This is a genomic window from Bordetella sp. 15P40C-2 (genome assembly GCF_009763235.1).
Classification (GTDB): domain Bacteria; phylum Pseudomonadota; class Gammaproteobacteria; order Burkholderiales; family Burkholderiaceae_B; genus Bordetella_A.
Genome location: NZ_WSJA01000042.1, coordinates 1 through 57671, shown reverse-complemented (window position 1 = coordinate 57671; position 57671 = coordinate 1). Strand labels below are relative to the sequence as shown.

Below are 57671 nucleotides of genomic sequence, written 5' to 3'. Positions count from 1 at the left end.
CCGACCCCGCCGACCTCGACAAGATGCGTGCTGCTTGTCAGGCCGCCGCGCAAATTCTTGATTTCATTACTCCTTATGTCAAACCCGGTGTGACAACCGGAGAGCTGGACCGGCTGTGTCTGGAATACATGACGGACGTTCTGCACGTAAAGTCCGCCACCATCGGCTACGCGCCGCCGGGATATCCGCCCTTCCCTGGCGCTATTTGCACGTCCGTCAATCATCAAATCTGCCACGGCATTCCCGGCGACAAGGTTCTGAAGAACGGCGATTCGCTCAATATCGACGTGACCATCATCAAGGATGGCTGGTTCGGCGACACGAGCCGCATGTATCACGTGGGTGAGCCGAGCATTCAGTCACGCCGGTTGGCCGAGGTGACTTTCGAATGCATGTGGAAAGGCATTCAGCAAGTGCGCAATGGCGCGACCCTGGGCGATATCGGGCATGCGATTCAAAAGCACGCTGAGGCCAACGGCTATTCAGTGGTGCGCGAATACTGCGGCCACGGTGTGGGCCGTCAGTTCCACCAAGACCCGCAAGTGTTGCATTACGGCAAGCCCGGTACGGGCGTGCGTCTGCAAACGGGCATGATTTTCACCATCGAGCCGATGATCAACGCCGGCCGCCGCGAAATCCGTCAGCTGGCCGATGGCTGGACGGTGGTGACGCGCGACCATAGCCTGTCCGCGCAATGGGAGCACGCCGTGCTCGTAACCGACACGGGATACGAAGTGCTGACGCTGTCGCCCGGTGTGCGCCAGCCGCCTGAGTTCGTCGCCGAACGCCTCGTGTTGCCGGCTGCTGCCTGAACCCCCTCGCCACACTGACGCCCAACGCGCCATGAACGCCACTTTGTCATCGCTCTCGGATCTGCGCGAGGAGCTCAAGCGCGCCCGCGGGGCCGCTATCGAGCAGTTTCGCCAACATCGGCGGCCCGATATTCTCCTCAACGATTTGCGCAGGCTGGTGGATCAGGCGCTGCGGGATTTGCTCAAGCTCTATCCCCTGCCGGCGGGCGCCACACTGGCGGCAGTGGGGGGTTATGGACGCGGCGAGCTGTATCCCCATTCGGATGTCGACCTGCTGATTTTGTTGCCGGCGGCGCCCTCCGACACGGAAGCAGAGGCGATTCAGGCCCTCGTGGCGGCGCTTTGGGATCTGGGCCTGGAGCCCGGCCATAGCGTGCGCACGCTGGATGACTGCATGCGCGAGGCCGAAGCCGATATCACCGTGCAGACCGCGCTGTTGGAATCGCGCTGGCTCGCAGGCAGCCGCTCGCTGATGAAGCAGTTTGAGACGACCATGCGCGAACAGATGGACGCGCCGGCATTTTTCCTCGCCAAGCGCGTGGAAATGCAGCAGCGCCATGCTCGCTATCACGAGACGCCATATGCACTGGAGCCGAACTGCAAGGAATCGCCGGGCGGCCTGCGCGATTTGCAGGTGATTCTGTGGATGGCGCGCGCGGCAGGGTTCGGCCGTACGTGGCGCGAGGTTGCGCAGGCCGGGTTATTGACACCCTCTGAAGCCCGCGATTTGCGTCGTGCGGAGCAGGCTTTCAAGCGGCTGCGTATTGAGCTGCATCTGCTGAGCCGACGTCGCGAGGATCGCGTGCTGTTCGATCTGCAACCGGCGCTGGCCGAGGTGTACGGCATTCAATCGACCGCCACGCGCCGCAGCAGCGAATTGTTGATGCAGCGGTATTACTGGGCAGCCCGTCTGGTGACGCAGCTCAATGCGATTCTGGTTCCGAGCATCGAGGAACGGTTGTTCCCCGGCCCGGAGACAGAAGCCACGGAAATCGACGAAGATTTCCGCAAGGTCCGCAATCGGCTGGACATCGTGCGCGACGATGGTTTCGAACGGAAGCCGCCTTTATTGCTACGCGCGTTCTTGACCATGCAGCAACATCCCGAGCTGACCGGGATGACGCCGCGCACGTTGCGCGCGATCTGGCATTCCCGCCATCGTATTGACGCGCAATTCCGGCGCAATCCGGTCAATCGCAAGCTGTTTCTGCAAATCCTGCAGCAGCCGCGCGGCATCGTTCATGAGCTGCGCCGGATGACGATGCTGAATATTCTGCCGCGCTATTTGCCGGCATTCCGGCGCATCGTGGGCCAGATGCAGCATGACTTGTTCCATGCTTACACGGTGGATCAGCATACGCTGGCGGTGGTGCGCAATCTGCGTCGTTTCACGATGCCGGAACACGCCCAGGAATATCCGTTGGCGAGTCAGCTGGTCGCGGAGCTGGACCGGCACTGGCTACTGTATGTCGCCGCGCTGTTTCACGATATCGCCAAGGGCCGCGGCGGTGATCATTCCGAGTTGGGCGCGCGCGAAGTACGCAAGTTCGCGCTCGATCATGGCCTGGACCGGGAGGACGCGGAGCTCGTTGAATTCCTGGTTCGCAACCATCTGCTCATGTCGGCGGTAGCGCAAAAGCGCGATCTGTCCGACCCGGCCGTCATTGCCGAATTTGCCCAGAAAGTGGGCGACGAGCGTCATTTGACCGCGCTGTATTTGCTGACCGTGGCCGATATACGCGGCACCAGCCCCAAGGTCTGGAATGCATGGAAAGGCAAGCTGCTGGAGGATCTGTATCATCTGACGCTGGCCGCTCTGGGCGGGTCGTTTGTTGATACGCATACCGTACTTGCCGAGCGCAAGGCTGAAGCCGCACGGTTGACCCGTCTGGCAGGCTTGCGTGACGATGCGCGCGAAGCGTTTTGGAAGCAGCTCGATGTGGCGTACTTCCTGCGCCACGATGCTTCCGACATCGCCTGGCATACGCGTCATCTTTACTATCAAGTCACGCCCGAGGAGCCCATCGTGCGTGCGCGCCCCACTGATCGCAACGAAGGTCTGCAGATCATGGTTTATACGCGTGATGTGATTGACCTCGTGGTGGCGATCTGCGCGTATTTCGATGCCAAATCTTTGGGCATTCAGGATGCGCGGATTCATACCACGCGTCATGGCTGGGCGCTTGACAGCTTTATCGTGCTGCCGCCGGAAGGCGCGTCCGATTTGCGTGCGCAGGCAACGCTGGTGGAACACGAGCTAACGCAGCGGCTCAAGCAACTGCAAGACGGCGTGCCGCTGGACGAGATCTATGCTGTCGCGCCGATGCGCCGCCAGTCTCGCCTGTCCAAGGCTTTCCCGGTATTGCCGCAAGCCGAATTGCAACCGGACGAACGCAGCCAGTCGTGGCGTCTGTCGGTGACGGCCACCGACCGTCCGGGGCTGTTGTATGCCCTCACTCGTGTGTTTGCGCGGCATAAAGTCGGGGTCTTAATGGCCAAGATCATGACGCTGGGCGACCGGGTCGAGGACGTGTTCATTGTCACCGGTTCGACGCTGGAGCATCCGCGTACGCAGATGCAATTCGAGCGCGCCGTATTGGACGCGCTCGCGGGCGAGACCGCGCAGAAACGCGCGGCTTGATCGATTAACGTCAGGCGGCCGTGCGCAGCGCGGCCTGACTGGCGTGGCGCTCGAGTTGCGCCGCGGCGTCGCGCAAGGCGGTGCGCAGGCCCTCTTCCACCACGGGGTGATAGAAAGGCATATCGAGCATTTGCGCGATGGTCAGGTCCTGCTGCACGGCCCAGGCAAGCAGATGGCCGATATGCTCGGCGGCCGGTCCGATCATCTCGGCGCCAAGGAACCGCCCTGTACCGATCTCGGCGTAAACGTGCAGCATGCCCTTATTCTTCAGCATGACACGCGAGCGCCCTTGATCGCCAAAGTCCACCTCGCCGGTCACGTAGCCGTTTTTCGGCAAGCGTGCGTACGAAGCGCCAACCAACGCGATTTGCGGATCGGAAAACACCACGCCTAACTGCGCGCGGCGCAGGCCGGGCTCGATTTGCGGAAACAGCGCGGCATTGCGGCCTGCGATGCGGCCTTCGTCGGCGGCCTCATGCAGCAACGGCACATCGGCGTTGGCGTCGCCCGCGATAAAGATCGACGACGCGCCCGACTGCATCGTATGGCGGTCGAATTCCGGCACGCCACGCGCATCACGAACCACGCTGGTGTTTTCCAAGCCCAGCTGATCGACATTCGGGCGGCGGCCTGTCGCGACCAGCGCATAGTCAAAGACTTCCGTGCGTTCGGTATTGTCGAGGGCAACGTAGCGGACTTCGACCTGATCTCCGACGCGGGTCGTGGACAAGACACGTGCGTCCGGGTCCAGATAGAACTCTTCCTGGAACGTGCGGCGCGCGCGTTGACGCACGGCGGGATCGCTCAAACCCCCCAGGCTGCCACTGACACCGAATACGCGGACCGTGACGCCCAGACGCGCCAAGGCCTGACCGAGCTCCAGTCCGATGACGCCGGGACCAAACACCGCGACGCTCTTGGGCAGATCCTCCCAGTTAAAGACATCGTCATTGACGACTAAACGGTCTCCCAACGCAAGGAACGGCGGCGGCACGGACGGACGCGAGCCGGTGGCGATCACGATGCTGGATGCCTGTATCTCGTAGGCGTCATCCACGCGCAATACGGTATCCGAGACGAACTTGGCGTAGCCGGGGATCTTGTCCTCTGCCGGGACATTCTCCACGCCTTCCAGTACGAAACCAACGAAGCGATCACGCTCGCGACGAACGCGGTCCATGACCTCTCGGCCGTTTACGCGGATGGTGCCCTCCACATGCACGCCAAACGGCGCGGTGTGCGCGGCGCTATGCGCGGCCTCGGCAGCGGCGATCAATAATTTCGAGGGCATGCAGCCCACGCGAGCGCAGGTGGTGCCAAAGGGCCCGCCCTCGATCATCAAGGCACGTTTTCCGGCGGCGCGTGCCGCACGATAAGCCGCCAGGCCGGCGGTGCCAGCGCCGATCACGGCGACGTCGGTATGCAAAGTCTTCATGGTGTTTCCTACTAGACCGGCGCCTACACTGCAGCATTCAGGCGCGCCGAAAAAGAAACGCCCGCGCAGCCGTCTTGACGACAAGCGCGAGCGTGAGGCTTACAGGGCTTGCCGGAGCCTGGCTCCGGCGTGGTGGAGTCAGGCCTTAGGCGCCGACATGCGCCTTCAGGTCTTCCAGGCCGCCAATCAACTGGCCGTTGATGAAGATCTGAGGAGCCGTCGATTTACCCGTCAACGCGCCGATGACTCGGCCGCGGACCTTGTTATCCAACGGAATCTCGACCGCGTCATAGCCCTTGTCAGCCAACAAGGCCTTGGCTTCGACGCAGAACGGGCATCCAGGCTTGGAAAACACGACGACCTGATCGGGCTTTTTGCACTTCGGTGCAAAGTAGGCGAGCATGGTGTCGGCGTCGGAGACTTCAAACGGGTCACCGTCTTTCTCAGGCTCGATAAACATCTTTTCGATCACGCCGTCTTTCACCAGCATCGAGTAGCGCCAGCTGCGCTTACCGAAGCCCAGATTGCGCTTATCGACCAGCATGCCCATGCCTTCGGTGAAGTCGCCGTTGCCATCGGGCAGCAGCGTGATGTTGGACGACTCCTGATCCTTCGCCCATTCGTTCATGACGAACGTGTCGTTGACCGACACGCAGACGATGCTGTCGACGCCTTCAGCGAAGAAAGCGGGCGCCAGTTCGTTATAGCGCGGCAGGTGCGTCGACGAGCAGGTCGGCGTGAAAGCGCCAGGCAGCGAGAAGACGACTACGGTCTTGTTCTTGAAGATGTCGTCGCTGGTCACTTGCTTCCATTCGTTGCCTTCGCGGACGGGGAAAGTGACGTTGGGGACTCGTTGGCCTTCGCGGTTTTGCAGCATTAAATTCTCTCCAGTTGGTGGGTAGGTCAGTTGCGACCATGAAGAGATATTAAACGACGGCTATCGATTTATCCAATTTAATTAGTTTACTTAATCAATAGCTAAACTCAATGATCCGCCGTGAACTTATTAGGCACCCATTATCGCCGATCGAGCATGCTGGCCGCCGGGCGGCTCAGCATGCGACGGTTTAATTCAGGCCGCGACCTCGTAGCCCGCATCGACAATCGCGCGACGCACCGTATCGGCATCATTGGCACCCTCTACAGTCACGCGGTGGCTGCTGAGGTCCGTCGTGACAGTGGCTTGGGGTGCAACGCCTTGCACGGCTTTGGTGATGGTGGCGACGCAGTGGCCGCAAGTCATATCCGGGACGGTGAATTCAATGGACATTGCATACCTCGCTAAGTAAGTTGGCGCCGACACGGGCGGCGAAAATATCAATTCAAGATAGAAGCAGCATAAACCTTCCCACGTTGGTAAGGTCAAGCCCTACAATGGCACTTGACCTTACCAACGTGGGAAGGTTCAAACTCGGGCAATCGAAGTGTATCCCCCGACGGAACCGCTATGAATCCATCACCGACTCAAACCGAGCTTGCCATTACCGGCATGAGTTGCGCCTCCTGCGTCAAGCGCGTGGAGAAGGCGCTGACTGGCGTAACCGGCGTGCAGCAGGCCATCGTCAATCTGGCCACTGAAAAAGCGCTGGTGGCCTACGACCCCGCCACGACGAAGACGGACGATTTGGTTGCCGCAGTCGCGCGCATGGGCTATGAGGCCGAGCCCATCGTCGCACACGACGACCATGAAGTGCGGCATGCGCAGGCACAAGAAGCCGAAGCTGCCGCGCTGCGCCGCTCGTTCATCATCGCGCTGGTGTTGACGCTACCAGTGTTTGTGCTCGAAATGGGATCCCACCTCTTCCCGGCCATGCACCATTGGGTGCAAGCGTCGGTCGGCCAACAGAACAGCTGGGTCATCCAGTTCGTGCTGACAACGGCGGTATTGGCGTGGCCGGGGCGGTTTTTCTTTACCAAAGGCTTATCGGCTTTGTGGCGTCGCGCGCCGGAGATGAATTCACTGGTCGCGCTGGGCGCTGGCGCGGCGTGGACGTATTCGACGGTCGCGACGTTTATGCCGGATTGGCTGCCGGGGAATGCGCGCCATGTGTATTACGAGGCAGCGGCGGTCATTGTCACCTTGATCCTGCTCGGCCGCATGCTGGAAGCGCGCGCCAAAGGCCGGACCGGCGCGGCGATTCAACGCTTGCTGACACTGCAATCGCGTACCGCGCGTGTGCGCCGTGATGGGCAGTTGCGCGATGTGCCGATCGAAGAGGTCCGTGTCGGTGACATGGTTGTGGTGCGCCCGGGGGAAAAGATCCCCATCGATGGCGAGATCATCGAAGGCAGTTCTTATGTCGATGAGTCCATGCTGACGGGCGAACCCGTGCCGGTTGAGAAAACAGTCGGCATGCATGCGACGGGCGGCACGATGAACACCTCTGGGAGTTTCACCCTACGGGTCACGCAAACCGGCGCTGACACCATGCTGGCGCGCATTATTGCCATGGTGCAAGCCGCGCAAGGCGCCCGTCTGCCCATACAGGCCGTGGTGGATCAAGTGACTGCGTGGTTTGTGCCAGCGGTAATGGCGGCCGCCTGCATAACGTTCGTTTTATGGATGTGGCTGGCGCCGGCGCCCGCACTGCCCGTGGCATTGGTGCACGCGGTGGCCGTGCTCATTATTGCTTGCCCGTGTGCGATGGGTCTGGCGACGCCGACCTCGATCATGGTCGGCACGGGACGCGCGGCGGATCTCGGCATTCTGTTCCGGCAAGGCGATGCCTTGCAGGGGCTGCGCGACGTGAATGTGGTGGCTTTCGATAAAACGGGCACTTTGACCCTGGGCAAGCCCACGCTGACCGACTTGGAAGTCGCCAAAGGGTATGACCGCGACGAGGTGATGACATGGATGGCGGCGGTACAGCAACGGTCCGAGCACCCTATCGCGCATGCGATCGTCGAGGCCGCGAATCAACGCGGTCTGGCACTGCCCGAGGCGCAAGACTTCACCGCGATCACCGGCGCGGGGGTACGCGCCGTCGTCAACGGTCGTCATGTCATTGCGGGCAACCGCCGCTTGCTTGAGGAACGAGGTGTATTGCTTGAGGAGGACGTTTCCGCGAGGCCTCTGCGCGACGCAGGCACTTCATTGCCTACAACTGACAAGTCTGCTGACCATCTGGGCGCAAAGTCGTTACACAGCATGCTGTCCTCGCATGTCACCGCATGGGCGGAGTCCGGTAAAACGCCGATCTATGTTGCTATCGATGGAAAGCTCGCCGCAGTCGCGGCAGTCAGCGATCCAATTAAACCCACTGCTGCTCAGGCGATACGCGATCTGCATACGCTGGGCATCCAAACCGCGATGATCACGGGCGACAACACTCGTACCGCGCATGGGGTCGCAAGCCAGCTCGGCATCCAGGACGTGCATGCCGAGATCCTGCCCGATGGCAAGGTCGCCGCCATCGAGGCATTGCGTGGCGATGGACGCCGCGTCGCATTCGTCGGCGACGGGATCAACGATGCGCCGGCACTGGCGGCTGCCGATGTCGGCATCGCCATCGGCACCGGCACGGACGTAGCCATCGAAGCCGCGTCCGTGGTGCTGATGTCGGGCGATTTGGACGCCGTGGCAAACGCCGTGGCGATCAGTCGCGCCACGCTGGCCAACATCCGGCAGAACTTGTTCTGGGCATTCGCTTATAACGTTGCGCTGATTCCGTTGGCCGCGGGTGCGCTATATCCGGTGTGGGGGATTTCGCTTTCGCCCATGTTCGCTGCCGCGGCAATGGCGATGTCCAGTGTGTTCGTGGTGGGCAATGCGCTGCGCTTGCGTAGATTTGGGCGATCAACGCGGGCTATGCCGCAACCGGCCGCCGATTTGGCGAAGGCGTAATCGCATGAATATTGGACAAGCTGCCGAGATGACCGGCATTTCGGCCAAGATGATTCGTTATTACGAGAGCATTGGCCTGTTGGAGCCGGCCGCGCGCAATGCATCGGGTTATCGCAGTTATGGCGATAAAGCACTGCATACATTGCGATTCATCCGTCGCGCTCGGGACCTGGGATTTTCCGTCGCTCAGATGCAGGAGCTGCTTGCTCTCTGGCGTGACCGAGATCGCGCCAGTGCCGAGGTCAAGCGCATCGCGTTGCAGCACGTTGAAGGCCTGGAGCGCAAAGCCGCCGAGCTGCAGCAAATGGCCGATACGCTGCGGCATCTCGCCGATCACTGCAAGGGGAACAACCGCCCGGAATGTCCCATTATTGATGAGTTGGGTGGTAGCGCCGACACGGGCAAAGCGCCATAGATGACGCTTACGCCTCAGCTTTTCTGCGCCCTGCCCTGCGCGCATTGCGCGCGACGGTACGCCGCGAGATTTCCGAATCGAGGATCAGGCGGCCTTTGAGCTTGCCATGCATGCGCGTGACCGATCGCATGCAGTCATGCATGTGCTCGCTCATCAATTCGCGCACCCGCTGCGCATCGCGGGCGCGGGCCGCTTGCAGAATCTGTTTATGGAATTGGGTGTTGGAAACGCCAAACCTGGCCTGTTCCTCTAATGGCATTTCATTGTCGAAGACGGTCAGCTGCCGGATCATTTGATTGATCATTTCACAGCTGAAGCGCAAGAATGAATTCGGGCATGCGTCGGCAAAGATGTCGTGGAAGTTCATTTCCTCTTGGCGCTGCGCCAATGGGTCCTCGACATGCTCGGCCATGGGATCACAGCATTGAATGTTGTGTTCCAGCGCGGCGAAGTGTGCATCGGTCAGATGGGGTACGGCGCTGGCAGCCAGCTCGGGTTCCAGCAGCTTGCGCACCTGATAAATGTCCTCGATGCGCACTTCCTTGAAGAACAGGTAGTTCTGCATCAGCTGAAACGTGCGATCCAGCGGCACCTCGACCACCATGCCGCCGCCACCCGGGCCGGTACTGACTTTCAGCAACCCCTGCACTTCCAGCGACTTCAGGGCTTCGCGGATGGTGCTTTTGCTCACCGCGAACATGCTCTGCAGTTCGCTTTCGCGAGGTAGCTTGTCGCCGGGCAAAAGGTTCTTGGCGGTGATCAGTCGCTTGATTTCTTCGGCCACAAGATCGCTGCGCTTGGGTTGGCTCGCGGCGGCCATCAATGGTGTGCCCTGACTGTCAAATTCCATAACGATCCTCTTCCCCTCTTATGTCTTCGTCATCGTTCACATCGTCATCGGTGCTTCCCGCGGACCCAGGGTTAAACCTGATATCTGCATTCTTGACACTGATTGCCGCTCTCCACGATGATGATATTAATCCTATTTATCATGATAAATAGGAGCGCAGGTGCAGCACCAGTGGAAATATCACTTCCACAGCGAGTCAGAGTTAGCCGTACACGGAATGCGCGCGTGACGCGCATATAACGCTAAATGCCGCTGCCCACGCGCGCCGCGGCCAAGGAGAAAATCTTGAATCGCCGTAACCTCTTGAAGATGGCCGCATTAGGTGCAGTGCCGGGTTCGTTGTGGGCCGCTCGTTCCGCACTCGCGCAATCCTCCGGCCCCATCCAGTTCGCGTGTCCGGTGCCTATGTCGGGCGCATTCGCCGCCAACGGCAAATTCGCCGACCTGGGCATGAAGCTCGCCTTGGAACAGTACGGCAAGGTGCTGGATCGACCCTTGGCCTATACCGTATTGGACACCGAGGGCAAGCCCGCCACGGCGGTACGCAAGGTTCAAGAAATTGCTCAGCAAAAAGGCGCCAAGTTCTGGGCCGGCGGCATTCTGTCATCCGAAGCCTTGGCCATGGGTAAGGAAGCCGAGAAAGCCGACGCCGTGTTCATCACTACTGCGGGCGCCGATGAGATCACCGGCAAGGACTGCAACCGCGCCACTTTCCGCTGGTCGGTGCCGACCTTTGGCGCGGTCGAGGAAACCCTGCGTCCGCTGCTGGCCGAAAAGCCCGAGGCCAAGCGCGTCTACACCATCACGCCGCAGTATGTGTTCGGCGAAGGCCTGCTCAGCGCGGCCAAGGCGATCATGAAGGAAAAAGGCATCGAGCACGTAGGCAATAGCTATCACTCGTTGACCGAGAAAGAATTCAGCGGCTATTTGACTAACGCCATGGCGGCCAAGCCCGACATTCTGCTGATTCTGAACTTTGGTTCGCAATCGTCCGACACGCTGCGTCAAGCGGCAAGCTTTGGCATGAAGCAGAATTGCACGATTCTGATCGCCTGGGCGTCGGGCCTGGAGCAATTCGAAGCGCTGGGCGCGGATCTCTGCGAAGGCGTTTATTTTGGCGCGCAGTATTGGCACGAAATCGATTCCCCGCTGAATAAAGAGCTGGTCGAATTGACGCAGTCCAAGCTGAAGATGACGCCCAACTACAGCCTCGCGGGATCGTATATCTGCACGCGCATCATGCTGGACGCCATTGCCAAGGCCAACAGTGCTGAGCCGCAGAAGGTCATCGCGCAGATGGAGGGCATGCGGTACGAAGGCCTGACGGGCACCGAAGAAATTCGCAAAGAAGATCATCAGGTGCTCAAGAACTACTACCTGCTGAAGGGCAAGAAGAAATCCGAGATGAAGAACAAGGACGATTACGCGACCATTGTTCATTCCGGACAGTCTTTCCTGCCACCGGCCGAGACCGGCTGCAAGATGTGATGTGCGCACGCCGCGCCCGGCTGGGCGCGGCGCATCCTGTCCTCGGACACTCCTCTCTCAACGCACATTCCGCATGAACGTATATCTGCTTCAGATCATCAATGGGATCGGAGTGGGCATGCTGTACTTCCTGCTGGCAGTCGGCTTGTCCATCATTTTCGGTCTGCTGCGCTTTGTGAACTTCGCGCATGGCGCGTTCTATTTGCTGGGCGCTTATTTCTGTTTTCAGGCCATTCAATGGGGCGTGAATTTCTGGATAGCCCTGGCCGTCGTGCCGCTGATTGTGGGCGCATGCGCCTGGCTGGTCGAAAAGCTCGTGCTGCGACATGTGTACGCGCAGCCGCACGAATTCCATATCCTGATCACTGTGGGATTGGCGCTCGTGCTCCAGGAGGCCGTCATCGTCGTCTGGGGGCCCTTGGGCGATAACGTCGCCGCGCCCGCTTCGCTGCAAGGCGTCGTGATGTGGGGCAGTTTTATCTATCCTAAGTATCGCTTGTTCGTGATCGGCTTTACGGCTGTGTTCGCCCTGCTGCTTTGGTATGTGCTGGAAGGCACGCGTCTAGGCAGCGCGGTGCGGGCAGGCAGCGAATCGACCGAGATGGTGTCCTTGCTCGGCATCAATGTCTTTCGCGTCTTTAGCCTGGTCTTCGCGCTGGGCGCTGCAACCGCCGCGCTGGCGGGGGTGCTCGCCGCACCGATTCGCGGCGTAGAGCCCTTCATGGGCATCGAGGCGCTGGGTATTGCGTTCGTCATTGTGGTCGTCGGTGGCATGGGTAGCTTTTCGGGCGCACTGGTGGGGGGATTGCTGATCGGCATCGTGCAAAGCGTCATGAGCACCCTCTGGCCCGAAGGCGCCCGCCTGATGATCTATATCGCCATGGCCGCCGTCTTGCTGTTGCGGCCGCACGGTCTGCTGGGGAGAGGCTGATGACCCATTTGAAATCCCATATGCAGTTGGTGCTGGCCTTGCTGGTCGCGCTGATCCTGCCCTTGTGCATGCAATCCGGATCGCTGGCGACCGAGGTCTTGATCTACGCGCTGGCCGTGCTGGGCTGCAATTTGCTGCTGGGCTTTACCGGTCTGCTGTCGTTCGGCCAAGGCATTTTCTTTGGCCTGGGTAGCTACACCGTCGGGATCTTGCTCACGCGGTTCTCGTTGCCGATGCCTTTGGCCCTGCTTGCTGCAGTCCTCGTCGGCGCGCTGGCGGCGGCCTTTGTCGGCTGGTTCGCGATCCGGCAACGTGGCACGTATTTCGTCATGCTGACGCTGGCCTTTGCGCAGATGTTTTATTTTCTGTCCTATAGCCTGCCCGACCTGACCGGGGGTGATAACGGCTTGCTGGACGTGCCTCGTCCCGCGCTGTCCATTGCCGGCACGGAGCTGATGTCGCTGGCCTCGCCCTGGCAGTTTTATACCTTTGTGGCCGCGTGCTTTTTGATTGTGTTTTGGTTATTGCTACGCATCACGAATTCCGTCTTCGGACGGACGTTGCTGGCCATACGCGATAACGAAGCGCGCGCCGCCGCGGTAGGCTACAACGTGCGCATGTTCAAGCTCGCCGCCTTTGCCATATCCGGCGCGGTCACGGCCCTTGCGGGCGCGTTCCTGGCCATGATGACGGGCATCGCACCGCTATCGAGTATCGAGTATCACACCAGCGAGATGATTCTCGTCATGACGGTCATCGGGGGCACTGGCAATCTGTTCGCGTCCGTATTGGGTGCGGCGTTCTACGTGCTGTTCGCCGACTGGCTATCGACGCTATGGCCGCGTTGGCTAATGCTGCTGGGCTTTCTGCTGATCGCTGTCAGTCTGTTTATGCAGAAAGGACTGTGGGGCCTGGGCGAGCGCGTGTGGCTTTCGTTAAAGCGCAACCCGGCATCGAACCCTGCCACCGAGGAGAAACGCGCATGACTATGCATGACGCCAATCCGGCTCGCAGCCCCGCATCCTCGCCGCCGGCGCAGCCTCTGTTGCAGGCGCGCGGCATCATCAAACGATTCGGTAAGTTCGTCGCTTTGCATGGTGTGGACCTGCAAGTCTATCCCCGCACCGTTCATTCCGTGATCGGCCCTAATGGCGCTGGCAAGACCACCCTCTTTCACACCCTGACCGGCACACTCGCGGCCAGCGAAGGCAGCATCGTGTTCGACGGGCAGGAGGTCACGCACGAGGCCGACCACCAACGCGTGCAGCGCGGTATCGCGCGTTCGTTCCAGGTCACCAGTCTGTTTACTAATTTATCGGTTCGCGAGAACCTGCGGCTGGCGGCTCAAGGTGTACACCGGTCAGGCGCTTTCGATTGCTGGCATCCGCCAACCGGCGAACGCGCCCATGCCGATGTCGTGGATACTGCAATGGAACGCATGGGCCTGACGCGCCTGGCTGGCGTGACTGCGGGGGCATTGTCCCATGGACAGCAACGGCGGCTCGAGGTCGGCATGGCGCTGGCGGCGAGGCCGCGTGCCATTTTCCTGGACGAACCGACTTCGGGCATGGGTGTTGACGATCTCGATGAAATGAAGCACCTGATCCGAGGCTTGCGCGACGACCATACGGTGGTCCTGATCGAACACAACATGAGTATCGTGATGGATATCTCGGACACGATCACGGTCATGCAGCAAGGTCGAGTTCTGGTCGAAGGCCGGCCGAACGATATCCGCAACGATGAGCGTGTGCGTGCGGCTTACCTTGGCAACATGATCACGGGGGGCCGGGCATGAGCTTGCAGGTCGACAATATTCACAGCTATTACGGCAAAAGCCATATCCTGCAAGGGGTATCGCTAAGTGTGCCGGAGGGGTCGGTGGTCACGTTGTTGGGCCGTAACGGCGCGGGCAAGTCCACCACGCTCAAATCGATTGCTGGCGTGATTGCACCCCAGGCAGGCAGTATCCGCTTGCAGTCGCGCGACATCACCGGGCAGCCCGCGCATAAAATTGCTGCCATGGGCGTTTGTCTGGTGCCGGAGCATCGCGGGATTTTCAAGCTGCTCACGGTGGAGGAGAATTTGCGTCTGGGCGCACGCCGTCAATCGCCGTGGCAACTGGACGATATCTACCGGATTTTTCCGCGCCTGAAAGAACGTCGGCGCAATGGCGGCGGCCAATTATCGGGCGGCGAACAACAGATGCTAGCCATCGGTCGGGCCTTGATGAACCACCCTCGGGTGCTGATGCTGGACGAGCCGGTCGAGGGTTTAGCGCCCGTCATCGTCGAAGAAATCGTGGCGCAGATCAAACTGATCAAGCAGGCCGGCGTCACAATTTTGCTGGTGGAACAAAACCTGGAAGTCTGCACACAACTCGCAGATCATCACTTCATCATTGAACAAGGCGCCATTGTCTACGAAGGCACCAACGCTGCCTTTCTCGCCGATGACGCCATCAAGGATCGTTATCTTGGCGTGGGCGTATAGACCGCCGCACGCCACAAGGAAATCATCATGGAAATGGCAACTTTGGAATCCGTCAGCGCCCTGCGCGTCAATGGCGATCGCCTTTGGGAATCGCTGATGGAGCTGGCGCAGATCGGTGCCACCGACAAAGGAGGCGTCTGCCGGCTGGCATTGACTGATCTGGATCGCCAGGCGCGTGACCTCGTCTCGACCTGGGCGCGTGAACTGGGCTGCACGGTGCGCGTGGACGCTATCGGCAATATCTTTATGCGCCGCGCTGGATTGCGTGACGATCTGCCGCCGGTCATGACGGGCAGTCACATCGATACGCAACCAACGGGCGGGAAATTCGACGGAAATTATGGCGTGCTCTCTGGTATTGAAGTGCTGCGTACGCTGCACGACCATGGCATCGAGACGGAGGCCCCCATTGAAGTCGTCGTCTGGACCAACGAAGAGGGATCGCGTTTCGTCCCGGTCATGATGGGCTCCGGCGTCTATGCCGGCGCGTTCACGCTGGACCATGCCTTAAATGCCACGGATCGGGAAGGCATCTCGGTGCGGCAGGCATTGAACGACATCGGCTACAGCGGCCCGGAACCCGTAGGCGGGCGCGATGTCGCCGCCTATTTCGAGGCGCACATCGAGCAAGGTCCTATTCTCGAGGCCAAAAACATCACCATCGGTGCGGTCGCGGGCGCATTGGGTCAACGCTGGTACGACATCGTCATCACCGGCCAGGAGGCACATGCTGGTCCGACGCCGATGGAGCTGCGCCGGGATGCGTTGTTGGTGGCAGCCGATCTGATACGCGCGGTGAATCGTATTGCACTCGATCACGCCCCTCATGGTCGCGGCACGGTGGGATGCATCGACAACTTCCCCAACTCGCGCAACGTCATCCCTGGACGAGTCAGCCTGACCGTAGACCTGCGCGCGGCCGATGACGCGACGCTAGACAGCATGGCCGCCGCATTGGCGCAGACCGTAAAGGACTTGAGCGACCCCGGCAAGATAGACATCGAGTCGAAAGAGGTCGTTTACTTCCCTCCGCAACCGTTCGAGCCACGCTTGGTCCAGGCGATCCGCGATGGCGCGACCACGCTGGGATTAGATCACCTGGATGTGATCAGCGGCGCGGGGCACGATGCCGTATACATGGCACGCGTGACGCCGACCGCCATGATCTTTGTGCCCTGCAAGGATGGCATCAGCCATAACGAAATCGAAGACGCACAACCCGATCACCTGGAAGCCGGCTGCAACGTGTTGCTCCACGCCATGCTGCGCTGCTGCGGCGCGGTGCGTAGTCCAGCCGCAATCCCGGCCGATTAACCGCACAACCTCAGTATTGAAATTCCCGCCACACCGAACCGAGACGCCGTAAATGAAAGTCCTGATCGCCCGCATGAACCACGAGACCAACACGTTCTCGCCGGTCCCGACGCCGCTCTCGTCCTTCGGTAACGATGGCCCAACCTATGGCGCTGAGGCCTACGCAGAGAACAAGGGCAAGCGCACGGCGATGTCCGCGTTCATCGATCTGGCCGAGGCCCGGGGCGCCGAACTCGTCACGCCCGTATCCGCCACGGCCTACCCTAGTGGGCGGGTAGACGCCCAGGCCTATCAACAGATCTGCGATCGCATCGTCGCCGAGGCGGCGGGCTGCGATGCCATTTTGCTGGATCTGCATGGTGCAATGGCTGTCGAAACGACTGACGATGGCGAAGGCGATTTGCTCGAACGCGTGCGGGCCGCCGCGCCCGGTGCACCCATCGCGGTCGCGCTGGATCTGCATGCGAACGTGACGCAAAAAATGATCGATCACGCCAACGTCATCATCAGCTTTAAAACCTATCCCCATATCGACATGTACGAAACCGGCGAGCATGCAGGCCGCCTGCTGTTCGATAGCATCGATGGCAAATGCCACCCTGTGCTTGCCTGGCGCAGCTTGCCGCTGGTGTCGCACACCCTGCGCAGCAACACCGCCGAAGGCGCCATGCGCGACGCCGTGCAGGCCGCGCGCGACGCCGAAGCGGCCGGTACGCCGGGCGTGTCGATTCTGGCGGGCTTTGGTTTGGCCGACATTCCAAACCCCTGCGTCAGTGTGGTGGTAGTGGGTGACGGCGACATGGCCGCCGCGGACCTTGTGGCGGCAGAGCTCGCCCGCACAATCTGGGATGAGCGCGAAGGGTTCCTCTACAACAGCGAGCCGCTGTCGCAATCGCTGGCACGCGCAAAAGCGTTGGCTGAGACCGCCGACAAGCCGGTATTACTGCTGGACCATGGCGACAACTGCATGAGCGGTGGCACCTGCGACACGATGGACGTACTGATGGCGGCCTTGGAAGCCGGTCTGACAGGCATCCAGGCGGGACTGTATTGTGATCCCGAGGCCGTGCAGATCTTGGCCGATGCGGGCATCGGCGCAACGGTGGAATTGCCGGTAGGCAACAAGCGCCCTATTGCAGAGATCGGCCGCGATACGCCGCCTGTCACTCTACGCGGCACCGTGCGCGCCGTGACCAATGGCGAGTACGTGATCACCGGCCCGACCTACACGGGACAGTTGGCCTGCATGGGCCGCAGCGCGGTGCTGGATATCGGCGCCGCGCAACTTGTGTTGACCGAACGCACCCACGAACCCTGGGACCTGGGCGTGTTCCGCAGCATGGGCCTGGAGCCCACGCAAGCCAAGTTCATACTCGTGAAATCGCGCATGTATTGCCGGCCGGTGTTCGTGCCGATTTCCTCGGCACTGATCGAATGCGACAGCCCGGGCGTGACGAGCTCGGACTGGACGCTGTTCGACTTCAAGAAACGCGCGAAACCCATGTTCCCGCTGGAGCCCCTGGACAAGAACGCCTACGATCCCGTCACAGGCAAGCTCTCAGCGTGATGATGCCTGCGTAACCAACCGACGCTGTCAGGCCGCAGCCGCAACTGCAGCCGCAGCCGCGGCGTCGGCGGCCTCTTTCGCCTTTCTCAATCGCGTCTGCTCTTGCACGGCCAATACTTCCTCGGCGGGCAGCGATTCGAACACCGCGATCGACTCAACGTGCCCCGTATGCGGGAACATGTTGATCACGCCCGCGCTCTTGAGGACGTAGCCGCCTTCGTGCGCCATGATCGCGGCATCGCGAGCGAGCGTAGCCGGGTTGCACGACACATACACGATACGGCGTGGCCGCTCTTCTGGCGTCAGCAACGCCAAGGCCTGGGCCACGGCTTGCGCACCCTCGCGTGGCGGATCGATAAGCATCCGGTCGAAATAACCAAGTCCGCGCAACCATTCGACATCCACCTCAAAGAGGTTCAGCGTCGCGAAGCTGGTTCGTTCCGCGAGCCCGTGACGCGAGGCGGCGTCGAGCGCGCGATCCGTCAGGGCCTTGCTGCCCTCCACGCCCACTGCCTCGCGGCACTGCGTGGCCAAAGGCAATGTGAAGTTGCCCAGGCCACAGAACAAATCCGCGACACGGTCGGTGGGCTGCACCTCTAACAGCATCAAAGCACGCGCGACCATGGCGCGATTGATGGCGTGATTGACCTGTGTGAAATCCGTTGGCCGATATGGCATACGCAAGCCGAACTGCGGCATCGTATAAGCCAATGCGTCTTCGTCGGCACGTTCCAGCGCATGGACCGTGTCCGGGCCTTTCGGCTGCAGCCACCATTGCACCTGATGCTTTGCCGCGAAGGCACGCAAGATAGCGATGTCGCCGTCGGTCAGTGGCTCCAGATGACGCAGCACCAGGGCTGTCACGCCCTCGCCCAACGCCACTTCGATCTGTGGCATACGGTCGGGCTTGGACATGGAGCCGATCATCGCGCGCAAGGGCAACAACAGATCGCTGACATGCCTGGGCAACACGTGGCATTCGCGAATATCGGCCACGTAGCTGCTCTTGCGCTCGTGAAAGCCGACGAGCACACCGCCCTTTTTAGGTACCACGCGCACGGACAGGCGCGCGCGATAACGGTAGCCCCAGGTCGGGCCATGCAGCGGCGGCAACATGCGCTGCGGCCGCAGTTTACCCACGTGCCAGAATCCGTCTTCCAGCGCGCGCTGTTTGATCGCGACCTGGGCGGTGGGCTCCAGGTGCTGCATGGCACAGCCGCCGCACACCCCGAAATGCGGGCAACGCGGCGCAACGCGCAACGATGAGGGTCGCAGAATTTCCGCCACGCGGGCGATTTCATACGACGGTTTGCGCCGCACCGTATCGGCGGTGACGCGTTCATTGGGCAAGGCGCCTTCGACGAAAACCACCTTGCCGTCGCGGCGCGCGATTCCCCGGGCCTCGAGGTCCAGGGACTCGATATTCAGTACTTCGGCCATTTCTAGTGCAATCCAGGCTGATTTGGGCAACCGGGCATTGTAAAAGAGGAAGCCAAAGCCTGTCTGGCGCGTCCCCGTTAAACGCGCCCCGCGCTTAAACCCGGATTAAAACTCGCGCGACAGCGAGGCGACGGCGCCCAGGCGTCCCGACGGGTGACCATTCTTGGTGGGCAGCCAGTTGTCCTTCGATGCCCCCACCGCGGCCAGACCCACGACCCAGCCATTCAGATCCTTGGTCACGCCGAGCTTGTAGTCCACATAATGGCCGATGTCGTTGCCGTCCATGTCCACTTGCTTTTTCAGCTTTTGATAGCCGACGTGCGCGACCAGGCCCCAGCCATTGCCCAGATCGAACTCGGCCGTGCCGTCCAGATACCAGGTACCCTTGCTATCCGGGGTGCTGAAGAAATCGCTGGGCGTGTAGGAATACTTCAACGAATAGCCGCCGTGGCTCAAGCCGATATAAAGATCGGTGTTGTTGTACGCATGGCCCTTGGGCGACTTCGAGCCCGGATAGTAGTAGTAGAGGACGCCGACATCCAGGTCCAGGCCGCTGTCACCCAACGCGCCCGTCCAGCCACCATAAAAGTCCATTTCCAGGTTGCCGTCTGGGAACACGTAATCGGACACGTTGGAGTTCCAGTTACCCAGATAGAAGCCCGAGGTGTGGCTCAGATCAAAACCCAGTTGTGCGGCGGGCCGGAAGTTCGTCTGCGAGTAGCCCCGGAAGCGGTAGTCACTGACAATCGCGGCGTTACCGCTCAGCGAGAAACCCGCTCCCAGGTCCGTAGATTCTGCATGGGAAATCGAGGCAAAACTGGCCGATAACACAAAGGGCAAGGCAAGCAGCGTGCGTTTCATGGTGCGAATCCTGTGCGCATTTAAAAGGGATGACGGCGCGATGCCGTTTTTCTAATCGCCGGGATGCGCATCGAATGCTGCATCCTGGTGTATGCCTCTTAAAGCAGTATCCGTGCCAACTTTTAAGCCATGCGCGTGGGGTGTCGGTCCTTGGGACAAGGTACCTCTCAAGCACCACAGCAGTGCAGCAGCGCACCGGCGGGCGCACGAAAACAATGCGCAGTTTGTGACCACGCCCTGCCTTGGGGCATCGGGCAAGCACGCCTGCGGCGCAAAGAAAAACCACGCGGGCTCGCGCCTCGCGTGGTTAATCGAATCCGACGGCGGCGGGGCCTTGCACCCCGCTGCGCATCGCGACGTTGGCCTTAGTTAGCCGGGGTGGCGGGAGCAATCTGCTTCGCGCTTTCCGCTTGACCGCTACGCGCGGCCTCGCGTTTGGCTTGACGCTCTTGCTTCTTGGCCTTGAGCGCTTCCATCTTTTCCTGGCGCGCCTTGACCCACTCGGTTACCTGCTTCTGTTGGTCGGCATTCAGGGTGTCCCAAGCGGCCAGCCACTTACCACGCACCGTGTCGGATTGTTTGTGGAATTCGGCCTTTTGAGAGTCTTGTTCGGCGACCAGGGCGCGCGGGTCGAGCTTGCCGCTCTTGATCTGGTTGTCCAGCAATTGGTGGCGTTGGCCACGGCTCTCGCGCATCGATTTGAACAGATCGCCTTGGGCTTGCTTAGCTTCATCGAAGGCAGCTTGCTGCTCGGCATCGAGCTTCAGCGACTCGACTTGCTGCTTGGACAAGGGACCCACGCCCGGCACCATGACCGCATCACGCATGGCGTGACCATGATGATGCTTGCCGTGATGCCCATGGCGATGTTGGCCAGCTTGCTTGCCATCATGGTGTTTGGCCTGTGCCGTGGTCGGCTGCGGATCGGGGGCCGCTATCGCCGTGCCGGATACACCGGCGGCGGCAACGATGAAACCCAGGGCAGCCAGAGAAGAACGGATCGCGATTCGGGACATATTGGTCTCCTTAATGAGGTGAACGCGAAGCCATTGTCGGCTCAGACCCGTTACGCGCCGATTTCGAATCCGCCGCGAATATTTCAGTCGATTGCGTGCCGCTCAGGCGTCCCAGGCGGTCATGTATTCCCGCCAATGCGCGGCGTCACTTGCCGATAAGGTCTCGCGAACCAGATCCACCTCGGCCTGGTAGGAGACAGCATCCAATTCGCCGCGCAGCAAGCGAAACCGGCAATACACCAACCAGGTGTTGACCACATCGGTCTCGCAATACGCGCGGATTTCATCGGCACGCCCTTCCTGCCATGCGGGCCAGACCTGGCTACCATCCATCCCCAGTTTGCCCGGGAAACCGCAGAGCTTGGCCAATTCGTCCAAGGGTGCATTGGCCCGCCCGTTGTACTTCGCCAGCAAATCCATCAGATCGATATGTCGATTGTGATAGCGGCTGATGTAGTTGTTGTATTTGAAGTCGCGGTCTTCGTCACCGAGATCCCAATATCGGGGCGCCGCGACACCATGAATCAGGCTGCGATAGTGCAACACGGGCAGATCAAAACCCGATCCATTCCAGCTGACCAGACGCGGTGTGTAGTGATCGATGATCTTGAAAAACTGGTGAATCAGCGTGGCTTCCGAATCGCCAGGCTGCCCCAAGGTTTTCACCCGAAAGCCTTTTTCATCCCGAAACACGCAACCGATGACGGCAATGCGCTGAAGATGCAGCGGCAGAAAATCATGTCCGACGGCCTCGCGGCGCGCTTGAAACGCGCGTTCCGCGACCTCGCCATCGGGCACGTCCGCGCCCCAGCCGTTGAGCTTGCGCAGCCCATCGACATCGGGGAGCGTTTCCAGGTCAAAGACCAGCGTCGGTGTCATCGCGCAGGCAGATACTGCAGCGGGTCTACAGGCGTACCTTGGCGGCGGATCTCGAAATGCAGCCGTGGCGAGGTGGTGTCGCTTTGGCCGATCTCGGCGATCTTGGTGCCGCGCTTGACCGCTTCGCCGGTTTTTACGAGCAAGGTCTGGTTATGCGCGTAGGCCGTGATAAAGCCGTTATCGTGATTCACGATGATCAGGTTGCCCAGGCCACGCACGCCATTGCCGCTATACATGACTTTGCCATCGGCGGCGGCGACGACCGGAGCGCCCAGCGCCCCACCGATATCGATGCCTTTGTTCGCCGTGGTGAACGTCTGAATAATCGGGCCGTTGGCCGGCCAACCCCAGCTAATGAGATTGGCGTCGGCAGCGCGCGGCTTGGACGGTGTCGCGGGCGCCGGAATGGTCGCCGTGGGCGTCGTGGCGGTGTTGCCGGTCGGTGCGGTCGTGCCGCCAGCAGGAGGCGTCGTATCGGTCGCGGAGCCCGTGGACGGCGTGGTGGGCGACACGACAGGCGATGGCGTGGCCGCCGGGCCCGAGGTCGACGCGCCGGAGGTCGAGCCGGCGACGGCGCCAGTACTAGCGCCGGGTCCCAGCCGGAGCACTTGTCCCACGTTCAGCTGATTGGCGTCACTGATGTTGTTCCATTGGCGCAAGTTCTGAATGCTCACGCCATGGTTACGTGCGATCTGAAAAAGCGTATCCCCAGGCTTGACGACATACGTACCGCCAGGAGCGGCCGTACCGCTGGTCGGCGGCTGCTTGGACAAATCCACCACCGGCGCGCGGCTGTTGGGCGTCGACGAGCAACCGGTGATCAGTGCCAGACCTAGGACACCGGACACCAACAAAACGCGTCGGGACGACGACATCCGGGGTATAGCAAACGTGGTCAGTGGCAACTGCCCGTTGAGCATGTAATTCTCCTGTCGCTCAAGTTTGAATGCCGGCTCGCAAAGGCACGAACCGTACTGCTTCTAATTCGGTGCGCTTCCAACTGGAAGCGCCGGTGCGCTCGATCAATACCAGACGCTGATGCGTGTCGCCCTCGGGCGCGATCAAGCGTCCGCCGGGTGCTAACTGCGTCAGCAGTGCTTGCGGAATCGCCAGCCCAGCGGCAGCCACAACGATAGCATCGAACGGCGCCAAACTCGGCAAGCCTACCATGCCATCGCCATGGATGAGCCGTACTCGGGTCGCCAGACGTAAGGCGCGCAGGTTTGTGCGCGCCATTTCGAACAAACCGCGGATACGCTCGATGGCATGCACTTCGCGGATAAGTTGCGCTAACACGGCAGCCTGGTAGCCGCAGCCCGCGCCGACTTCGAGCACGCGCGCAGGCGTGCGGTCCTCGCACACGGCGGCAATCATACGGGCCACTACCCAAGGCTGCGAGATCGTCTGAGAATGCCCGATCGGCAGGGCCGCATCCTCATAAGCGCGACTTGCCAGCGCTTCGTCCACAAACACATGACGCGGCACGGCCGCCATCGCGTCCAGTACCCGCTCGTCGCTGATGCCCTGGGCACGTAGCCGTTGCACCATAGCCTGCCGCAGACGGTCCGAGCTCAAGCCTGGATTCGCGGCGGGGTTAGCGGGCGTGCTGGACGGCGCGGGTCGCGAGAGAACCGCGGGCGAAATGCGGGTATTACTATTCGTGGGAGTAAAGCCTGCGACGGACGTCACGCCGCCCGAGGTCCGGCGGCGATCCGGCGCAGGCACGGACCCAAAGGGATTTACGGGTTTGCGCATAATGGATCCGCCCATTCGCGCAATTCATCCAGCTGGCTGTGCTGCGTCAAATCGAGACGCAACGGCGTAAGCGAGACTTTGCGCTGCGAGATGGCATGAAAGTCCGTGCCCGGCGAAGCGTCCGCGGCCAGCCCCACCGGCCCGATCCAATACACCGTGTCGCCATAGGGCGTGGTGGAGCGTACAACCGGCTCGGAAGGATGACGCTTACCCAGGCGTGTCACTTGCCACCCATCGATCTGCTCATAGGGCAGACAAGGGATATTGACGTTCAGCAAGACCGGGGGAGCCAGGGGCTGCGCGATCTGGCGTTCGACGACCTGCCGGGCGATACGCGCGGCGGCATCGATATGTTCCCAGCCCTTTTCGACCAGGGAAAACGCAATCGCGGGGATTCCAAACAAGTAAGCTTCGGCAGCCGCGGCCACCGTGCCGGAATACAGCGTGTCGTCGCCCATATTGGCACCATTATTGATGCCAGACACGACCAAGTCGGGGCGGGATTCCATCAAGCCGGTGAGCGCCACGTGGACGCAGTCGGAGGGCGTGCCATTCACGCACACAAAGCCGTTCGCGGCGGTTCTCACCGTCAGCGGCCGGTTCAGAGTCAACGAGTTCGACGCCCCACTATGATTCGTTTCTGGGGCCACGACGGTGATGTCGCCCAGCCCTTGCAGGGCTTCTACCAGCGCTTCGAGGCCTGGAGCAGTGTAGCCATCGTCGTTCGACACCAGTATTCGCATTGGGCACCCAGAATTAACACAGCAAGGAAAACGCGGTCGATTGTACCGCCGATGATCCGAAATCCCGCGCCCCATGGATAACCCGGGACGCGTCCAGACGCCGCGCGCGGTAGAATCCGCAGCCACGACACTCTATGCAACGGATGCTCTCTCATGGTGCACACTGCCCCTTCCACCCTGCTCTGCGCCGCGTTGATTGGCCTGGCCTACCTGATCGGTTCGATTCCGTTCGCCGTGGTGGTAAGCAAAGTCATGGGATTGCAGGACCCCCGCAAGTACGGCTCGGGCAATCCGGGCGCGACCAATGTATTGCGCTCTGGCAACAAGGCAGCGGCGGCATTGACGTTAATCGGTGATGCGGCAAAGGGCTGGTTTGCGCTCTGGCTGGCGCAAACGCTCGCGCCGGGACTGTCGTGGACGGTGTACGCGCTGGTGGCCCTGGCCGTTTTCCTGGGGCACCTGTACCCGATCTTTTTAGGCTTTAAGGGGGGCAAGGGCGTCGCGACAGCGCTGGGAGTGCTGCTGGCGGTGCACCCGATGCTGGCATTGGCCACGGCGGCCACCTGGATCATCGTCGCGGTGTTCAGCCGCTATTCTTCGCTCGCGGCCCTGGTGGCGGCATTCTTTGCGCCGGTCTACTACGTGTTCGGCTCAGGCGTAGCCTGGTATGCGCAGGCGCCCGTAGGCGCTGCGTTGGTTCTGATTACCGTGTTGCTGTTCTATCGTCACCGCGCCAATATAGGCCGCTTGATGTCAGGCACGGAAAGCCGGATCGGGTCTAAAAAGAAATAAGCACCGTGGCAATCCGTCAGGATGGCACGCAGACGTCGGCCAGATCCCAGCGTGGGCGCACGGTAAACGCGTGCACGCCGGACTTCAAATCCACCAGACCCGCCTTGACGCGTTCGGCAGCGGCGAAGGCAATCATCGCGCCATTGTCGGTGCATAAGGCCAATGGCGGGAAATACGCCTTGCCGCGCAGAGGACGCAAGGCATCGGCCAGCTGTGCACGCAACAGCTGATTGGCGCCCACGCCACCGGCCACGACCAGACGCTTGAGCCCCGTTCTGCGTAATGCCTTGATCGCCTTCGCGACCAGCACGTCAACGATCGCGGCTTGCGTCGCGGCAGCCAAATCGGCGCGGGTTTGATCGTCGAGCGACTGCCCCGCCCGTTCGGCTTCCTTGACCTTGGTCAGCACAGCGGTTTTCAGGCCGCTAAAGCTGAAATCCAGATCGCCGCTATGCAGCATGGGGCGCGGCAACGTAAACCGGCGCACATCGCCTTGCGCGGCCATGCGAGACAACGCGGGGCCCCCGGGGTATCCCAGGCCCAACAGTTTGGCCGATTTATCGAAGGCCTCGCCCGCCGCATCGTCGAGCGTCTCGCCCAATAATTCATAGCGGCCCACGCCATCGACGCGCATGAGCTGGGTATGCCCGCCGGATACCAGCAGCGCGACGAACGGGAATTCCGGCCGCGGCGTGTCCAGCAAGGGAGAGAGCAAATGCCCCTCCAGGTGATGGACCGGAATCGCTGGCAGTCCGCGCGACCACGCGAAGGACTGGGCGACGCTCGCACCAACCAGCAGAGCGCCAGCCAAGCCCGGCCCTGCCGTATAGGCCACCGCGTCGATATCGTCGAGCGTCAGGCCGGCCTCTTCCAACACCTGGCGCGCCAATGGCACGGCGCGCCGTATGTGGTCACGCGATGCGAGCTCGGGCACCACGCCCCCATATTCCTGGTGCATGGCGATTTGCGAATGCAGGGCGTGCGAAAGCAGTCCGCGCTCGGTGCATACGGCTGCAACCCCCGTTTCATCGCACGAGCTTTCAAAACCTAGAATGATCATGGTCGCGAGTTTACATCTGGTGCGAAAATGTCGGATTGTTGATCCTACAAAAACCTTAACCGGGAACCCTGCCATGCTGGAGAAGCTATTCAACCTGCGCGAACACGGTACGAATGCGCGTACCGAGATCGTCGCGGGCCTGACGACGTTCTTGACGATGTCGTACATCATTTTCGTCAATCCCAATATCCTTTCCTCTACCGGGATGGATCGCGATGCGGTTTTCGTCGCGACGTGTCTGGCGGCGGCGTTGGGTTCGTTCATCATGGCGTTCGTGGCGAACTGGCCCATCGGCATGGCACCCGGCATGGGCTTAAACGCGTTTTTCGCGTTCACCGTCGTTCAGACCATGGGGTATACATGGCAGCAGGCGCTGGGCGCGGTATTTATCTCCGGCGTGATCTTTCTTGTGCTGACGATGACCGGTATCCGCGCATGGCTGATCAAGGGGATTCCGCACTCATTACGTAGCGCGATCGCCGCCGGCATCGGCTTGTTCCTGGCCATCATCGCACTGTCCTCGGCCAAAATCGTAGTGCCGCATCCAGCGACGATGGTGACGCTGGGCGACCTGCGCGAGCCCGCGCCGCTCTTCGCCATCCTCGGGTTTTTCATTATCGCGGTGCTGGACGCTTTGCGCGTGCGTGGCGCGATTTTGATCGGCATCATCGCCGTTACCGTGCTGTCGATGCTGACGGGTCACAATTCCTTCCACGGCATTATTTCGCCCCCGCCGACCTTGGCGCCGACGTTCATGCAAATGGACATTGTGGGCGCGCTGCACACGGGTTTCGTGCATGTGATTCTGGTGTTTGTCCTGGTGGAGGTGTTCGATGCGACGGGTACCTTGATGGGTGTGGCCAAGCGCGCCGGACTTGTGCAGGAAAATCGCCCTAGCCGACTGGGACGCGCGCTTTTCGCCGACAGCACGGCGATTGTGGCTGGCTCGATGTTGGGTACGAGCAGCACCACCGCCTATGTTGAAAGCGCCTCGGGCGTGCAGGCTGGCGGCCGCACCGGCATGACGGCCTTGGTGGTCGGCGTTCTGTTTCTTGCCGCTCTCTTTATTTCGCCGCTGGCGGGCTCGGTGCCGGCTTATGCGACTGCGCCTGCCCTGCTGTATGTCGCGGGCCTGATGATGCGTGAACTGATCGACATTAATTGGGACGACGTGTCCGAGGCGACGCCGGCCGCGCTGACGACGCTGGTCATGCCGTTTACGTATTCCATCGCCAATGGCTTGGCGTTCGGCTTTATCAGCTACGTGGTGCTCAAGACCTTTACCGGCAAGTTCCGCATGATTCACGCGGCGACCTGGCTGGTGGCCGCGCTCTTCGTTATCCGGTACGCGTTTTTCCCGGGTTAACGGCCGCTGGGCCGGGGTGCCCGCGACGCAATGTCGTGGCGCCCCCCCAGCCTCGGCCCTGGAGCGCGCCGTAGGCTCGGAGCGCGCTTCGCCTCCATCGGCTTAGCTAGTCTTTCGCAGCGCATGGGTCTTAACGGCCCCTCCTCAGCGCCTCGTCTTCATCCCCTACCTCCTCCATGACCGCTCACCGCTTCGAATGCGGGCGTGCGCGGTTGCACCTTTTTAATAAATTCGGGTTAACCCTCAGCTTTTCGGGAACTTTTCCTTTTTGCGCCCAGTCAACGGTATGTCCGCAATCACGGCACTCAGACGTTGAAGCCGCGTCTCGCTTGGCCACGCAGGACAACCTTCGTACTTGCCCCTGCGTTTGCATGCGCATCATCACAGAAAAGGAGAACAACAAATGAACCGCGAAAAACTGTTGATGACCCTAGAGACTCTGGCCCAGTCTCTCGACGCGACGGCCCTGGTCGATACCATCCGGCACACTCACCCCACGGATTTGGTCGAAGCGCTGGATGTGCTCCCTGACGAGGAAATCGTCGAACTGTTGATGAAGCTTCCCGCGCAAGATCGCGCGGAGCTGTTTTCGCATTTCCCAGATCATCGCCAGGATGTCCTGCTGCGCGTAATGCCCCGGGATTCGATTGTGCAACTCTTTGAGCAGATGCCATCGGACGATCGCGCCGACCTGTTCAACCGCCTGAGCGAAGAAGCCAAGCAGAAACTCCTGCCGGCGCTGGCAAAGGTCGAACGCGACGATATTCTCAAACTGGCTTCCTATCCCGAAGGCACCGTCGGCTCGGTCACCAACTCGGACTATGTATACGTATCGCCAGACATGAGCGTGGCCGAAGCGCTCGCGCATGTGCGCGCCACTGCGCCCAATAAAGAGACGATTTACGTCATCTACGTGGTCGACAGCGAGCAACGCCTGTGCGGTACCGTGTCGCTGCGCGAATTAGTCCTGGCTGACGAAAAAGCCCTGATCAGCGCAACGATGCGCGCGGAGCCGGTGTTCGCTCGCGCCGAATGGCCGCGCGAGCAGGCCGCGGAGATGATCCGCGACTATGACCTGTTGGCATTGCCCGTCATCAACGGCGGCGAAAGGATGATCGGTATCGTCACGGTGGACGATGCGATGGATATTGAACGCGAGCAGGATGCCACGCAGCTCGCGCGCTTTGGCGGCACGTCGTCGCTAGGCGGTCCGGATCTGGACATGATCGCGTCGCCCTTCAAACAGATGTTCAAGGTGCGTGTGTTCTGGCTGGCGATCCTGACGATCTTTGGCATCATCACCAGCACCTTCGTGGCGGCGCAAGAGGAAATCCTCTCGGAGGTCATCGTGCTCGCGGCTTTTATCGCCCCCATCATCGACATGGGCGGGAACACCGGGAGCCAGTCGGCCGCCCTGGTGATTCGCGCCATGGCGCTGGGCGACTTGAAGCTGCGCTGGCGCGATGTCTGGTTCGTCATCAAGCGTGAGCTGCCCGTGACCGTGATGCTGGGCGTGTCCATCGCGATTCTGGAGGCGGTGCTGGCGTACTTCTCCAAAGGCGTCGGCATGGATGTATTGCTGGTGGTGGGCCTGTCCATGTTCACGTGCACGGCGGTCGGCGGCGTGATCGGCGCGCTCTTGCCCTTTATCGCACGCCGTATCGGCACGGACCCCGCGACGCTGTCTTCGCCGCTGATCACATCCATCATGGATTTACTTGGCATGTTCATCTATTTCGGGTTCGCGTACGCGCTGCTTGGGGACCTGCTCAAGCCCGCGATGGGCTAAGGAAAGTCGTCAGGGCAAGGGCCGCGACGACCGCCTCGCATCCGTTTCGGCCTTCGCCTTATGGCGATGGACAAAGCCCATGAACTACAGTGGGCACGAGGCTTGCGCGCCCATCGCCATTGACTCCGACTATCAACCTGATCGACGACACGGTTGATCGCGCCCCCTTTTCATTTCGCCTATACACTTGGGCTATGGCGATCTATTTATAGATCGCTTCCTTTTTAGCGCTGTGTTTTTCCGGAGACCGCTGTATGAGTGAACTGGCCCGCGTGCCGTTTTCCGTTTTGGATCTAGCCCCGATTGTTCAAGGGGGCGACGCCGCTGGTGCGTTTCGCAATACGGTGGATCTGGCCCAACATGTCGAGCGTTGGGGCTATAACCGGTTCTGGCTAGCGGAACACCACAACATCACTGGCATTGCGAGTAGCGCCACGGCCGTGCTGATAGGCCAAGTCGCCGCGCACACCAAATCGTTGCGCGTGGGTTCGGGTGGGGTGATGCTGCCTAACCATGCGCCGTTAATTATTGCCGAGCAGTTCGGTACGTTGGAAAGTCTGTTCCCTGGCCGTATCGATCTCGGTCTGGGACGCGCGCCGGGCAGCGATGGCGCCACACAGCGCGCGCTGGGCCGCGGCCCGCGCAGTGGCTATGATTTCCCGGAATTATTGGCCGAGCTGCGTGCATTCCTGGCCCCCGCGCGCCCCGAGCAAGCCGTGCGGGCGATCCCTGGCGCGGGGCTGGATATTCCGATCTGGTTGCTTGGATCGAGCGATTTCAGCGCTCGGCTGGCGGCAGAACTTGGCCTGCCCTTTTCTTTTGCCGGGCATTTCTCGCCGGAAGGCATGGAAGCCATGCGCCTGTACCGGCACCTGTTCAAGCCTTCGGCCACCTTGTCGCGGCCGTATGCCATGATAGGCGTACCGATTATCGCGGCCGATACTGACGAACGGGCTCGCATGCTGGCGACGACCCAGCAAATGAAATTTCTATCGTTGATACGCGGCAACCGCCTGCCCCTGCAGCCGCCCGTCGAAAGCATGGACGGTCTGTGGAACGAATGGGAGCGGCAGGCTGTGCACCAAAAACTGGCCGCGTCCATCGTCGGCGGTCCGGAAACCGTCAAACAGGGGCTGGAAACCTTAATTGCGCGTACTCAGGCTGACGAGGTCATGATCGTGTCCGATTTTTATCGGCATGAAGACCGTTTGCGCTCTTACGAAATACTGGCCTCACTGAAAACAGGTAGCGTCGCTTCCTGAAACCCTACTGTAAAGGATACCGATATGAGCAATATCGTCGAACTCACCCAAGCCACGTTCCAGGAATCGATCAAGGCCGACAACACCGTCATCATCGATTTTTGGGCACCCTGGTGCGGCCCCTGCAAGGGCTTCGCTCCCGTGTTCGAGCAAGTCGCAGCCGAGCATCCGGATGTGACGTTTGCCAAGGTCAACACCGACGTCGAGCAGGAGCTGGCCGGCGCGTTGGGCATTCGTTCCATTCCCACCATCATGGTGTTCCGTGAACAAGTGCTGCTCTTTTCCCAACCGGGCGCGCTGTCGGCTGGCCAGCTGTCCGAGCTGATGGAAAAGGTAAAAGGCCTGGATATGGAAAAGGTTCACCAGGAAATCGCCGCCGCGCAAGGCGCTGGCAATGGCGGCGCCGAGGCACAGTAAGCCCGGCGAGACCGTGACGCGCTGAGCGTTACGGCAGTCTGAAGTCGCATCGATCCCCGCTGCATGAGCACTAAGGTGCTTTGATGTAGCGGGGATTTTGTTTGCCTCGCCGAATCGGACGTAACGACCCTGTTTTACAGGAACGCTCTCCTCTCCCCCGGTACTTACCAGGCACTGGATGCGAGGAGCAAACATGCACCATAAGACTCACCCCGCTTGCGCGCGACGTTGCGCGAGAACGGTCGACCGCAGAGGCGCGGGCCGTCGCGCGCCATTGACAATATCCGTCTTGATCAGCGCGCTTGCGCCTCTTTCGTTCCCGCCGAACGCAATGGGCGGGAATCCCGAGAAAGAGGAAGAAATCGAACAGCCCTCCAAGCCTGCTGACTCTCCTGCGGCTCATACCTCGTCCGCACCGCTGCACTGGCGCTTGCGTGAAGTACGCGGAGGCCTGAATAGAGACTGGGGCCTCCTCGATCCTGAGCCAGAAGGCGAGACAACACCCTCTCCCCGGGGTAACTTGACGTCCGATCCACTTCCCGAGGCAAAGCGGCAACGCCATGCGGGACGAAGCTTGCCTTCATTGTCGGACGTAGCGGAAAGGCGGGACGATGCCCAGCCGCTGCCGCGTTACTTGAGTGTTCAGCAACCAGCCGCTGATGATCCAGCGCTCAACGCGATGGCGCACGACCACGGACTTTTCTCTACGCTGCAAAGCCTCATCGCTACGCCTTCCACATCTGGGTCCTCACGATCGGAACCCGATACAGCCGATGCGGCGCACGTGTCTCCGCAAACTCCCCCCGCGGCTCGGCCTCACCAGGTCTCTACACCGTCAAGCACCCATACCACTAAAACGCACGGGCAGCTGCCGAAGACATTTGACGCGCTGATTCGTGAGGCGGAGCGTAGCACACGCCACCTTGCCATGCCTTACTCCCCGGCCGCCTTGCCGAATACTACGAATGACGAACAGAGAATCGACGCACACGTGAAGTACGCGATGGCGCGAGAGCACCACATGTTTGCCAAGCTGGGCCAACTCTTGAGCCCCCCGCCGCAACCTCCGACCTTGACACAGGAGCAGTTGGCCTACCAAGCAAAGCGCCGAGCAGAACTGCAGGAGCGAATAGACCGGATACTCGCGTCTAATAACATACTCGACCCCGACGCCTCGCCGCCCGACGCCGAAGCGTCAATACGTGCGACGGTCGCTGCCCAACGCCCCACCATTGAAGTCACAACCTCTGCCTCCGGACCCGGTGACGCTGGACCCGGGCCGGCGCTGACGGGCGCGGGCCCATTCGGACCCAACCGTGGCGCCGACGGCCCGGATGACGACGCTGACGATGCCGGTGTTGCCGATAACTCTCCACTCCCGGCACAAGCCCCGCCCTATGTCGAACCCAGCATGGTCAACGATCAGCAAACTCACGCCATGGACTCTGTCGATAACGGCGCGGGAGGCGCGGCCGGCGCCTTGAATGGCCGGATACTGGGAAGCCTGGGTGCGTTGGCAGCAGCGCATGGTAATCAAGAGCGATGGCTCGTTTATGGCGCGGCCTTGACCACGGCTTATGTGGTGGCAACCGAAACGTCCATGGGCGGTTATATCGCCCAAGGCGCCTCGGACGCCTGGTCCAGAGCCCGGGGCTTATGGGACAGTCCGTTGGCACCATCCGTAAATTCACCGGCGACCGGGGGAATCGGGGACACGACGCCGCAGGATACGCCATCCGCCGCCGAATCGGACGGGGCACCGCAGAGCATCGAACCGTTGGAGTCGCAAGCGCAGGCCCAAGATAATGCGCCCGACCCTTCAATGTCACCCAGTACCCATATCAGGCTTGCGGAATCCAGGCATCTGTCCCAGTTCCTTGATCAGGGCAATGACACTTGTCCCGCTGGCCCATCGGACGCGCCATCGCCGAATGCTTCGCAGAATCCATCCCCGCCGTCCCCGCCATCCATGCCGCCGGGGCACGACGACATAAGTCCTTCGGAAGACGATGGCAGTCTGCCCGAGGACGGCTCCGAGGCTGGCTCAGAGCCGGATCCGGATGCTGCTGCAGGCACGACATCGGATCAGGCTGGCAAACCCAATCAGCAGGCGTACCCTCATGTCACAGAAAACCTGAAGCCGTCTGAAAACGAAGAGGACCCGGATACGTCCAAAGACCTTGCCGAGCAAAGCGAACCAGTCCCCCCAAGCGAAGAAACCGAACAAACCGCGCAATACGAGGCCGAGCCAACCCACGCGTCGTTGCTGGCCAATGAGCCGCCGGTCGCTTCGCGGCCCGTTGTCGTCTACCCGCAGGCCGGGACGTATGTTTCCAACGCCTGGGCCGCGAACACCATGTTCCAAATGACGTTGCTCGGCCGCTCTGAAGCCGCACGTGGGGGCAGCTTGGGCGGGCAATCGAACGGCGCGTGGGCGATGTATGCGGGCTCACGTGGGCGTCTTCGAGACGATTCCGGCAAGTTGGCGACCCAAGGCGACAAAAACTCGGTGTTAATGGGGTTTGATCTGATGACGCGCAACACGCCGGGCGGCCAGTTCAAGGCGGGTTTATTCGGTGGGTACGGTCATTATTACGGTCTGACGCGCTCAAGCGATGTCGCATACACCAGTCGGGGACGTGTAGACGGTCACGGTGTGGGTGCATATGCAGCCTACGTCAATAATCCTGCGTCCCATCACGGACTGTATCTGGACAATTGGGTCCTGTGGAACCGGTTCGACAATCGGGTGCGCGGTGGCGACGCGATCTCGGATCGCTATCATTCGAAAGGATTCACCGCCTCGACCGAGCTAGGCTGGCGGATCAAGCTGGCAGAGCGCAACAACGTGAGCTTTATGCTGCAGCCCCGTGCGCAATTGATTTATCAAAACGTGCGCGCGCCGGGGACGCACGGCACAGACGGCACCCCGGTAGAGATCGACAATGCCTCGCGCTGGCAAACCCTGATCGCCGTTCGTGCCGCCGCGCGTGTCAATACGGGATATGCGATCGCCGTGACCCCTCACGTCGAGGCGAGCTTTTGGCACACCACCAAAGGCTACCGGGTGCGTATGGAAGACGCAACGACTCAGATGAACAGCGGCCGCAATATCGCTCAGTTAAAGCTCGGCGTCCAAGGTCAACTCACACGCAACTTGTCGGTGGACCTCGGGGCGTTCCATATGATCGGTCAGCGCGGGTTCAAGGAAACCGGCGGAAATATCGTTGCGACGTATCGATACTGACCGATAGCACACTGCAGTGTAAGCGCAAGAATGATGTCCGGATGGCAGGGGTAGATGCGCCGCTGAAGCTCCTGCCAAACACCCTAACTCACGTCCCAGGGTGAGCGGCCGCGCGTGATATCCGCCACCGTGCGCTCAAGGGATTCCAACGCCGCGCACGGTACACGTAACTGCAAACATGCTCCGTCCCCGTCGAATGTCTCGGCTTCGACGGACGCTCCAGATTGATGAATACGCGATTTGAGAATGGGCAACTCGCTATACGCGCATCGGCATGTTACCTGCCTCGTTTCGATAATGGGCATACGGGGGCCAAGGCGCAGACACTGCGCGGCGCTGCCGCCATAGGCGCGGACCAAGCCGCCAGCGCCGAGCTTGACGCCACCAAACCAACGCACCACTAGGACCGCCACGCGATCCAGGCCCTGGCCCTCGATGGCCTGTAGTATTGGCCTGCCCGCAGTCCCGCCGGGCTCGCCATCGTCATTGAAGCGATACAGCTGGCCGATACGATAAGCCCAGCAATTGTGAGTCGCCGTGGGATCACTATGCCGGGCGAAAAACGCCATGGCTTCCTCGATAGTCGCCACGGGGGCCGCATAGGCTGCAAAGCGGCTTTTCTTGATCTCTTCTTCGTAGGCGCACGGGGCGCTCAATGTGTCGCTCATGGCCGTGATTGTAGGCGAGCGCGGTAATTGGTGTCTGTGTATCGCCTCGCGCTGGCATCATCGGCTGCACTCACTCGGCCGCATTGTCATGCCCTACGCGCGTTTTAACCGCCGTGGCAGTCGGGGACTTCTTGATCCAGATAAACGTCGAACGCGACATCGCGCGCCCATTGATCGATCATGGCCGGCACCACTTTGGCCCGACGCCATTGCTGCATGGCAGAGTCCAGCCATGCCTGGGTAGCCGAGTTTTCCGCTAAGAGCCACACGCGTTCGCTATGCGCGCCTTCGGGTGCCAAGGTGGAAGAAAATTTCTTCCATTCGGGGAATTCCATCAAAGGCTGCCAGGTTACGTCGTCGATCACGCCGACGTCGCAATCGCCTTCGCGCACCGCCACCAGTGCGTCCGAGGGCACGCGGTAGGTGCGTACCTGCGCTCCCCATTGTCGAGCCAGCGCCTGCGCCTGAAACGCCGCCGTGGACATGCAAACAGTCTTGCCTTGAACATCGCGCCAATGGCGCAGCGTGGTGTCGCTGCGGATCACTGCCTTGGGACGCGCGCGATAACCGGTAGCGACTGCCACCGTCCCCGGAACCGCTGCGGTTAACACCTGCTCATGAACCAAGGCATTTGCCGGCGGTGCGGCCAACCGATCGGCAAGCACGAGATCAACGCGTCCGCTGGCGAGCGCCGCGGCGCGGCCTGTCGGATCAACCTGCACCAACTTCACCGGCAGATTCAACTGCTGCCCAAGCCGCCGTGCCATGGCCTCGTCGAGGCGTTCGGGCGACCGGATCTTGGCTCCTGCACCGGGCTCGGGAGGCAAATACGGGATTCCCACAATGAGCTCGCCACGCGCTTGCGCTTGCGCGAAGACACCAGTCGGCGCGCCGCTGTCCTGCCCTGCGGGTGCGGCGTTGACCGACATGCCGGCAGACAGCGCGACACATAGCGCAATGCGTAGAACGGCGAGCCAGGACTGGGGGAACATAGCAATCATGAACGCAAGGTTAGCGGCAAGCAACGCACCACGCGCCGCTCGCCTGGGACTCACACGTATTGATAACGCAATAACCGATGCTTGAGATTCTCTAGAATCAGTTGATCGATCAGCGCAGCCAGGATAGCGATGACCAGAATATTCGCCATGACCCCGGTCATATCCGCGATCTCGCCCGAATAGGCGAGCGAGCGACCAAGGCCTTTGCCAAACCCGATCAACATCTCCGCCGAAATCAAAGCACGCCACGCGTTGCCAAAGGCCAGCTGCGCGCCGGTGATGAGTTCGGGCATGACGGCCGGCAGATAAACGCGTTTGATCAAGCCCCAACGCGTGGCGCCCATCACCCGCGCCGCCGACACATGCACCCGCTGCACCGATTCCGTCGCGTTCATGACGCTCAGCGCTGCCGGGAAAAACGCCGAGAGCGCAACGACCACGATGATGGGCGTACTACCAAAGCCCATCAGGATAAGAAACAACGGCACCCAGGCGATCGACGGAATCGACTGCAGAATCACGATCGCGCTGCGCAGCACCTCGCGGAAGAAGGTCAACACCGCCGCGACCAGGCCAAATCCCACACCGGCCAGCAAAGCAAGGCCATACCCTGCGCCCAGCCGGCTCAGCGTACCGAATAGCGCCTGGTGAAACGAGGTCTCGCCAATCTCGCTATACAAGCGTTCTAAAACTGCCGGCACGCCCGGCATAAGAAAGTCTGGCAATACCCAGGCTGCCGTCTGCCACAACAACAGGATGAACACCACGCCAAGCACACCGGCGAGGTGCTTGCGCATCCCTGTAACACGCGTTGAGTTACTCAAAGTTGACGCGCCTCTTGCCAGGACAAATCAATGATGCCGGAAACATCGTATGGCTTACCATCGCGCGTCTTGAGCGAGCCTTGCGCTTGCAAGATGTCGGCGATTTCCTGCATGCGCGCCGCGTCTTTGTCGGTCAGCTTGGCGGTGAAGACCTGCGTCTTGATGGCGTCGGTAATGACTTGCTCGCGCGGCATCTCGCCATGCTTTAAGGTCTTGAGCGTCGGTTCCGCGATGAAGTAGGAGGCGATGAGCTTGGAGGCCTTCTCGGGATCGTTCTTGAGCAGATCGATGGCCTCTTTTTGTGCGTCCAGGGCGGCCCAGACATCATTCTTGCGCTTTTCCAGCACTTCGCCGGAGGTGATCACCACCATGCAGGGGAACGGCCAGGACTGACCCACCTCGTAGATCTGTTTAACCGGCGAGACCAGCTGAGCGATGCGATCGTACGGCTCAAACAGGAAAGCGGCGTCCGCACGCTTGCCCACCAGCGACTGCACCGCCACGGCCGGGCTCACGCCCATGATGTTCACATCCGACGGCTGCAGGTTGCCTTCCTTGAGCACGACGCCCTTGAGCACCACATCGGCCGTGCTGCCCTCTTGCTGCGAGGCCAGCACCTTGCCTTTCAGATCGGCGATCGAGTTGATACCCGAGTCATCGCGCACGACGAGCGAGTGATAGCCCTGCTGCGCGCCGCCCACGACTTTCAGGTCCGCGCCCTTGGATGCCCAGGCCACCGCGTTGGTAAAGCCAAGCACGCCGATGTCGGCCTGACCGCCAACGATAGCCTTGATCAGGTCGGTGCCCGACTTGAATTCGATCAGCTCGGTGTCCAGGCCGGCATTCTTGTAGAAATCGCCTTCCTGCGCGACGATGGCCTGCGCGTCGTCCATCACGCGCAGATAACCGACGCGGAATTTCTCCGCGGCCATGGCCGGCGCCGCGGCGATAAGCGCCGCTGCGAGCGGCAAAGACAGCCATTGCTTCAGTTTCATGAAAGGCTCCTAGATTCGTTTTCTTAGAGTGATAGTGTTCAGTGTCGGGTGCGCAACGCTGCGGCTGAGAATGCTTTCGCAGGCGCGACCGACGGTCTTCGGATTCAGGTGTAACGGCTCGATTTCAGGGCTGGCCAGTCACTTCTGTGGTGTCTTGGTCCGTGTGGGTTGCCACATTGATGCCCAACAAACTCAGAATCTCGCGTTTTTCGGCCGCCAGATCTGACAGATCGTGAGACTTGCGCCTGTGCGTCAGGTTGAACTCGCGTAGCACCCGTGCCGGGCGAGCGCTAAAGACGACGATCCGGTCGGCGAGGAACAATGCCTCGTCCACATCGTGCGTCACCAGCAGCACGGTCGGCCGTTCCTGCTTGATTAGCTGCAGCAAGACATCTTGCAGGCTGAGCCGGGTCAGCGCATCCAGCGCGCCGAAGGGTTCATCCATCAACATCGTCTGGGGCTGCGCAATGAAGGCACGCGCCAGCGCGGCGCGTTGGCGCATGCCACCCGATACCTGCTGCGGAAAATAGTTTTCGAATCCCGCGAGACCCACGCGCGCCAGCCAAGCTACGGCTTTCTCGCGCGCCTGCGCCTTGGGAACGTTCTGAAATTCCAGGGCCAGCGATACGTTATCGCGTAAGGTCAACCATGGGTACAGCGCATGTTCCTGGAAAACCAGCGTGCGGCTGGGATGAGGCCCCTTCACCGGCTGACCATCGGCGAGGACGCGACCCTGTGTCGGAAACTCCAAGCCAGCGGCCATGTGCAATAGTGTCGATTTCCCGCAACCCGAGGGGCCTACCAGCGCGACCAGCTCGCCTGTGTCGAATTTGCTCGAAAACCCGTCCACCACGTTCAGGGCACCGAAAGTCTTGTGGACGTTTTCAAAGGTCAGCTTCATGTTGGAGCGCGCAATCAGGCATGGGATTCAGGACAGAATCCAATCTACCAACGCTCTTTATAATCACCAACTATTATTTAATAATTCCACCATAACTTTTAGAGATATAAAACGTTCGCTGGAAAATAAGACAGGCGACTAGGTTGTCCCGGTCGCCTGCCCGCGCGCCTGGCGGGGACCCCGCCGGGCGACCGCACAGTGTGGTCGTTATGCGCTAACTACTATTAGCCCTCAATGCCGCGCGAAGCCAGGTAGTCCTCATACCCACCGCGATAGTCAACCACCTCGCCGCCTGGCAGCACCTCGAGCACGCGCGTGGCCAGACCCGAAACGAATTCGCGGTCGTGCGACACGAAAATCAGCGTGCCCTGGTATTTTTCAAGCGCAAACTGCAGCGACTCGATCGATTCCATGTCCAAGTGGTTGGTCGGTTCGTCCAGCAGCAGTACGTTGTGCCGACCCAGCATCAAGCGACCGAAGGTCATGCGGTTTTTCTCGCCGCCCGACAGCACCTTCGGCGCCTTGGGCAGATCGTCCGCCGAGAACAGCAGGCGACCCAACACGGAACGAATCGATTGATCGTCGTCGCCCGGCTGACGATAGTTGCTCATCCAGTCGAACAGATTCACGTCGGTCTGCTGGAACTGATCGGAGACGTCCTGGGCCATGTAGCCCATATCGGCATTGTCCGACCATTTCAGGCTGCCGGAATCCGGCGCCAGGTCGCCCGCCAACATGCGCAACAGAGTCGTCTTACCCACACCGTTCGCCCCGATGATGGCGATCTTCTCGCCCGCATCGATCATGGCCGAGAAATCGCGAATCACCGGCGCATCGTAGGACTTGGACAACTTCTCCGCCGTCATGGCCAGACGGTGCATGACCTTGTTCTGCTCGAAGCGGATAAAAGGGTTCTGGCGCGAGGAAGGCTTGACCACGACTTGCTCGGCCTTGATGCGATCGATCTGCTTCAGACGCGACGTTGCCTGACGCGACTTGGATTTGTTCGCTGCAAAACGGCGCACAAAGTCCTGCAATTCGGCCACGCGTTCCTTGGCCTTGGCGTTGTTGGCCACCAGACGCTCGCGGGCCTGCGTGGAGGCCAGCATGTAATCATCATAGTTGCCCGGATAAATACGGATCTCGCCGTAGTCCAGGTCAGCCATGTGGGTACACACCTCGTTCAAGAAGTGTCGATCGTGGCTGATGATGATCATCGTGCTCTGATAACCGTTGAGCACGGTCTCCAGCCAGCGGATGGTGTTGATGTCGAGGTTGTTGGTCGGTTCGTCCAGCAACAGCACATCGGGGTTCGAGAACAGGGCCTGCGCCAGCAGCACGCGCAGTTTCCAACCCGGCGCGATTTCGCGCATGGGCAGCTGGTGCTGATCCACGGCGAATTCCAGGCCAAGCAGCAGTTCGCCAGCACGAGCTTCAGCGGTATACCCGTCGTACTCGGCGAATTTCGCCTCGAGTTCGGCGGCGCGCATGTAGTCGTCTTCGGTGGCTTCGGGGTTCGCGTAGATCGCGTCGCGCTCGGTCATCGCGGCCCACATTTCGGTGTGGCCCATCATGACCACGTCCAGCACGCGGTAGTCTTCGAACGCAAACTGATCCTGGCGCAGCTTACCCAGGCGCACGCCCGGCTCGAGCGACACATTCCCGGCGGAGGCTTCAAGGTCGCCGCCGATGATTTTCATGAAGGTCGATTTGCCCGAGCCGTTGGCCCCGATCAAACCATAGCGGTTGCCCTCTCCAAACTTGACGCTGACGTTTTCGAATAGAGGTTTGGGACCGAACTGGATAGTGAGATTGGCGGTAGATATCACGGCGATGTATAGGCAGGGATCGCCCGCGAGAAGCGCGGGGCTAAACCGGATAGTGTACCAAGACCGGGCGCGACTGGCAGAGACGGTGTGCGCGAGCCGCGTTGACGGGTATTTTCCTGCTATATATGGACACCGTGATCGTCGGCCGCGTCTGGGCGGGAAAGCCAATTTCGGGCGCTCCTGCTTGTCGGGCGTAGCGCCGCATCATGATCTAGCCCTGTAGACTTAAAGGAAGCCCCCCATGCTGCAAACCCTGGAAGTCGGATATGGATCTCAAACCGCCGTGGTCTGGCTGTCGCGTCCCGAGGTGCGCAATGCCCTCGACGCGCGCTTGATCGATGAGTTGATGGAAACGTTCACGACATTGGCTGCCGATGACAACGTGCGCGCCATCGTGCTGGCCGGGCGTGGCAAGGTCTTTTGCGCAGGGGCCGATCTGACCGCCATGCGGGCCAGCGCCCAAGCCAACGAAGCGCAAAACCAAGCCGATGCGATGCGTCTGGCCACCCTGCTCCATACGATCTATACCTGCCCCAAACCCACCATCGCGCGCCTGCATGGCGCCTGCATGGCGGGTGGCCTGGGGTTGGCGACTGCGTGCGACGTGGCTATCGCGAGCCGCGACACCCGATTCGCGCTGACGGAAACGCGACTAGGCCTGATTCCCTCGATGATTTCGCCGTATGTATTGCGCGCGATCGGGCCGCGTGAGGCGAGCAGATGGTTCTTGACTGCCGAAGTCTTCGACGCTGCCCAAGCATTGCGCATGGGTCTGATCCACGATGTGTGCGAGGTGGAGGATCTCGACACGCATATCAACGGCATCCTGGAAAATGTGCTGCTGGGATCTCCCAATGCATTGCGTGAATCCAAGCACTTGATTCACGAGGTCACCGGGCAGCCGATAGATGCCGCCCTGCTCGCCGACACCGCGCGGCGGCTCGCTCAACTACGAGCCAGCGCGGATGGCAAGGAAGGTGTCGCGGCCTTCTTGGAAAAAAGAAAGCCTGCTTGGGTTGCCACGGCGCAAGGCGCTTAACCCTGAACGCATCCGTTTGCCGCCTCACATCGCTACACGCGTCGAGGCGGCAATTCCGTCTTGGTCCCAGGATAACGTCACAAAAGCCAGAGCCAGCACCGCTCGCGCATTAACCGCACGAGCGAGCCCGCCTCCACACGGTCGATTTAATGCTCGTGCTCGTCAATCACGAGGTGCACCATGCCAGCCTCGGTCGCGATGCCAACCTTCTTGCCGATGGGTAGCGTCGCCTTGCTACGGATATGGCCATACGGCAATCCGGTTATGACCGGCACTTTCACCACGCTGCGCAACCATTTGATCACGGCGGGCATGTCGTAGCCGGCGTCATGCGGGGCGAGCCGGTACTCGGTGAAATGGCCGAACACGATGGCCTTCTGCTTTTGCAAAATCCCGGCCTGCCACAGCTGGGCCAGCATACGCTCCACACGGTAAGGATGTTCGGCCACGTCTTCCAGGAACAGAATCCCACCACGAATCTTGGGCATATAGGGCGTGCCCAGCAGCGACATCATCGTCGCCAGATTGCCGCCCCACAGCACACCGCGCGCATCCACCGGATCCGCATCCGAGGTTTCAAAGCTCAGGATCTCCAGTTCGCCGCGCATCAGTTCGCCGAACAATGCGGCGGTGAGGTCATCGACTTTTTTGCCGCCGAAGTCGGCGACCGCGGTGGGACCGGAATAGCTCACCGCGCCGGTTTGCGCCAACAGCGCCAGATTGAATGCCGTGAAGTCGCTCAGGCCGACAAAGCGCTTGCCGCTATCGGCCACCGCGCGCCAGTCGATCAGCGGCAAGAGGCGGCTTAAGCCATAGCCGCCGCGCGTCGCCATGACGATGGGGTATTTCTGCTTCAATGCGCGTTCGATGCCCGCGAGGCGTTGCTTTTCGGTCCCCGCGAATCGCTGGTTCACGGCGAGCGCGGCACGGTCGACCTTGGTCTTGAATCCTTCCTGTTCCAACCGTTCGCATGCCAGCGCGACAGTGGCCGGGTCGCGTACCGCTGACGAAGGCGAGATTAAATAAATGCCGCCGGCCTCTGGCCGTGCATGGTGATGGTGATGCTCGTGGTCGCACCCCTCGGCGCAATCATGGCCCGCGTGACCGTGCGCGGCTTGGGTGGATTTTTTCATTTAATGGTTTCCTTTTGACGACGCTCACGGAAAAACCTGCGCAGCACATCGCCGCAAGGTTCCGCCAGAACGCCACCGGTAACTGTCGTGTGGTGATTTAACTGCGCCAGCGCGCCGACATTGAGCACGCTGCCACAGGCGCCTGTCTTGGGATCACTGGCGCCGTAGACCACACGGGCCAGACGCGCATGCAGCATCGCACCGATGCACATGACACAAGGCTCGAGCGTCACGTACAGCGTGATTCCAGGAAGACGATAATTTTCCAGATGTTTGGCGGCCGCGCGCAGTGCGACGATTTCTGCGTGGGCGGTGGGATCGCTGTCAATGATGGTGCGATTGCATCCGGCACCTAACACTTGACCTTGCGCATCGACGACCACCGCGCCCACGGGGACTTCGCCCAGCCGCCACGCGGCTTCGGCCTGCTCTAGCGCCAGGGACATGAAATAGGTGTCGGTGGGCACGCTGGTCAACACTTCATCAACCACGATACACCCGCGATTTCAACGCCACGCGCGCGGCCAGACTGGTCACGGCCTCTTCCAGCCATTGATAGAGTTCGGCATCTTCTCCATAGCGTGCCTGATTCAAATTCGACACCCGGCCTTCTTCGATAAACCCCCACGCGCGGCTGCGTTTGTCACGATGCTTTGGGTCCCACACACCAAACGCATAGCCACCGGCTCGCCGGATGAGGGAAAAACAAGGAATATCGGTATAGCCATCGCCCACGAAGATCATCTGGTCAAACGGGACGCGCAGCTTGTCCTCGGGCACCTTGCGATTGACTTCGAATGGCTTATTGCGAAACTCGCGCCCGATGATGCCTTTTTGGATATGAAAGAGATAGCGCGTCTTGTCGGTGAAGCTCACGAGGCGCCGGGGAAACGCGATGCCGCCATCGTCGCCATAAACGAACTCGGATGCCCAGATCTCGGTGAATTCGTGGGCGATTGGCGTGGAACGCACGACATCGCCAATGCCGCTGGAAATCAGATAGAACTCCAGGCGCACCTGAGGATGCTCGGCATTGACCGCGGCACGCAGGCGTTGGAACAACGTTGCCACCCCGTCGTGTAGCGGAAGGGTTGCGCCCCATTGCTGCAACCGTTGCTGCGTGATCAGGCCATGTTCGCCGCCACGAGAGAGCTGAATCATCTCGTGTAGATATGCGGGAACCGGGTCCCAGTCTTCGTGTGCCAGCAGGGGCTCGACCTTATCCTTCCAGAAGGCCGCGGTGTCCACCCCGATGCTGGTCAAAAAGCCGGAGGTGCTGTCAGGCGCCAGCGTATCGTCGAAATCGAATATGAGGGCGATGACGTCAGACATGGAATGACAAAAAGTCGGGAACAGGCGACATTTTGCCTGATCCCGACTGCGGCGTCTTTCCGTTAACTCTGGGCTGGTCCCAGATGACCCAAATCCAGCCCTGGATGAGCCCCCTGCGCCGAGCCGTCCGAATCTCGTGAACGGCTCGCGCTAGGCGCTTGCCGACTTTATCAACGCACTGGCACGGGGGCCGCGGGCGCCGGCATGGTTGACGACGGCGCAGGCGTCACGGGAGAGACCGGCGTGCCGGGCGTGACGGCGGGTGCCACCGGCGCCACCGGAGGCGTCATTGGTGCAGCGGGCGTCGCAGCGCCCGGCACCGTTCCCGGTGTGGTGGTCGCGCCCGGCGTCCCCGGCGGGACCTGGATGACGGTCTCGCGCAACACGCCGCCGCCTTCGACGCTACCACTAACTTGGGAAGGTTGCTGCATCTGAATCATGCAATCTTCGCGCTGCGCTTGAGGCAGCTTGTTGCAGCGATCCATGGCGTTATTGCCATAATTGCCCGCTTGGCCGTCATCCAGCCGTTGGCGACGGGCTTCGTCCCGCGCGGCGCCGGCCTCTTGCAGGCATACGTCGCGACTTTGATGCGTTTGGCCGTTGTTGCAGCGCTGGACATCGCGCTCGTACTGTGCCTGGATATCGGCCGGAGTTTTGGTTTGGGCAGCGCTGACCGCAGAAACAGCTCCCAAGCCTGCGCAGGCGCTCAACGCGGCGAATGCCAGCGTGCAATACCGGTTTTGCATACGTCGTAGGTTCATATTCCGCTCCTTCAGCTATGCTGGGCGGTGGGATGCCCAGTCAGGGTTTTACCTTATGCGAAAGGCTGGACCCCAGGCGCGACCCAAATGTTACAAACCCATCTGGCGGTTAATGAACCCGGGGTGACGTAGCACCCCGATACGATTCCTCAGTTCCGATTGAATTCGCCCTGTTCGCGACGGCGACGATAGATGGCGGCGCGCATCAGCAGCATTGCGGTCACGGGCGAGGACGTGAAAAGCAGCAGGGTAATCAGGATCTCGTGGATCACAAACCGATGTTGGGTAGCGGAAAAAACCAATATCGAGGCCACCAGCACACAGGCCGCCCCGAGCGTATTCCCCAAAGTCGGCGCGTGAATGCGCGATTTAAAGTCTTCGAACCGCAGCAGCCCGAACGATCCGATCAGCGAAATTGCCGCGCCAAATACCAGCAGCAAGCTGGCGGGGATGGCCGCCCACAACGGGATGTCCGGCATCATGGCTCGATCACCTCCCCGCGCAACAGGAATTTCGACATGGCCGTGGACCCGACAAAGCCGAACAAGGCGATCAACAACGCGACGTCGAAATACACCGAGGTGCCCGAACGTATGCCAAAAGCCAGCATGGTCAACATGCCATTGACATAAAAAGCATCCAGGGCGAGCACACGATCCTGGGCTGTCGGCCCCCGGACCAGACGCACCGTTGCGCACGCCATTCCCAACACAAAGCACAGCAGCGCAAAGCTCGCCGCCCAATACAAAATCTGGTTCATTGGAAAACCTCCATCAGCGTGCGCTCGTACCGCGTCTTGACCAGCTCGATCCAGAAATCCTCGTGCTCCAAATCCAGCACATGCAGCGTTAAGACGTTGTTAGATACGTCCACCCACACCGTACCGGGGGTGTAGGTCAATATGCAGCCCAACAGAGCCCGACCATGCGGATCGTGTAAATCAAGCGGAATATGCACATAACCGGGCGTATACGGACGCCGGCGTGCCAATATCAGCCGAGCGACCTCGAAATTCGAGCGAATGATGTCCACCACCACCCGACGCGCCAGACCGATCAACAGCCACAATTTATGAGGCCGACTGCGCAAGGGCCTGAGACGGCTGGAGGCATAGCCCAGCCATAGAGCCAGCGCCAAGCCCACCACGACCTGCCCGGCCGACATGGACTCGTTGAGCAACAACCATAATAGGAACAATATGGCCGGCAGCAGAATCTTGTACCAACGTCGCATCAGTGGCCTCCTACTGCTCGCGCCGGCCGGGCCGACATCACGGCATCGATATAGAGCGAGGGCTCGTCCAGCGAACGGGCCGCGTCGTCCAGATAGTCCGACACCGGGTTAGCCGCCGCGACCAGCGCCACGCACAGCAGAATCAGCAACGCCACGGGCCCGGCTTCCAAAACGCGCAGGCGCGGCGTCGTGCGCTCGTCGCTGCCCCAGAAAATCCGGATACCGGTACGACCCAAAGCCACGATTCCCGCCAGTCCCGCTGCGAGCACAGCCGCCACCAGTATCCAGGCATCGGCCGGTTGCGGCGAGCTATTGGCCTCGGCCACCGCGGCCGATAACAAGGAGAACTTCGCCACAAAGCCGGACAATGGAGGCAGCCCTGTCACCAGCAGGGAACAAGACACAAATGCCAGCCCCAGAAACGCCATCGCCGCGGGGATCGCCACGCCGACCACGTCGTCGGAGCGATTCGGCGACTCTGGATCATCCAGATCGAACAAATCCAGCGTCACGGCCAACACATTCGCGCCAAAAGTCTGAGTACGTTCGACCAGTTCCACCAGCATGAAGAACGCACCCGTCGTCAGCACAGAGCTGATCAGATAAAAGAGCGCGGGCCCCGTCAACCGTACACCCGGCATGCCCAGCGCGGTCAGTAGCGTGCCCGCGGAAATGATGACGCAGTAACTGACCTGCTGATCCAACCGCTGAGTCGCCACCAACCCGATCGAGCCGAAAATCAATGTCGCCAACCCCGCGGCAAACATCCAATCCAGGCTGAACGCCGCAGGTGCCCCGGTCGGCAGCAGCAAGGAGCCGATACGCAGCAGCGCATAGATGCCCACCTTGGTCATGACGGAAAACACCGCCGCCACCGGCGCACTCGCGGCGCTATAGCCGCGCACCAGCCAGAAGTTCAATGGCCAAGCGCCGGCCTTGACTAGGAAAGCCAGGCCCAGCACTGCCGCTCCCGCCTCGAACAACAGCCGGCCGCTGCCCGTCAGCGTGCCTGCCCGGACAGCCAGATCAGCAAGATTCAACGTCCCCGTCACACCGTAGATGAGCGCGATACTGATCAGCAACAGGAACGACGCCACGAGGTTGACGGCGATGTACTGCAGTCCGGCACTGACCCGCGCCACGCCAGAGCCGTGCAAAATCAAGCCGTAAGACGCGGCTAGCAACACCTCGAAGAACACAAACAGGTTAAACAGATCGCCCGTCAAGAATGCGCCGTTCAGACCCATCAACAGGAACTGGAACAGCGAATGAAAATGCACCCCGAGTCGATCCCAGCGGGCTAACGAGTAAATCAACGAGGCAAGCCCCAGCACCGCCGTCAGCGTCAGCATAATGGCCGACAGACGGTCGACCGCTAGCACGATGCCAAATGGCGCGGCCCAGTCGCCCGCCAGATAGACCCCCACTCCGTTGGGCCATACCCCCCAGGCACCGTCGGCCAACGCGAGCAGCAAAATGGCTGCCGCGAGTTGCGCGATATTTGAAACTAAAGCAATGCCCGCGCGCGTCCATCGACGCTTATCCGCCAATAACAACATCGCCGCCCCCGCGATAAGCGGGATGGCGATGGGATACATGGGCGCATGTTGCAACCAATCGATCAAGATTCCGACTCCCTGCCATCAACGTGGTCGGTGCCAGTCAACCCGCGAGAAGCCAGCAATACGACAAGAAACAAAGCGGTGGTGGCAAAACCAATCACAATGGCGGTCAACACCAGTGCCTGTGGCACGGGGTCTGCCATCGCGGCCGGGTCAGGCGTCACCGAGGGATCAATGACAGGCGGGCGTCCCACGGTCAGACGGCCCATGCCAAAGATGAAAAGGTTCACGGCATAAGACATCAAGGTCAGGCCCATGATGACCTGGAACGTGCGTGGGCGCAGGATCAGCCACACGCCCGATCCGGCCAACACGCCGATGGCGATGGCGTAGATGACTTCCATTAAGCAGGACTCCCGGATTCGGCGGCTGCCTGTGCTTCGGCGGCCGCTTTACGTTGCGCGCGCAAGGATTGGTGAGCCAGCGCGAGCAAGATGAGCACTGTGCCGCCAACCACCAACATATAGACCCCAAGATCGAAGAACAGCACACTGGATAAGTGCACATGGCCCACGACGGGTAAATGAATGTCCCACGCGATCGCAGAGAGGAACGGACGCGCGAAGAACCAAGCCGACAAGGCCGTCAGCCCCGCACACAATAGCCCGAGCGCGATCCAGTGCTGCGGGTTGAGGCGGCTGCGCGACTCGACCCAATACACGCCACCGACCATGTACTGCAAGATCACGGCGGTCGCCATCACCAGCCCGCCGACAAAGCCGCCGCCCGGAGAGTTATGCCCCCGCAATAACAAGTAAATCGATATCAGCCCGGCGATCGGCAACAGGAACCGCACCAACACCGCGGGCAAGGCCAAGGCGTTATCGGGCAACAGCGCGTGAACATCGGGCGAGGCGACGGCTTCGTCCTGGTCACGTTGCTGACGCGGCAAGGCAATGCTCTCGGCTGGCGGACGGAAACGACGCAGCAAGGCATACACCGTCAGCGCCACGATACCCACGACCGTGATCTCACCCATCGTGTCAAAGCCCCGGAAATCGACCAAAATGACGTTAACAACGTTGGTGCCGCCGCCTTCGGGCAGCGCTTTTTCCACGAAAAATGATGCGACCGTTTCGCCGGCGGGGCGAGTGAGGACCGCGTAAGCCAACGCCGCCAGCGCGGTGCCCGAGACAGCGGCAATCGCCAGATCCCGCACCCGCCGCGAGCGCGCGCGCAGACTGCCATCCTTGTCGCCACCTTCGATACGGCGCGGCAACCATCGCAGGCCGAGCAACAGCAACACGACCGTGACGACCTCCACGGCGAGCTGCGTCAGCGCCAGGTCCGGCGCCGAAAACCATACGAACGTCAGACACGTCACCAGGCCGGCGCCACCGGACAAGATCAAGGCCGCCAGACGATGGAATTTCGCCTGATACGCAGCGCCCACCGCGCAGATCGCGCCGACAATCCACAGCAACATAAACGCCGGGTCAATCGGCGTCAATGCCGAAGGCGCATCATTCCATTCCCCGCCATGTAACGGCAGCCACGCTACGAACAGCGCGCCGAGCACGATCAGCACCATCTGCACCTGCATCCGCGGTGAGGACACGCGATCGAGGACCCAGCTGGCGGCGACCGAAGAATAATCGATCAGGAATTCAAACGTGCGCCGGCCGTCAAAATGGTAGATAAACGGAACACGCCCGGGATGCCTGCGCTGACGCGCGCGCAGCGCCAGATACAGAAGTATCCCCGCCACCATCGCCACCACGCTCATCACCAACGGCAGATTCACGCCGTGCCAGACTGACAGACTGTACTCGGGCATATCCGCGCCCAAAATACTGAAAGCGGCTGTATGCAGGAACGGGCCCACAGTCAGCCCGGGGATGATACCCACCAACAGGCACAGCAGCACCAACAACCCGCTAGGCACCAGCATGAAGAGCGGCGGCTCATGCGGCGCACGCGGCAAGTCTTCGGCCGGAGGTCCAAAAAATACCTGCAAGATAAAGCGCAAGGAATACGCCACGCTAAAGGCGCTGGCCACCACCGCCATCGCGGGCAGGCCGTATTGAATCATCGGATCGCCGCTCACGAATGTGGTTTCGGCAAAGAACATTTCCTTGGACAAGAAGCCATTGAGCAGGGGCACGCCCGCCATCGCCGCGGCCGCCACCACCGCCAGCGTCGCGGTGATCGGCATCGCGCGGCGCAAACCGCTCAAACGCCCCAGATCCCGTGTGCCGGTCTCGTGATCGACAATGCCCGCAGCCATGAACAGCGAGGCCTTGAACGTCGCGTGGTTGACCATATGAAAGATGGCCGCCACGAGACCGAGCGAGCTATTCATCCCCAACAGCAGCGTGATCAGACCCAGGTGACTGATCGTCGAATACGCCAGCACGCCTTTCATGTCCTGCTGGAAGATCGCCGCATAAGCCCCCAGCACAAGCGAACACAGACCAAGGCCACCGACAATCCAGAACCATTCGTCCGTACCAGCCAGCACTGGCCAAAATCGCGCGAGCAAAAATACCCCGGCCTTGACCATCGTGGCCGAGTGCAAATACGCCGACACCGGCGTTGGCGCGGCCATCGCGTTGGGCAACCAGAATTGAAATGGGAACTGCGCGCTCTTGGTCAGCGCGCCCAATGCCACCAATATCAGGACCGCGGGATACCAAGGATTGGCGCGGACCACATCGCCCGCCGCGAGGACCTTGTCCATGTCGTAGCTGCCGACGATATGCCCGAGGATCAGCACCCCGGCCAGCAAACAGAGACCGCCCGCGCCGGTGATCGTCAGCGCCATCCTCGCCCCGCGTCGCGCATCCTGACGGTGATGCCAATAAGCAATCAACATAAAGGAAGCGAGGCTCGTCATTTCCCAGAAGAGCACGAGCTGGATCAGATTGCCCGACAGCACCACGCCCAGCATGGCGGCCATGAAGGCCTGGAAAAATGAGAAAAACCGCGGGACGGGGTCTTCCGGCGACATGTAATACCGGGCGTACAGCACCACCAACGCGCCCATGCCCGAAACGATCAACGCGAACAGCCAAGCATAGCCGTCCATGCGCAACGCGAACTGCAATCCCAAGGCCGGCGCCCACGCCATATCCATACGCACCACGCCGCCATCGGCGACCTGAGGGTACAGGCTGGCGACCAAGAGGAATGAGGCTAACGCCGTGGCACCGGCGAGCCAGGCTTCGGCGTTGCGTGCGTTAGCAGGCAACAGCGCGGCACACAGGCTGCCTGCGAAAGGTAGCGCGAGAATCAGAATCAGCGACATGGTGTTCCGGGAGATCCGGCAGCCCGGTTCGCAATCGCGCACCAGATTTGAAGCCGGAGAGACAGTACGGAGATACAGGATCGGACGGGCATGGCAAGACACCTTGAAACGTGTCGAGGCCGCCTTCGCCGCGCGACCGCGCATCCACCCGGAAAAATATCAGATTCTAGTAATCTGCGCATGACGACATAAGCGAATTTTGCTGACTTTGGATGCCAAAGTGGAAATTTCAGTGGAATTTCGGACCAGATTAGGGGTAACCGAACGTCACAACGACCGCACCAGCGGTACATCTCGTATCGCCACACCCATGTCCTGCCATGCCTCTCGATGGCAGGTGAAGAGCAGTACCTGGTGGCGAGACGCAACGTCGTAAAGGGCCCGTTTCATCAAATCGCGTCGTTGTGAATCCGCGTGGACCAAGGTGTCGTCCAACACCAATAAGGTCGGGCGTCCGGCTTGCTGCAGCAAATCCGCATACGCGAATCGTGCCAGCACGCCCAGCTGTTCGCGGGTGCCGAAGCTCAATGCGTCCAACGGTTGAGCGGCGTCGGCGTGTGCTGCGCGTACCAGCGCGTCGGGCCGCAGGCTATCGTCCAGCCGCCACTGCGCACCCGGGAACAAGAGACCGACATAATGGCGCAAGCGTTGCGACAGCGGCTCCAGCAGTCGGCGCGTCGCATCGTCGCGGCGTTCCCGCAATAATTGCCAGAGCAAGTCCAACGCTTGCGCCCGCGCAGCGAACTCATCGCGCCGGCGCGTCAGGCGTTGCGCCTCGGCCTGTGCTTGCGCGAGCCGCTCCCCTACCCCGTGTGCCTGCGCCTGTTCGAGTTTTCCCTGCAGCTGCAGCAGTTCCCCATGGCGCCGCTGCTGCTCGTCGCGCAACAATCGGGCGGACTGCTCGAAGCGGCGGGCGTCCTGTTCGATCAAGTCCGGCTGCAAGGCCTGCAATGCTGCCTGCGCCGCCTCGCACCGATGCGCCAAGGTGTCGCGCGTCGCGAGCGCCTGGACCAGCCGCGCGCCGCGCTGGCCGCGCTGTTCGGCGCGTGCGGGCGCGTCGAAGTCCGCCTGGCGGGCCTCGTATTGCGACTGCAAAAGCTGCGCCTGTGCTTGCTGCGTATCGCGCGCTGTGCGCGCGGACGTGACGGCGCGCGTGAGGTGTTCGGCTTCGGCCTGAGCGGCTTGCAGCTTACGCTGGGCTTCAGGCAAATCCAGATCCGCCTGATCCTCGGGCAAACTGACCAACCGTGCGCGCTGCTGAGCCAGTCGATCTTGGGTCTGCTCCAAGTCATCACGCAGGCTTTGCACACCATCCGGCGCCTGGACGCGCAATGCGCGGCGGGCCATGTCCAGATCGCGTAGCACTTGTTCGTAAGCCGCCGCGCGCGCCTCCGCCTGCGCAAGCGATTCCACGCCCGCTTGTGCCAACAAGGCGTTGCGTTCGATCTCCGCGCCCTCGATCGCGGCCAGAATCGCCGGCAAATCACTACCGCCGGGCTCGATGCGCAGCGTCCCCACGCCTGGGATGGGTATGTCGGCGGGTTCGCTAATCAGCACCTCGCCCTCGCCCGTGCGTTCCTGCCCCGCCAGCTGCAATGCTTGACCCGGCGCCAGTCGATGAACGACCCGGGTTGCACCCGCGTTACGTTGGATATGCAGTTGCGCAAGACGCTGTTCGACGGCTCGCAGCGCACGCACGACTTTGTCGTCGATATGAACCTGCGTGGCCTGAGCCTGTAGCGCTTGTACCTGCTCCGTCAACCGCTCCGCTTGCGCGATGGCCTCGCGGGCAGTGGTCGAGTGCTTATCCAGAAAGGCGATCTGCGTCGCGCACTCTTGACGTTGCGCGACCTGCTGAGCGGCGACCACGCGCGCCTGGGCCCGTGCTAACTGTTCGGCCGCAACTTCTTGCTCACGTAAAACCCTCTCCAGGCGCTCCGTAGTCGGAGCCAGAGCGGCCGCCGCCGCTTCGGCCTCGAGACGCAGTGCCTTCAAGGCAGCTTCATCCCGTTGATCGCGCTCGACCTGCTCGCGCAACAAGCTCAACGTATCGTTGGCCTGCGCTAACTCGCGCTGCAACGTCGCCAGCGCCTCGCGTTCCCGGCCGATTTCCGCCAATCGCGCGCGGGCCTCTGACGCCCGTCGTTCCAGCGCCAACCAAGGCTGTTCCTGCTCGGCCTTGTCATAATCGCGCCGCAGCGCGGCCAGACGATCGACATCGGCATCGAGCGCCTGCTTGTCGGCCGTGAGCGTGAGCAGCAATTGCTCGGCTCGCGCCAACGCGTCTTCCGCTTCCTTGTACGCGCCCTTGGGGCGACCACTGCGCCCATCGCGCAGCGCGCCCCTTTCGGCCTCGACTCGCGCGAAAAGCGAGTCGCCATCGACCGCGCTCAATTCGCCGGTCAAGCGCGTAAGCGCCTCTCTGACATGCAGTTGTGCATGCGCGACGGGATCCAGCAAGTTCTGCCCCTCGCCCTGCGAAATCCAGAGCAGGCCGGGAATGCCGCCGTGCTCGGGCCGACTATTGCCTTTGGCCGAAAACTCAAACCCCAACAGCCCAGCCAACGCATTTTCGGCCGATTCTCCCTCGTGGCGCTCGGCGCCGCCATCGATCAACAGTTCGCAGCGCGCCCGGCTCAGGAACGTCTTGCGCAGCACATACTCCCGCCCATCGTGGGCGAATGCGATTTCCACGGAGGGACGCGCCCCGCTTGATCCCCACGGCGCCAGGTCGGCAACCTTGGTGGTCTTATAACGTTCGAGAAACGCGGCGCGTATGGCGGTGGCAAACGTGCTCTTGCCTGCCTCGTTGGGCCCCGCAATGACGTTCAGGCCTTCGGCCAGGTCGTCCAGAACGACGGGCTCGCGAAACTTGCGGAATTCCTCGATAGCGATTCGGTGCAGCCTCATGCGGCCTCCGAATGCTCGCGCTGGAACTGCACCAGCAGTCTCAACGCGTGCCGCGCGGTGTGCGCCTGCACGGGATCGTCTTGCAGGGCTTGCAGCTGAGCCGCCACCTCGGCGACATAGCCGCTCGCGCCCAAGGCTGATAAATCCGCCTCGCCGGGCATCAACGACAGCTGTTCGCTGTCGAGCAGCACCGCACGACTGCGCGCGGCGGCGCGCGCGATGGCTTCTTGCAGCGCATCCCAGGCGTGCAGCGGCAAATGGCCGCTCAATTCCAAACGCAGGACGTCCTGGGCGCCAATCTCTTGCAATCGGTGCGCAAGCGCTTCGGCATCCGAGTCCAATGTCAGCGCCTCGCTCCACAGTGACCATCGATAGCGCCCCACGGGCTCAATCTGCACTTCCGGTTCGGCGCCGATACCGTGTATCCGTACATCCAGCACATTGCCGTTATCGTTGGACCGGAATCGATCTGGCTCTGGCGTGCCCGCGTACCAGGTACGGGCATCGATTTGCAGCGTGCCATGCCAATCGCCCAAGGCCAGATATTGCAGCTGCGCGCGGCTGGCTCGATCGGCGGCGATGGGGTTGGCGGAATCAATACTGTCTGGCAGACGACCCGTCACGCTGCCATGCGCGAGGCCAACGCGGACGCGACCCGGCTGCGTTTCCATGCCGTCAAAGACCGCGGTGGTGTCATCATAGGTATGACGCTGCGTAAGGGGCGCAGCCAACACCGCGAGATTCTGTTGCGGCAGGTCAATCACCCCTGGACACATCGGGATATGGACGTTTTGCCCGATGCACCCAAGCTGGTGGGCGCGCGACCACACGCTATCGATCAGCGCCGCGTCATGGTTGCCCGCGATCATGACCCATGGCCCCGCATAGGCGGACATGGCATCGAACACACGCCGGATACTTCGATCCGACACGGCCTGCGTGTCGAACACATCGCCCGCGACCAACACGGCATCCGCGCGTCGCTCGGCCGCCAGCGTCGCGATCCGGCCGACGACCTCGTAGCGCGCTTCGGCCAGCATGGCCGCATCGTCCCCATCAAACTGGCCGTATTGCCGCCCGATCTGCCAGTCGGCGGTATGGATGATATGTGTCACGAGATCCCTGAGTGTGCCTGCATCATGGCGGGATTGTGGCACAACATCAGGGATAACGCGGATACGTCTATTAACTCGATGCTGGCTGGCCCGAGGTACGCTGCTCTTCGCCTAGCCGGGCGCCTGATACAGGCGAACGCGTCTTGGCATATCGCGATATGGCCAGATCGTCGGCCCGTATCGCCGGCGCCTGCCCGGTAATCAGATCCGCCAGCAGCTTCGCTGATCCGCAAGACATGGTCCAGCCAAGCGTGCCATGCCCCGTATTGAGATAAAGGTTCGAATAACGCGTCGCGCCGATAATCGGTGTACCGTCCGGCGTCATCGGCCGCAGTCCGGTCCAGAACTCGGCGCCCGCCACGTCACCCGAACCGGGATACAGATCGTTGACCACGAATTCCAGCGTGCGGCGCCGCTCGGGATTCAGCCGCAAGTCGAACCCCGACAGCTCGGCCATGCCGCCGACGCGGATACGATCATCGAATCGTGTGACGGCGACCTTGTAGGTTTCGTCCAATACGGTGGACACCGGGCCGGCCTGCTCGTTGGTCAACGGGATGGTCAACGAATAACCCTTGACCGGATACACGGGCAGATCCAGCCCCAGTGGCGCAAGGAAGTCGCGCGTATAGCTGCCAAAGGCCGCCACATACCGGTCAGCGGTCAACACCTCCTCGCCGACCCGCACGCCAGTGATCTGCCCGTGCGCAAAGTTGAGGCCAGAGACAACCTGCCCATAGCGGAACCGCACACCCTGCGAGGCGGCCAGTTGCGCAAGTCGTTCGGTAAACAGGCGGCAGTCGCCGGTTTCGTCATTAGGCAGGCGCAAGCCACCGGTCAGTTTATGCGCCACATTGGCCAGGGCCGGTTCGGCGCTGTGCAGGCTTGCGCTGTCGAGCAACTCGTAGGGAACGCCGCAGGACTCCAACACCTCGATATCGCGCTGGGCCGCTTCATATTGGTCGCGCGTGCGAAAAAGCTGCAGCGTCCCGCGCGTGCGCGCCTCGTACGCGATGCCGGTGTCGTCGCGCAATGCCTTCAGGCAATCTCGGCTGTATTCGGCCAAGCGCAACATGCGCGCCTTGTTGACGGCGTAACGGCTGGCGGAGCAATTGGCCAGCATGGCGGCGAGCCAACGCCATTGATATAGCGTGCCATCGGGCCGGATCGCCAGGGGCGCGTGCTCTTTCTGAAACATCCACTTCAGCGCCTTGAACGGAATGCCCGGCGCGGCCCAGGGCGTCGAGTAGCCCGGTGACACTTGCCCGGCGTTGCCGTAGCTGGTTTCGCCGGCGCTGGTCGGCTGACGGTCAATCACGGTGACTGTCGCGCCCTGTTGGGCGAGGTAATACGCCGTCGTGGTGCCAATGACGCCACTACCCAAGACGATGACGTGCATGTTTTCCCCTATATAACAGGTGTCATATAAACAAACGCATAGTCTAGGCGTGCAGCGCTAGTGAAAAGCACTAAAATCCAGCGACCATTTTGGTGTTTTTGCTAAGGCAGGTAGGGAAATAAGCCCACCTAAAGTGAAATGCGCGAGCTCGATCGTATTGACCTGAAAATCCTGGATATTCTGCAGCGCGAGGGCCGTATTTCCATCACGGAGCTTGCCGAGCGCATCAGCCTGTCGGCCACGCCGTGTTCGGAACGCGTCAAGCGCTTAGAGCGCGAGGGCGTCATTACCGGCTATCATGCGCGCGTCAATCCCTCCGCGCTGGGTCTGAATCTGCTGGTGTTTCTCGAGATCAGGTTATCGGCCAAATCGGGCGATGTTTTCGACAAGGTCAAACAAGAGCTGCTTTATGTACCAGAGGTGATGGAATGCCATCTGGTGTCGGGCGAGTTCGATTATCTGGTCAAGGCGCGTCTGACAGAGATGAACGAATATCGCCGCCTGCTCGGCGATATTCTGAAGCGACTGCCTGCCTCGGCCGAGTCCCACAGCTATGTGGTCATGGAAGAGATCAAGGAAACCTTATACCTGCCTGTGGCGGGTCACTAGAGGCCTCACCCCTGTATGCAACCCAAAAAGTATCCTTTTATGGCGCGGTTGTCGCGGTATTTTTTCCGCGGTCTGATTACGGCCCTGCCGATCGTCCTGACGCTGTATGTGCTGTTCATCTTCCTGGCCTGGACGGAGCGCGCGGCCTTGGCGTTTTTGGGCCCGTTCATCGGCGGGTTTTATATTCCGGGCATGGGGCTGGCGCTGGGCGTACTCGGTATTCTGTTGATCGGATACCTGGTCTCTAAAGAGCGCGTTCAACGTATTTTTTACTTCCTGGAGATGCCTTTCACGAATATCCCCGTCGTGAAGAGCATTTATTCCTCGCTCAAGAGCTTCGCCGATTACTTTACGCCCAATGCGAAATCGGACACGCAGCATGTGGTGGTGCTGCGTATTCCTGGCCAGCCGCTCGAACTCGTCGGTCTGATCACGCGCCGCAATACCGAGGGGCTACCCGAGGGCTTTATGCAAGGCGAACGCGTGGCCGTGTACCTGCCCATGGGTTACATGATTGGTGGATACACCGTCTTTGTGCCGGCCGAATGGGTGCAGCCCATCGATATGTCGGTGGAAGAAGCCATGCGGGCGTCGCTCATCGCGTGGATGGCGCGCGCCCCGGGAGAACCTTATACC

At 61.1% G+C, this 57671-nt stretch carries 51 protein-coding genes (1 of these 51 running past the window's edge); 20 read left to right on the top strand and 31 right to left on the bottom strand.

What is annotated here, in order from left to right; all coding sequences use genetic code 11:
- Together map and GOQ25_RS16515 are read left to right on the top strand one after the other, a co-directional pair.
- Positions 1-812 carry the 3' portion of a type I methionyl aminopeptidase gene (gene map, locus GOQ25_RS16520; protein ID WP_160351573.1) on the top strand. It extends 13 nt beyond the left edge of the window, so the window shows 812 of its 825 coding nt (coding positions 14-825); its start codon lies off the left edge, out of view; the stop codon is at positions 810-812.
- Between the two features lie 31 nt (positions 813-843).
- Positions 844-3453: a [protein-PII] uridylyltransferase gene (locus GOQ25_RS16515; protein ID WP_160351572.1), complete on the top strand. Its 2610-nt coding sequence runs from the start codon at positions 844-846 to the stop codon at positions 3451-3453.
- A 10-nt stretch (positions 3454-3463) separates the two neighbouring features.
- Here GOQ25_RS16515 and GOQ25_RS16510 read toward each other — a convergent pair whose 3' ends face one another.
- From GOQ25_RS16510 to GOQ25_RS16500, 3 genes are all read right to left on the bottom strand, one after another.
- Complete coding sequence (locus tag GOQ25_RS16510; RefSeq protein ID WP_160351571.1) at positions 3464-4888, bottom strand: dihydrolipoyl dehydrogenase; 1425 nt, start codon at positions 4886-4888, stop codon at positions 3464-3466.
- Positions 4889-5033: 145 nt separating this feature from the next.
- Positions 5034-5765, bottom strand: coding sequence for a glutathione peroxidase (locus GOQ25_RS16505; RefSeq protein ID WP_160351570.1), 732 nt, complete (start codon positions 5763-5765; stop codon positions 5034-5036).
- A gap of 195 nt (positions 5766-5960) precedes the next feature.
- Positions 5961-6158: a heavy-metal-associated domain-containing protein gene (locus GOQ25_RS16500; RefSeq protein WP_160351569.1), complete on the bottom strand. Its 198-nt coding sequence runs from the start codon at positions 6156-6158 to the stop codon at positions 5961-5963.
- A gap of 177 nt (positions 6159-6335) precedes the next feature.
- On the opposite strand from GOQ25_RS16500, the gene GOQ25_RS16495 reads away from it, so the two are divergent.
- Positions 6336-8732, top strand: a complete 2397-nt coding sequence (locus GOQ25_RS16495; RefSeq protein ID WP_160351568.1) for a heavy metal translocating P-type ATPase — start codon at positions 6336-6338, stop codon at positions 8730-8732.
- Positions 8733-8736: 4 nt separating this feature from the next.
- Complete coding sequence (gene cueR, locus GOQ25_RS16490; RefSeq protein ID WP_160351567.1) at positions 8737-9147, top strand: Cu(I)-responsive transcriptional regulator; 411 nt, start codon at positions 8737-8739, stop codon at positions 9145-9147.
- Positions 9148-9154: 7 nt separating this feature from the next.
- Here cueR and GOQ25_RS16485 read toward each other — a convergent pair whose 3' ends face one another.
- Complete coding sequence (locus GOQ25_RS16485; protein ID WP_160351566.1) at positions 9155-9997, bottom strand: FadR/GntR family transcriptional regulator; 843 nt, start codon at positions 9995-9997, stop codon at positions 9155-9157.
- 285 nt (positions 9998-10282) lie between these two features.
- On the opposite strand from GOQ25_RS16485, the gene GOQ25_RS16480 reads away from it, so the two are divergent.
- The 7 genes from GOQ25_RS16480 to GOQ25_RS16450 all read left to right on the top strand — a co-directional run bounded on the left by GOQ25_RS16480 (position 10283) and on the right by GOQ25_RS16450 (position 17790).
- On the top strand, positions 10283-11485 hold the full coding sequence (locus GOQ25_RS16480) for an ABC transporter substrate-binding protein (protein WP_160351565.1): 1203 nt from the start codon (positions 10283-10285) through the stop codon (positions 11483-11485).
- A 73-nt stretch (positions 11486-11558) separates the two neighbouring features.
- Positions 11559-12416: a branched-chain amino acid ABC transporter permease gene (locus GOQ25_RS16475; protein WP_160351564.1), complete on the top strand. Its 858-nt coding sequence runs from the start codon at positions 11559-11561 to the stop codon at positions 12414-12416.
- On the top strand, positions 12416-13402 hold the full coding sequence (locus GOQ25_RS16470) for a branched-chain amino acid ABC transporter permease (RefSeq protein ID WP_160351563.1): 987 nt from the start codon (positions 12416-12418) through the stop codon (positions 13400-13402). The genes GOQ25_RS16475 and GOQ25_RS16470 overlap by 1 nt, the downstream gene beginning before the upstream one ends.
- Before the next feature lie 2 nt (positions 13403-13404).
- A complete protein-coding gene (locus GOQ25_RS16465) occupies positions 13405-14214 on the top strand; it encodes an ABC transporter ATP-binding protein (RefSeq protein ID WP_160351762.1) in 810 nt (269 codons plus the stop codon).
- Positions 14211-14909: an ABC transporter ATP-binding protein gene (locus tag GOQ25_RS16460; protein ID WP_160351562.1), complete on the top strand. Its 699-nt coding sequence runs from the start codon at positions 14211-14213 to the stop codon at positions 14907-14909. Before GOQ25_RS16465 ends, GOQ25_RS16460 begins: the two co-directional genes overlap by 4 nt.
- A gap of 27 nt (positions 14910-14936) precedes the next feature.
- Positions 14937-16223 (top strand): Zn-dependent hydrolase, encoded by a 1287-nt coding sequence (locus tag GOQ25_RS16455; protein WP_160351561.1) that lies wholly within the window; start codon positions 14937-14939, stop codon positions 16221-16223.
- Between the two features lie 52 nt (positions 16224-16275).
- Positions 16276-17790 carry a M81 family metallopeptidase gene (locus tag GOQ25_RS16450; RefSeq protein ID WP_160351560.1) on the top strand — a complete coding sequence of 505 codons (1515 nt, stop codon included), beginning with the start codon at positions 16276-16278 and terminating at the stop codon, positions 17788-17790.
- A gap of 27 nt (positions 17791-17817) precedes the next feature.
- Here GOQ25_RS16450 and rlmD read toward each other — a convergent pair whose 3' ends face one another.
- The 7 genes from rlmD to surE all read right to left on the bottom strand — a co-directional run bounded on the left by rlmD (position 17818) and on the right by surE (position 24484).
- Positions 17818-19230: a 23S rRNA (uracil(1939)-C(5))-methyltransferase RlmD gene (rlmD, locus tag GOQ25_RS16445; RefSeq protein WP_160351559.1), complete on the bottom strand. Its 1413-nt coding sequence runs from the start codon at positions 19228-19230 to the stop codon at positions 17818-17820.
- A gap of 105 nt (positions 19231-19335) precedes the next feature.
- The gene (locus GOQ25_RS16440) at positions 19336-20091 is read right to left on the bottom strand and encodes a TorF family putative porin (RefSeq protein ID WP_160351558.1); all 756 of its coding nucleotides are present in this window, start codon (positions 20089-20091) and stop codon (positions 19336-19338) included.
- 365 nt (positions 20092-20456) lie between these two features.
- Positions 20457-21107: a hypothetical protein gene (locus GOQ25_RS16435; RefSeq protein WP_160351557.1), complete on the bottom strand. Its 651-nt coding sequence runs from the start codon at positions 21105-21107 to the stop codon at positions 20457-20459.
- Positions 21108-21209: 102 nt separating this feature from the next.
- Complete coding sequence (locus tag GOQ25_RS16430) at positions 21210-21986, bottom strand: 3'-5' exonuclease (protein WP_160351556.1); 777 nt, start codon at positions 21984-21986, stop codon at positions 21210-21212.
- Positions 21983-22906: a peptidoglycan DD-metalloendopeptidase family protein gene (locus tag GOQ25_RS16425; RefSeq protein ID WP_160351555.1), complete on the bottom strand. Its 924-nt coding sequence runs from the start codon at positions 22904-22906 to the stop codon at positions 21983-21985. Before GOQ25_RS16425 ends, GOQ25_RS16430 begins: the two co-directional genes overlap by 4 nt.
- 16 nt (positions 22907-22922) lie before the next feature.
- Positions 22923-23741, bottom strand: coding sequence for a protein-L-isoaspartate(D-aspartate) O-methyltransferase (locus GOQ25_RS16420; RefSeq protein WP_160351554.1), 819 nt, complete (start codon positions 23739-23741; stop codon positions 22923-22925).
- A complete protein-coding gene (gene surE, locus GOQ25_RS16415; RefSeq protein WP_160351553.1) occupies positions 23726-24484 on the bottom strand; it encodes a 5'/3'-nucleotidase SurE in 759 nt (252 codons plus the stop codon). Before surE ends, GOQ25_RS16420 begins: the two co-directional genes overlap by 16 nt.
- A 153-nt stretch (positions 24485-24637) precedes the next feature.
- Between surE and plsY the strand changes: the two genes are divergently transcribed.
- Positions 24638-25276, top strand: a complete 639-nt coding sequence (plsY, locus tag GOQ25_RS16410) for a glycerol-3-phosphate 1-O-acyltransferase PlsY (RefSeq protein WP_160351552.1) — start codon at positions 24638-24640, stop codon at positions 25274-25276.
- A 16-nt stretch (positions 25277-25292) separates the two neighbouring features.
- Here plsY and tsaD read toward each other — a convergent pair whose 3' ends face one another.
- On the bottom strand, positions 25293-26336 hold the full coding sequence (gene tsaD / locus GOQ25_RS16405) for a tRNA (adenosine(37)-N6)-threonylcarbamoyltransferase complex transferase subunit TsaD (protein ID WP_160351551.1): 1044 nt from the start codon (positions 26334-26336) through the stop codon (positions 25293-25295).
- Positions 26337-26409: 73 nt separating this feature from the next.
- Between tsaD and GOQ25_RS16400 the strand changes: the two genes are divergently transcribed.
- From GOQ25_RS16400 to GOQ25_RS16380, 5 genes are all read left to right on the top strand, one after another.
- The gene (locus GOQ25_RS16400; protein WP_160351550.1) at positions 26410-27702 is read left to right on the top strand and encodes an NCS2 family permease; all 1293 of its coding nucleotides are present in this window, start codon (positions 26410-26412) and stop codon (positions 27700-27702) included.
- A gap of 403 nt (positions 27703-28105) precedes the next feature.
- Positions 28106-29491 carry a magnesium transporter gene (gene mgtE, locus GOQ25_RS16395; protein WP_160351549.1) on the top strand — a complete coding sequence of 462 codons (1386 nt, stop codon included), beginning with the start codon at positions 28106-28108 and terminating at the stop codon, positions 29489-29491.
- A gap of 254 nt (positions 29492-29745) precedes the next feature.
- Entirely contained in the window at positions 29746-30753 is a 1008-nt protein-coding gene (locus GOQ25_RS16390) for an LLM class flavin-dependent oxidoreductase (RefSeq protein WP_160351548.1), read from the top strand.
- A 24-nt stretch (positions 30754-30777) separates the two neighbouring features.
- Complete coding sequence (gene trxA / locus GOQ25_RS16385; protein WP_160351547.1) at positions 30778-31170, top strand: thioredoxin; 393 nt, start codon at positions 30778-30780, stop codon at positions 31168-31170.
- Between the two features lie 928 nt (positions 31171-32098).
- The gene (locus GOQ25_RS16380; protein ID WP_160351546.1) at positions 32099-34417 is read left to right on the top strand and encodes an autotransporter outer membrane beta-barrel domain-containing protein; all 2319 of its coding nucleotides are present in this window, start codon (positions 32099-32101) and stop codon (positions 34415-34417) included.
- A gap of 83 nt (positions 34418-34500) precedes the next feature.
- On the opposite strand, the gene GOQ25_RS16375 is transcribed toward GOQ25_RS16380, so the two are convergent.
- The 6 genes from GOQ25_RS16375 to GOQ25_RS16350 all read right to left on the bottom strand — a co-directional run bounded on the left by GOQ25_RS16375 (position 34501) and on the right by GOQ25_RS16350 (position 40635).
- Positions 34501-35085, bottom strand: coding sequence for a YigZ family protein (locus GOQ25_RS16375; protein ID WP_160351545.1), 585 nt, complete (start codon positions 35083-35085; stop codon positions 34501-34503).
- A gap of 104 nt (positions 35086-35189) precedes the next feature.
- Complete coding sequence (locus tag GOQ25_RS16370) at positions 35190-36086, bottom strand: transporter substrate-binding domain-containing protein (RefSeq protein WP_370519981.1); 897 nt, start codon at positions 36084-36086, stop codon at positions 35190-35192.
- A 50-nt stretch (positions 36087-36136) separates the two neighbouring features.
- The gene (locus GOQ25_RS16365) at positions 36137-36910 is read right to left on the bottom strand and encodes an ABC transporter permease (RefSeq protein ID WP_160351543.1); all 774 of its coding nucleotides are present in this window, start codon (positions 36908-36910) and stop codon (positions 36137-36139) included.
- Complete coding sequence (locus tag GOQ25_RS16360) at positions 36907-37905, bottom strand: ABC transporter substrate-binding protein (RefSeq protein ID WP_160351542.1); 999 nt, start codon at positions 37903-37905, stop codon at positions 36907-36909. Before GOQ25_RS16360 ends, GOQ25_RS16365 begins: the two co-directional genes overlap by 4 nt.
- A gap of 124 nt (positions 37906-38029) precedes the next feature.
- The gene (locus tag GOQ25_RS16355; RefSeq protein WP_160351541.1) at positions 38030-38806 is read right to left on the bottom strand and encodes an ABC transporter ATP-binding protein; all 777 of its coding nucleotides are present in this window, start codon (positions 38804-38806) and stop codon (positions 38030-38032) included.
- A gap of 224 nt (positions 38807-39030) precedes the next feature.
- Positions 39031-40635 (bottom strand): ABC-F family ATPase, encoded by a 1605-nt coding sequence (locus GOQ25_RS16350; protein ID WP_160351540.1) that lies wholly within the window; start codon positions 40633-40635, stop codon positions 39031-39033.
- 241 nt (positions 40636-40876) lie between these two features.
- Between GOQ25_RS16350 and GOQ25_RS16345 the strand changes: the two genes are divergently transcribed.
- On the top strand, positions 40877-41674 hold the full coding sequence (locus GOQ25_RS16345) for an enoyl-CoA hydratase/isomerase family protein (protein WP_160351539.1): 798 nt from the start codon (positions 40877-40879) through the stop codon (positions 41672-41674).
- Positions 41675-41820: 146 nt separating this feature from the next.
- Here the strand turns inward: GOQ25_RS16345 and GOQ25_RS16340 are convergent, their stop codons facing one another.
- The 13 genes from GOQ25_RS16340 to GOQ25_RS16280 form a co-directional block, all read right to left on the bottom strand.
- Complete coding sequence (locus tag GOQ25_RS16340; protein ID WP_160351538.1) at positions 41821-42807, bottom strand: LD-carboxypeptidase; 987 nt, start codon at positions 42805-42807, stop codon at positions 41821-41823.
- Positions 42804-43298, bottom strand: coding sequence for a tRNA adenosine(34) deaminase TadA (gene tadA / locus GOQ25_RS16335; RefSeq protein WP_370519972.1), 495 nt, complete (start codon positions 43296-43298; stop codon positions 42804-42806). The genes GOQ25_RS16340 and tadA overlap by 4 nt, the downstream gene beginning before the upstream one ends.
- The gene (locus GOQ25_RS16330; RefSeq protein ID WP_160351537.1) at positions 43291-44139 is read right to left on the bottom strand and encodes an HAD family hydrolase; all 849 of its coding nucleotides are present in this window, start codon (positions 44137-44139) and stop codon (positions 43291-43293) included. Before GOQ25_RS16330 ends, tadA begins: the two co-directional genes overlap by 8 nt.
- Before the next feature lie 170 nt (positions 44140-44309).
- Complete coding sequence (locus GOQ25_RS19720; protein ID WP_202109513.1) at positions 44310-44900, bottom strand: hypothetical protein; 591 nt, start codon at positions 44898-44900, stop codon at positions 44310-44312.
- Positions 44901-45049: 149 nt separating this feature from the next.
- Positions 45050-45382, bottom strand: a complete 333-nt coding sequence (gene mnhG, locus GOQ25_RS16320) for a monovalent cation/H(+) antiporter subunit G (RefSeq protein WP_160351536.1) — start codon at positions 45380-45382, stop codon at positions 45050-45052.
- Positions 45379-45660, bottom strand: coding sequence for a K+/H+ antiporter subunit F (locus GOQ25_RS16315; RefSeq protein WP_160351535.1), 282 nt, complete (start codon positions 45658-45660; stop codon positions 45379-45381). The genes mnhG and GOQ25_RS16315 overlap by 4 nt, the downstream gene beginning before the upstream one ends.
- Positions 45657-46133, bottom strand: a complete 477-nt coding sequence (locus tag GOQ25_RS16310; RefSeq protein WP_160351534.1) for a Na+/H+ antiporter subunit E — start codon at positions 46131-46133, stop codon at positions 45657-45659. The genes GOQ25_RS16315 and GOQ25_RS16310 overlap by 4 nt, the downstream gene beginning before the upstream one ends.
- A complete protein-coding gene (locus tag GOQ25_RS16305) occupies positions 46133-47758 on the bottom strand; it encodes a monovalent cation/H+ antiporter subunit D (protein ID WP_160351533.1) in 1626 nt (541 codons plus the stop codon). Before GOQ25_RS16305 ends, GOQ25_RS16310 begins: the two co-directional genes overlap by 1 nt.
- Positions 47755-48099, bottom strand: coding sequence for a Na+/H+ antiporter subunit C (locus GOQ25_RS16300; protein WP_160351532.1), 345 nt, complete (start codon positions 48097-48099; stop codon positions 47755-47757). The genes GOQ25_RS16305 and GOQ25_RS16300 overlap by 4 nt, the downstream gene beginning before the upstream one ends.
- Complete coding sequence (locus tag GOQ25_RS16295) at positions 48099-51002, bottom strand: monovalent cation/H+ antiporter subunit A (protein ID WP_160351531.1); 2904 nt, start codon at positions 51000-51002, stop codon at positions 48099-48101. Before GOQ25_RS16295 ends, GOQ25_RS16300 begins: the two co-directional genes overlap by 1 nt.
- 267 nt (positions 51003-51269) lie before the next feature.
- The gene (locus GOQ25_RS16290; protein ID WP_160351530.1) at positions 51270-53912 is read right to left on the bottom strand and encodes an AAA family ATPase; all 2643 of its coding nucleotides are present in this window, start codon (positions 53910-53912) and stop codon (positions 51270-51272) included.
- Positions 53909-55027, bottom strand: coding sequence for a DNA repair exonuclease (locus GOQ25_RS16285; protein ID WP_160351529.1), 1119 nt, complete (start codon positions 55025-55027; stop codon positions 53909-53911). Before GOQ25_RS16285 ends, GOQ25_RS16290 begins: the two co-directional genes overlap by 4 nt.
- A gap of 70 nt (positions 55028-55097) precedes the next feature.
- Entirely contained in the window at positions 55098-56426 is a 1329-nt protein-coding gene (locus GOQ25_RS16280) for a D-amino acid dehydrogenase (RefSeq protein WP_160351528.1), read from the bottom strand.
- A 138-nt stretch (positions 56427-56564) separates the two neighbouring features.
- Between GOQ25_RS16280 and GOQ25_RS16275 the strand changes: the two genes are divergently transcribed.
- The gene (locus GOQ25_RS16275; protein WP_160351527.1) at positions 56565-57035 is read left to right on the top strand and encodes a winged helix-turn-helix transcriptional regulator; all 471 of its coding nucleotides are present in this window, start codon (positions 56565-56567) and stop codon (positions 57033-57035) included.
- Positions 57036-57074: 39 nt separating this feature from the next.
- The coding region (locus tag GOQ25_RS16270) for a DUF502 domain-containing protein (RefSeq protein WP_160351760.1) at positions 57075-57671 on the top strand (597 nt) is incomplete at its 3' end.

Bases quoted from the DNA above. Each gene is read 5' to 3' on its own strand.
- GOQ25_RS16515 (WP_160351572.1), top strand. From the start codon at position 844: ATGAACGCCACTTTGTCATCGCTCTCGGATCTGCGCGAGGAGCTCAAG.
- GOQ25_RS16510 (WP_160351571.1), bottom strand. From the start codon at position 4,888: ATGAAGACTTTGCATACCGACGTCGCCGTGATCGGCGCTGGCACCGCC.
- GOQ25_RS16505 (WP_160351570.1), bottom strand. From the start codon at position 5,765: ATGCTGCAAAACCGCGAAGGCCAACGAGTCCCCAACGTCACTTTCCCC.
- GOQ25_RS16500 (WP_160351569.1), bottom strand. From the start codon at position 6,158: ATGTCCATTGAATTCACCGTCCCGGATATGACTTGCGGCCACTGCGTC.
- GOQ25_RS16495 (WP_160351568.1), top strand. From the start codon at position 6,336: ATGAATCCATCACCGACTCAAACCGAGCTTGCCATTACCGGCATGAGT.
- cueR (WP_160351567.1), top strand. From the start codon at position 8,737: ATGAATATTGGACAAGCTGCCGAGATGACCGGCATTTCGGCCAAGATG.
- GOQ25_RS16485 (WP_160351566.1), bottom strand. From the start codon at position 9,997: ATGGAATTTGACAGTCAGGGCACACCATTGATGGCCGCCGCGAGCCAA.
- GOQ25_RS16475 (WP_160351564.1), top strand. From the start codon at position 11,559: ATGAACGTATATCTGCTTCAGATCATCAATGGGATCGGAGTGGGCATG.
- GOQ25_RS16470 (WP_160351563.1), top strand. From the start codon at position 12,416: ATGACCCATTTGAAATCCCATATGCAGTTGGTGCTGGCCTTGCTGGTC.
- GOQ25_RS16465 (WP_160351762.1), top strand. From the start codon at position 13,405: ATGCATGACGCCAATCCGGCTCGCAGCCCCGCATCCTCGCCGCCGGCG.
- GOQ25_RS16460 (WP_160351562.1), top strand. From the start codon at position 14,211: ATGAGCTTGCAGGTCGACAATATTCACAGCTATTACGGCAAAAGCCAT.
- GOQ25_RS16455 (WP_160351561.1), top strand. From the start codon at position 14,937: ATGGAAATGGCAACTTTGGAATCCGTCAGCGCCCTGCGCGTCAATGGC.
- GOQ25_RS16450 (WP_160351560.1), top strand. From the start codon at position 16,276: ATGAAAGTCCTGATCGCCCGCATGAACCACGAGACCAACACGTTCTCG.
- rlmD (WP_160351559.1), bottom strand. From the start codon at position 19,230: ATGGCCGAAGTACTGAATATCGAGTCCCTGGACCTCGAGGCCCGGGGA.
- GOQ25_RS16440 (WP_160351558.1), bottom strand. From the start codon at position 20,091: ATGAAACGCACGCTGCTTGCCTTGCCCTTTGTGTTATCGGCCAGTTTT.
- GOQ25_RS16435 (WP_160351557.1), bottom strand. From the start codon at position 21,107: ATGTCCCGAATCGCGATCCGTTCTTCTCTGGCTGCCCTGGGTTTCATC.
- GOQ25_RS16430 (WP_160351556.1), bottom strand. From the start codon at position 21,986: ATGACACCGACGCTGGTCTTTGACCTGGAAACGCTCCCCGATGTCGAT.
- GOQ25_RS16425 (WP_160351555.1), bottom strand. From the start codon at position 22,906: ATGCTCAACGGGCAGTTGCCACTGACCACGTTTGCTATACCCCGGATG.
- GOQ25_RS16420 (WP_160351554.1), bottom strand. From the start codon at position 23,741: ATGCGCAAACCCGTAAATCCCTTTGGGTCCGTGCCTGCGCCGGATCGC.
- surE (WP_160351553.1), bottom strand. From the start codon at position 24,484: ATGCGAATACTGGTGTCGAACGACGATGGCTACACTGCTCCAGGCCTC.
- plsY (WP_160351552.1), top strand. From the start codon at position 24,638: ATGGTGCACACTGCCCCTTCCACCCTGCTCTGCGCCGCGTTGATTGGC.
- tsaD (WP_160351551.1), bottom strand. From the start codon at position 26,336: ATGATCATTCTAGGTTTTGAAAGCTCGTGCGATGAAACGGGGGTTGCA.
- GOQ25_RS16400 (WP_160351550.1), top strand. From the start codon at position 26,410: ATGCTGGAGAAGCTATTCAACCTGCGCGAACACGGTACGAATGCGCGT.
- mgtE (WP_160351549.1), top strand. From the start codon at position 28,106: ATGAACCGCGAAAAACTGTTGATGACCCTAGAGACTCTGGCCCAGTCT.
- GOQ25_RS16390 (WP_160351548.1), top strand. From the start codon at position 29,746: ATGAGTGAACTGGCCCGCGTGCCGTTTTCCGTTTTGGATCTAGCCCCG.
- trxA (WP_160351547.1), top strand. From the start codon at position 30,778: ATGAGCAATATCGTCGAACTCACCCAAGCCACGTTCCAGGAATCGATC.
- GOQ25_RS16380 (WP_160351546.1), top strand. From the start codon at position 32,099: ATGCCTTACTCCCCGGCCGCCTTGCCGAATACTACGAATGACGAACAG.
- GOQ25_RS16375 (WP_160351545.1), bottom strand. From the start codon at position 35,085: ATGAGCGACACATTGAGCGCCCCGTGCGCCTACGAAGAAGAGATCAAG.
- GOQ25_RS16370 (WP_370519981.1), bottom strand. From the start codon at position 36,086: ATGATTGCTATGTTCCCCCAGTCCTGGCTCGCCGTTCTACGCATTGCG.
- GOQ25_RS16360 (WP_160351542.1), bottom strand. From the start codon at position 37,905: ATGAAACTGAAGCAATGGCTGTCTTTGCCGCTCGCAGCGGCGCTTATC.
- GOQ25_RS16355 (WP_160351541.1), bottom strand. From the start codon at position 38,806: ATGAAGCTGACCTTTGAAAACGTCCACAAGACTTTCGGTGCCCTGAAC.
- GOQ25_RS16345 (WP_160351539.1), top strand. From the start codon at position 40,877: ATGCTGCAAACCCTGGAAGTCGGATATGGATCTCAAACCGCCGTGGTC.
- GOQ25_RS16340 (WP_160351538.1), bottom strand. From the start codon at position 42,807: ATGAAAAAATCCACCCAAGCCGCGCACGGTCACGCGGGCCATGATTGC.
- GOQ25_RS16330 (WP_160351537.1), bottom strand. From the start codon at position 44,139: ATGTCTGACGTCATCGCCCTCATATTCGATTTCGACGATACGCTGGCG.
- GOQ25_RS19720 (WP_202109513.1), bottom strand. From the start codon at position 44,900: ATGAACCTACGACGTATGCAAAACCGGTATTGCACGCTGGCATTCGCC.
- mnhG (WP_160351536.1), bottom strand. From the start codon at position 45,382: ATGATGCCGGACATCCCGTTGTGGGCGGCCATCCCCGCCAGCTTGCTG.
- GOQ25_RS16315 (WP_160351535.1), bottom strand. From the start codon at position 45,660: ATGAACCAGATTTTGTATTGGGCGGCGAGCTTTGCGCTGCTGTGCTTT.
- GOQ25_RS16310 (WP_160351534.1), bottom strand. From the start codon at position 46,133: ATGCGACGTTGGTACAAGATTCTGCTGCCGGCCATATTGTTCCTATTA.
- GOQ25_RS16300 (WP_160351532.1), bottom strand. From the start codon at position 48,099: ATGGAAGTCATCTACGCCATCGCCATCGGCGTGTTGGCCGGATCGGGC.
- GOQ25_RS16295 (WP_160351531.1), bottom strand. From the start codon at position 51,002: ATGTCGCTGATTCTGATTCTCGCGCTACCTTTCGCAGGCAGCCTGTGT.
- GOQ25_RS16290 (WP_160351530.1), bottom strand. From the start codon at position 53,912: ATGAGGCTGCACCGAATCGCTATCGAGGAATTCCGCAAGTTTCGCGAG.
- GOQ25_RS16280 (WP_160351528.1), bottom strand. From the start codon at position 56,426: ATGCACGTCATCGTCTTGGGTAGTGGCGTCATTGGCACCACGACGGCG.
- GOQ25_RS16275 (WP_160351527.1), top strand. From the start codon at position 56,565: ATGCGCGAGCTCGATCGTATTGACCTGAAAATCCTGGATATTCTGCAG.